Raw genomic sequence first — 56843 nt, 5'->3', positions numbered from 1 at the left:
GCTAGGCCTTCCCCATTTGGACTGGCTTTAGCCCGTTCCTGGAGCTCCGCATCGCCCCTGATCTGACACCAGCCAGCGCACGTTTTGTAGTACCGGCTTTAGCCGGAATCTGGGAGGCGCAGTTCGTGCAAACGGCTCCCCCTGTTACACTCCGCTCCACAATCTACCCGCCTTGAGTTCAGGTGCTTCGTAGCTTTAGCGAAGAAGGAAGCGCAGCTACCGCTTTCCGCAGGCCGTATCAGTTCACGCCCACCACCTATCCATTGAGCGCACCATCTGGCCAGTCGCGTCGCACACATCATCACCACTGCTCATCACGCAGTTGGATTCTGTTCTTGAAGGCCAAAGGCCTTCCGTATTTCAGCCCAGGGATGCCGAGCTTTAGCGAGTGCTTCCCTGGGTAAGCCCGCACCCACCGGAAAGCAAACCCAGCACTCCGCCACACCCCACGCTTACCAGCAGCGTCTACAAAGAGCCCCGCTGCACACATTCCTTCCTCCACGACCTCGCAAACCCAGCGCCCATCGTGCAGTCCCGCCGCCTATAGGCGGTTCCGGATAAACAGAATCCTTTTTTGCGCCTTTTTGCGGCCACCTCAGCCTCCGTCATTCGTCATTCTTCATTCGTCATTCCAACCCTACCCCGCCACCACCGCCGCACGCGCATTCTCCTCCGCGCCCGTCTTCTGCAGGTAATAATCATAGTCCCCCGCATACGCCGTCACCTTCCCATCCACGATGTGCAGCACCTTCGTCCCCAGCGACCGGATGAAATGCACGTCATGGCTGATGAAAACCAGCGTCCCCTCAAACTTCTGCAGCGCCAAAATCAGCCCCTCGATCGCCCAAATATCCAAGTGCGTCGTCGGCTCGTCCATCAGCAGCAGGTTCGGCGGATCCACCAAGAACTTCACCAAATTGACGCGGCTCTTCTCACCACCGCTCAGCACCCGGCACTTCTTGTGCACGTCCTCACGCTTGAACAGGAACGACCCCAGAATGCTCCGCGCCTCATCCTCACGCAGCTCCGGCGCCACACGCTTCAGCTCCTCCAGCACACTGCAGTCCGGGTCCAAAGTATCCGCCCGGTGCTGCGAGAAATACCCCAGCTTCACATTCGTCCCCAGCTTGCGCTCACCCTTCTGAAACGGCACCTCGCCCGCCAGAATCTTGATCAGCGTTGATTTCCCAGATCCGTTCGGCCCCACCAGCACCGTCCGCTCCCCACGCTCCACTTCCAGGTCCAGGCCCTTGTACACCTGCTTCGTCCCATACGCCTGATGAATGTCCGTCAGCGCGATCAGCCGCTGCCCGCTCCGCTGCGGCTGCGGGAAATTAAAGCGGAAGCCCTTCCGCAGCGGCCGCGGCTTGTCCAGCTTCTCCATCTTCGCCAGCTGCTTCTCACGGCTCTGCGCCTGGGACGCCTTCGACGCCACCGACCGGAACCGATCAATGAAATCCTGGATCTGCTCGATCTCCTTCTGCTGGTTCTTGTACGACTGCATCGCGCGCTCGTAGTTCTCCTCGCGCTGCTTCAGGTAGTCACTGTAGTTCCCCTGGTAGGACTGCAGCTTGCCCTCCTCGATCTCATACACCTGCTGCACCAGCTCATCCATGAAGTCACGGTCATGCGAGATGATCAGCAGCGCCCCCGGATAATTTTTGAGGTAATTCCGGAACCACATCAGCGACAGCAGGTCCAGATGGTTCGTCGGCTCATCCAGCAGCAGCAGATCCGGCTCCATCACCAGCAGCCGCGTCATATGCGCACGCATCACCCAGCCACCGCTGAACTCACGCGCCGGCCTCGAGAAATCCTCCTCCTTGTAGCCCAGTCCCTTCAGGATGCGCTTCGCCTTCGCCTCCGTCTGCGGGTCCTGCAGCGCATCATGCTTCGCATGCGCCTCAAAATACTCCGGGCTCGAAACATCACCCACAGCCTCAAAATCGCGCAAAATCTTCTCCAGCGCCTCAATCTCCCCCGCCTTCCCCGTCGCCACCTCCAGCACCGTCTCATTGCCAATCGGCTCACTCTCCTGCGGCAGAAATCCCACCGTCGTCCACTCATCCCGGATCACCTCACCCGCATCCGGCACATCAGTTTTGAGGATCAGCGAAAACAGCGTCGACTTGCCCGCCCCATTCGGCCCCACCAGCGCCACGCGCTCTCCATAGTTGATGGTCATGGATGCCGCGCTGAACAGCGTGCGGGCATTGAAAGTCTTGGTGACGTCGCGAATGGTAAGCATGGGGGCAGATCAGCTACCTCACCCCACGCCACTTGCAAGGCCAAGCATGCCCCCCGCTCACCTCGCTCCGCCGCACACCAGCCCCAAAGGGGCTGCGGATTTGAGCCTAGGGTCAGCCGAGCCTCAGCGAGGCGACCCTAGGTTCCGGCACAACCCGCTTGGAAGCAAACCCAGCGCTATTGACTCACGCAGCGCCCACCAGCAGCGTCTGCAACCCGTGCCGCCACGCGCCCCAGCTTCCTGTCTCATCCTTTCAGTTGTGATTCCCTTGCCATTCCTAGGACCTTCCGCTTTGATGAGCACATATCTTTAGGAAATGTCACGACATGGCAAGAAAAGCAACTAGCGATCCCACTGCAACCTCTTCCGCCGACCTCGGCTTAGACGCCAAACTGTGGCTCTTGGACAAACACTGCCGCGGGGTGGATCGGCTTCAGCCGGTTCGTGTATGTCGCCAGCAAATCTGATCCCTCTCTTTAATTTTCGCCTATTAACTATATGACAAGTATTACAAGGTTCGAAATCACCAAGCTCCATGGGTATAAAAATGTAGACTTACGTCTGGAAGATAACACGCTTATACTGGTTGGGGAGAATGGTGCAGGCAAAACCACTATTCTTCATCTCTTTTACTATTTACTATCCGGACAGTGGAGTTCTATCGCACGCTACCAGTTTGAAGAAGTTGCGATGACAATTGGCAACAAGAGGCACGTATTAAAATACGCGGATTTCGACAAGCCGTTGAAGAGGATTGACCACCAGCTTCTTCGCCGGTTACCGATAAATGTGAGAAGTCGCATCATGTCTCTCATGGAGCAAAAAGAAGGGCGTCTCTTCTCACCAGAGATTGAAAGGATTTGCGCAGAATACGGTGTTCCTCTTCATCATTTGATGAATGAAATGGAGCTTTTTGACCCAGAGACGGGCAAAGATGCAGAATCCCTACGAAAGGCGCTTGAAGGAATACGGCGTTCACTAAAATCGCAACTGCTTTATCTGCCTACCTATCGTCGTATCGAACAAGAGTTAAATTTGATCTTCAAGGGTATAGATGATCGAGATCTAAGGGGGCGTCGTGAATTGCTTAACACTCGGCGAGGAGATGACACCTTTGTGGAACTGATCGAGTTCGGCATGAAGGATGTGGCAACCGATATTGAGCGAACTCTAGAGCGCCTAACCTCATTCGCCCGCGAAAGCCTCAATAATCTCACGTTTGGCTACCTTGGTGACATTGTTGAGCGACAATACGCTAACATTGATATAAGCATCATTAAAGGAGTATCCGATCAAACTATAGACAGCATACTTAACCGAATTCAGGAGCATATTCTATCTTCTGACAACAAGCAGCACCTTCGAGAAATCATCACTCAAGTAAAAACCAAAGCAGTCGACAAGCAAGGCGAGCATACACAAGTTATATGCCACTACTTTTCTAAGTTGATGGCATTCCAGAAGGAAATGGAAAAGAAGGAGGCTCAAATAACAAAATTCTGTTTAGTCTGCAGTGAATATATGGTGGATAAAGAATTCAAATACGACACTACCAATTTCAAGTTTTCGATACTTCCGAAGGGATTTCATACAAAGGCTGGGGCCATTGAACTGCACCATCTTTCATCAGGCGAGAAGCAAATTGTTTCCCTTTTTAGTCACCTCTATCTTTCCGGAGGCACTAGTTACTTTGTTTTAATCGATGAGCCCGAACTTTCGCTCTCAGTTCCTTGGCAGCGAAGGTTTCTTATGGATATCCGAAACGGAGATTTTTGCAGCGGCCTTGTTGCTGTAACGCACTCTCCATTTATTTATGACAACGAGTTGAAACGTTACGCCCACGGACTTGGGGAGTTCATCGCTTAATAGTATCCGGCAATGACAATGCTTCACATCCATGCAGCAGCGCTTAGTGCGAAAATTGCAAGTTATCATGAGTTTCTATCACGATACTCAGCGACGGCGAAAGTAGTTTACGGTTTCGTTGAGGGGAAAGACGATCCCTGCTTTTACCGGGGTTTTATCGACCATTGTCTCCCCGAAGATTGGGAGGTCGAACTTTGGCCTGCTGGAAATCGAGATCAGGTTTACCGAGTTCACGCGGACATGGACTGGAAGCGCTTCCAGAAACAAAGAGTATGCTTCTTTGTAGATCGAGATCTTTCTAGCCTCATTCCTGAGTCATTGACAACAGGCGATAACATTTACGTTACTGACAATTATTCAATTGAAAACGATTTGGTTAAAAGAGGCGCGTGTCGACGAGTACTTACTGAGATATGCGGCCTGGGCACCCTTGATCACGGGGAGCTAGATACTGTCTGTGATCTTTTTGAATCGGAGTTTGAAAAATTTCTTACTTCGATGGTTCCTACAATGGCTTGGATATTACATTGGCGGAGGTGTGGTAAACAGGCAACATTAAACGACATTGCCATGAAGGACCTTTATTCCTTCTCGGAGGGGTATGTGTTATCAAAACCAAATCCGAAAGGCAAAGTGAATGCCGTAAGTTATATTCACGAGCAATGCAAAGTCGTGCACGATTCGTCAGTGGATGTTGCGCCACTGGAAGCCGAGTTCCGCAAGGGCGGCGCATATCGTAGCTTTACCCGAGGGAAATATGTTTTTTGGTTCCTTGTCGAATTCTGTTGTTCAGTTCGAGCAAGCGCCAAAAAACACTTCAAGAAGTCAAAGAAAATCCCCCCCATGAATGTGACGTTTTCTGCTGCAAATGGAATGACGATTATTGGCAACCGGGCTCGTATCCCGAATTCGCTCAAGGCCTTTCTAACCAAGAACTACTCTGAATATATTGCTTCTATTGCCGCTTAAAATCTAAAAAGATGCTTGGTAAAATGCAGAAAGCTGGAGTCAGGGTGCAAATACTTCACAAAATAACCGCTTCCCAAGCTCTAAACTCAGTCATTCCCTTGCCAAAACCAAGCTCAATGTGCCCTTCGTAGCTTGTGTCCTCCGTAGAGTAGCGAAGGGCGAAGAACGTCCCCATCCCGTTTCCCCCTTTAGACAAACCACTGTCAACGCGCCTTCGACATGCCCCGGAGACGTGGCCTTGCCTCCGCCTCTTTTTCTCTTATCTTGCATCCACGGCAGTGACTTGACGGTCATCACGGACACCTCCGCACTCCCCATGAACGCCGAAGACTTCCATTGCTTCCGCAGCGACCCGCTGGTGCGCTGGCGTGGCATTGCCGATGTGCTGGAAGCCCGCCCTGAAGCTTGGGAGTGGGCGCTGGCAAACATCGAGCGCTGGCTGCAGCAGGGCCGCCTACACCCGGCACCACTGCTGGAGTGGCGGCAGCGGCTGCTGGAAAGCCGGAACGAGCGCACCCGGCGGGAGGCACTGCTGGAAGCCCTGCGCATTCCACCCGTGGATGCGCACCAAGACCAGCTCCGCTCCTGCTCACCGTTTGTGGGCGGGCCGTTCCGCGAAGCCTCTGTGCCTGCGCTGCCCGCATGAATCTGGGCTCGCTTCAGCATCTGGTTCGCTCGAAATGAGGCGCGCCTCAAATGATCAGTAGCCACGATAGTAGCCCGGGCCCGGTCCATAATAAGGCCGATTGTAATAAGGACGGTTATAGTAAGGCCCATAGCCATAGCCCGTGTTGTAGTACCGCCGCTGGTCTTGCGAGTTGCCGATCGCGTTGCCTGCGAGAGCTCCCAGGCCGGCGCCAATCGCCGCGCCTTCCAGGCCGCGTCCGCTTTGATTGCCAATGATGCCGCCCACGGCCGCACCTCCCAGGCCGCCGATCACAGAGCCGGTTTGGGCGTTGGGCCCGGTGGCGCAGGAGGCCAGAGAAACCACGGCCATCGCGTTAAGAATGAACGTTTTCATAAATAAGGGTGTTGGGTTTTGATAAAGTGAACAACGCCACAGCGCTGCCCTGTAAAAAAATCGCACCTCGCTTCCACCGCGGTCGTACTCCACCGCAGAAGCCACACCGGAAGGCCGCTCAATGAAGCCCGTTTTCCACTCCTTCAAAAACCGGACAAGCGCAACACCCAGCCAACACAACCACCTCCCCTAGCTCTTGTCTCTGTCATTCCTTTGCCCACCATTCCTTTGCCAAAAACCAAAGCCCCATACCCACTGCCAGTGATCGAATGACCATCCAGAATCCAAATTTTCCGCTGCCTTGATGAGTGTCAGTCCGTGGTTCCAATCCCTCTCTGTCTCACCCCCAAGCACTCCTCTCAGTCATTCCCTTGCTCACCCATTCCTTTGCTAAAACCAACGGCTCCACACGCGCCACCCAGTCACCGAAATAACCATTCCAAGATTCAGGATTTTCTGGATGCCTTGATCAGCGTCTCATCAGCGTCAAATCAGCGGTTAAAAAACTCGGCTCATCATCCCACAACTCCCGCCTGAATTCAGCCCCATTCCATTGCTCTCCATTCCCTTGCTAAAACCAAAGCCCCACACACGCAATCCACGGTCTGAATAACCAACAGTGTGGTGTGCCGAAACTCCGGACAAACCACCGTCAACAACGGTCAACCATCGTCAACCACTGTAAACTTCCCCTCGGGTCACCGCGACGACGCCAAAACCGTCCGAGGCGTATGCTCCGTCAAAATCTTCGACAGCGGCACCTCCACCGCGTTCTCTCGTCCCAAAAACTCCAGCAGGATCCGCACACGCTCCACACCCGTCAGCATCGCATTCACAATCCCCTTCATCCCCCGCATCGGCCCTTCCGTCAGCTCCACGGTGTCACCCACCTTCACACCCACCTCCACCTCGCAAATCTCCCGGTCCTTCATCTCCTCCTTCAGCGCCGCGATGGCCGAGTCCGGCACCGACGTCAGGTTCCCCCCGAAATCCACCACCTTGATCACACTCTGCGAGTACTTCACCGCCCGCATTGAATCATTCGGAATGAACCGCGCAAAAAAGTAGCTCGGAAACAGCGCCTCCACGAACCACACCTTGCCCCGCCGCGTGTTCTTCTGAAACCGGATGCGCGGGCAGTACGTCTCCACGCCCTCCAGTCCGACCATCAGCGAAGCCGCGATATGCTCGCACTTCGGGCGCGTATGCACCACGTACCAGGCTGGGATGGTTTCTTTTTTTTCTTTCATGGGTGAACAATGATTCAAACTGCCCCTCCACAACGCCGAGGCAACCACAATCCAAGATATAGCAAGAACGGCAGCAAAACATCAGGCTGTCGCGAAATACGGCGTCCTTTCAGTCCCTTCCGTCCTTTGTGTCCTTCCGAACAGGAGTCACGCCCCCGCCTCCACCCGAACTCCACCACTTCTTCCGGCCTCCCCTCTTTTTTGCGCCTCTTTGCGGCCATCCAAATCCGTATTCCCCCGCATCCAACAACGGGTTTGCGCACCAGCAGGGTCTGCGCCACCTGTGCCACCCCTTTTTTCCCGCCTTCCGCGCATGTTCCGAGACCTCTACGACTACCTCTACCACCTGGCCCCCACCGGTGGCATCCCGCTGAAGGGCACCGGCATCGTCGTCGCGCTCGCCTTGATCCTCTCCCATGGCTGGGCCCTCAAAAACACCGCCAAGACCCAGGCCTTCCTCAAAGCCTTCCCCCGCACCTACTCCTGGGGCGTCATCCTCCTCACCATCGACTTCCTCTGGAGCGAGTTCGCCCTCGTCAACATGGACATGGGTGAATTCTTCAACATGCGCGACAAGTTCATGATGATCGTCGCCGGCGGTTACGTCGCCGTGCTCATCTACGTGAAGGAATTCCTCGCCGTGCGTGCCCTCGGCGCCCTCCTGCTCCTCGTCGCCGGCCCCGTCCTCACCGCCGCCTTTCTGCAGCCCCAGGTCAGCCGCCTCCTCATCCCCATCCTCGCCTACGTCTGGATCATCGTCGGCATGTTCTTCATCGGCATGCCCTTCCTCATGCGTGACTGGGTGAACACCCTCATCTCCAAACCGCAGCGCTGGAATCTCGCCGTCTACGGCGGCATCGCCTACGGCATCGTCCTTCTTGCCGCAGCGATCCTGTTCTACTGATGCACCCGCAGCCCCGTGTCCTCGTCATTCGTGGCGGCGCGATAGGCGACTTCATCCTCACGCTCCCGGCGCTCCGCCTCCTGCGCGAAACCATCGCTGGCTGCCATCTCGAAGTCATCGGCTATCCCGCCATCGCCGAACTCGCCCGCACCGCAGGCCTTGCCGACTCCATCCGCAGCCTCGAGCACCGCACCATGGCCCCGCTGTTTGCCAAAACAGCCCCCATCGACGAAGCCCTCGCCGAGCACCTCCGCAGCTTCAATCTCGTCGTCTCCTTCCTCTACGATCCCGACGGCCTCTTCCGCGCCAGCATGGAACGCGTCGGCGTCAAAACCCTCATCGAGTGCTCCCCCCTCGTTAACCCCGACGGCCCCCACGCCTCTAGGCAGCTCGCCAAAGGCTTGGAAAAGCTCGCCATGTATCTGGAAGACGACCACCTCCATCGCGCCCATTTTCAGCGCCAACCCCACAACCAACATCGCATCGCCATCCACGTTGGCAGCGGCTCCGAAAAGAAAAACTGGCCCCTCGACCGCTGGCTCCAGGTCGCCAACGAATTTCCCAACAACGAAGTCATCTTCATCACCGGCGAAGCCGAACAAGAGCGCGGCATCCAGCCCACCGGTCGTCCCATCTGGCACTCCCTCCCCCTGACCGAGCTCGCCACCCGCCTCAGCACCTGCACCACCTTCCTCGGCCATGACAGCGGCATCTCCCACCTCGCCGCCGCCTGCGGGGTCCCATCCCTCCTCCTGTTCGGTCCCACCGATCCCGCCATTTGGTCACCACCCCAGCCCTGGGTCCAGTTTTTGCGGAATCCGACACACCAGTTGTCCGATTTGTCCGTCCACGAAGTGAAATTGGCCGCCGCGCAAGTTGTTGCAAAATAGTAACGTGTTAACTTCATCAAAAATCATGTCTGACGAACCTCACACCGCCCGAATCAAAGCCTTCCTCATCCTCGGCGCACCCGGAAGTGGCAAGGGGACGCAAGGCAAGGTATTGGGCAGCATCCCCCGCTTCCACCACCTCGCCTGCGGTGATGTCTTTCGCTCCCTCGACACCCGCACATCCATCGGCCAGAAATTCGTCGAATACTCCAGCCGCGGTGAACTCGTCCCGGACGATGTGACTGTCGAACTCTGGCACGCCAACCTCAAGCAACGCATTGATTCTCATCAGTTTAAACCCGAGATCGACTTCCTCGTCCTCGACGGCATCCCCCGCAATGTCGAGCAGGCCCGCTTCATGGAACCCCACATCGAAGTCCTCAAAGTCTTCCATCTCTCCTGCCCCGACCGCACCGAACTCGCCCGCCGCCTGCGCAAACGCGCCCTCAAGGACAACCGCTTCGACGACGCCAACGAAACCGTCATCCAGCAGCGCTTCGCCACCTACGAGGCCGAAACCAAGCCCATTCTCGACTACTATGCCGGTGATCGCATCCTCGACATCGATGCCAGCCAGGCACCCGCCAAGGTGCTCTACGACATCATCGGCGGCGTCATGCAGCTCGAAGCGTGGAAAGAATTGGAAAAGATGAAGGTCTAGCCGCAAATCGATGCGAGTTCTTTTCATTGGCACCGGCGACATCGGCCTCCCCTCGCTGGACTGGCTGCTCAGCACACCCAAGCACACCGTCGTCGGAGTCATCACCCAGCCCGACAAACCCGTGGGCCGCAAGCAGGTGCTCACCCCGCCACAGATCAAGGTGCGCGCCCTTGCAGCAGGACTCACCGTCCTGCAGCCCCTGAAAATCCGCCACGCCGTGGAGGAACTGAAAGCCTTCAATGCCGACGTGGCTGTCGTCATCGCCTACGGTCAGATTTTATCGCGCGCCGTGCTGGAGGTGCCGCCTCTCGGCTGCCTGAACGTCCACACCTCACTGCTGCCCCGCCATCGTGGCGCAGCGCCAATTCAGGCCGCTATCCGCGACGGGGACACTGAAACCGGTGTCACCATCATGTTCATGGATGAAGGTCTCGACACCGGCGACATCCTCCTGATGCACCGTGTTGCCATCGCTTGCGATGAAACGGGAGGAAGTCTGCATGACAAGCTCGCGCAGCGGGCACCCGCCGCGCTCGAAGAAGCCCTCGATCTTCTGGCCACTGGGAATCCTCCGCGTGAAAAGCAGGACGAATCCAAGGTCACCCACGTCCGCAAACTGACTCGTCAGGACGGCCGTCTCGACTGGACCCGTCCCGCCATTGAACTCGATCGCCTCGTTCGCGCCTTCACACCCTGGCCTGGAACTTCCTGCCTGTTCAAGGACACGCAGATGAAAATTCACCGCGCGCAGGTCATCGCCAATGCAGATGCTTGTCCTGCACCGGGCACGATTGTGAGCGCAAATGCCGACGGCATTTTAGTAAGTTGTGGCAACGGCCTGCTCAATTTGAGCGAGGTCCAAATAGAAGGCGGCAGACGCTTGTCTGCCGCCGACTTCCTGCGCGGACACCCGCTGCACGCGGGCGATGTGCTGCACTGAGCTGCTTATTCCTGCAGGAAGACGAAGACGCCTTTCTTGTTGCCGATGACGACGTCCATTTTGCCGTCCTTGTTGACGTCTCCGGGAGTGACCTGGGTGCCGACGCCGCTGTTGTCGTCGATTTGATGCGGGATGAATTTGGCTTCTTTACCTTCGCGTTTGATCTCGAACCAGTAGAGCACTGGGGCGGCATTTGGCTCATCGTCCTTAAGGGGGCCGTGGGCCCAGCGGCGCTTGCCGGTGACGACGTCCATGATGCCGTCGCCGTTCATGTCGGCGAGCTGCATGGCGTGGAGCTGGCTGAATTTCACGCCCACCGGGCTTTCTTCGACGGTTGCTCCCATGAGCTTGTGCTCGGCGAATGTGCCGTCGGCTTTTTGCTCGAACCAGCCGAAGCCGTAACCGTGCGCGTCGTAGCTGCTGATCACATCGTTGCGACCGTCGCCGTTCACATCGTAAACGAGGATGAAGGAACCGCCGCGGCCACCTGCCGTGGTAAAGAGCTGAGGATGAAAGACCCAGTCGCTGTCGGCCTTGGTATCTGCGGGTTGTTCGCGCCAGCCTTCCTTGTCGAGGATGTCAGGGCGGCCGTCGCCATTCACGTCGCCGACGCCATAGCCGTGGGTGTAGCGGAAGTACTTCTTGTCGTTCTCCGGTGATTTTGGGGTGATGGGGCGGAAGCGGGCTTTGCCGAAGGGATTGGACCAGTCGATCTCGGCATAACCAAGCTGGCCGCCGGTGTGGCAGATGAGTTCGGGTTTGCCGTCGCCATTCACGTCTTTGAAATCGGGGGATTCGTTGTCAGTGACGTCGAAGATGGTGTGGCGCGTCCATTCACCGCCTTTGTTCTGCGGATTTTCGAAAACCCATGTCTCCTTGCCCGGCCAGGAATAGGCCATGATGTCGCTCCAGCCGTCACCGTTGAAGTCATAGCTGTAGGTCAGGAAGAAATCGCTGTAGCCCTTGGCCGGATCGTAGGGCTCTTTTTCGAACTTGGGTGCAAACTCAACCCGTTCTTTGAATTCGGGGCCCTTCCAGATGAAGCGGCCTGAGCAGACGTCGTTCTGACCGTCATGATCGAAATCCGCAAAGTGCGCGCCTTCGGCTACAAATTCCTCGGTCAGGGTGAACTTTTTGAACTTCAAATCAGCCGCGCACAAGGGCAGCGCGAGCAACAGGGTCGGGATGAGCAGTTTGGTCATGGTGAGTGGAATGGAACAGAGTTGGAGGGAGCGATCTTGCAGGCCTGCGGCATCAGCCGAGAAACTTCCCGGGGTTCAATATGCCGTTGGGATCAAGAGCCGCTTTCAAACGCAGGTGGGTTTCGTGCGCCGCAGGAGACACTGCCTCACGCCACCAGCGCTTTTTAGCGATGCCGATGCCATGTTCGCCGGTGATGGCGCCGTTCCAAGCGATGACCTGATGGAAGAGTTTGTCGAGAGCGACTTCGGCGCGTTCGCGAATCGCGGGATCTTCCATGGTCGGCACCATGATGTTGACGTGGATGTTGCCATCTCCGGCGTGGCCGAAGCAGGCGACGGGGAAGCCGGTTTCGCTTTGGAGGGTCTCGGCGAAATCGACCAGATCCACGAGGCGACCGCGTGGCACGACGATGTCCTCGTTCAGTTTGATCAGGCCGGTGTTGCGCAGGCTGTAGCTGAATTCTCGGCGCAGTTTCCAGAAGGCTTCGCAGGCTTCATCGCCCATGGCTTTGTTCAGGCAGATGCAGCCGAGGCTTTCCACGAGTTTCGCTAGTTGGTCGATCTCGCCTTTGACCGAATCAGGTTGGCCATCAATTTCCACAAGCAAGTGGGCATCTCCTTCCGGGGTGACGGAGGCGCCGAGATACTCTCGGGCGGCACGCAGGGTGAACTTGTCGGCGATTTCGAGCGCGCTCGGGAGGAACCCGCTGCCGAGGATGCGCTGCACGGCATTGGCTGCTTCGGCGAAGGAGTTGAAGCCTGCGGAAAGCATCGCACGCATTGGGGGATGAGGGATCAGGCGCAGGGTGGCTTCGGTGACGACACCGAGCATGCCTTCGCTGCCGACCATGAGGCCGACGAGGTCGAAGCCTGTTTTGTTTTTGTGGCAGCGTCCGCCCGCCTTCACGATGGAGCCATCTGCCAGAACCGCTTCAAGGCCGAGCACGTAGTGACGAGTGACGCCGTATTTCAGGCAGCGCGGACCGCCCGCGTTGGTGGCGATGTTGCCGCCGAGGGAGCATTCTTTGAGAGAGGCGGGGTCCGGTGGATAAAACCAGCCGAGCTTGCGCACTTCATTTTGCAGATGGCCGGTGATGACACCGGGCTCGATCACCGCCACGCCGTCTGCGAGGGTGATCTCTTTGATCTTGTTCATCCGGGCGACCGACAGCGCGATGCCGCCCTGCAAAGGCACGCAACCGCCTACATAACCCACGCGTGAGCCCTGCGGTGTGACGGGAATCTTATTTGCGTTGGCAAAGCGCAGCACCTCGGAGACTTCGGCGGTGGATTCAGCATGAACGACGACGTCAGGCGGGTTCGAGGCGAACCATTTGTCCGTGCTGTGAGTGGCGATGTCGGTTTGCGTGATGGAAACGCGGTCAGGACCGAGAAGAGAGGTGAGTTGATCGGCGAGGGAGGCCATTCTCCATCATTGCTGCGAACTGAGGAAACAGCAAGATGCGGCCAAGATCAGGCGGATGTTTGGCAGCGGGTGACGTATGATCGAGGTCATGTCCCCGCTCATCGAAGTCACGCATCCACGCGGCATTTATCTGCCGGAGGCGGATTTGTGGCTGGATCCGCATTTTGGGAAGGAGAGGGCGTTTGTTTCGCATGCGCACAGCGATCATGTGGCGCGGCATGGGCTGACGATTTGTTCGGAGATCACGCATCAGCTCATGGTGGTGCGGAAATCGGTGAAAAAAGCAGGGAAGGTGGTGTCACCACAGATGCGGGAGGTGTTTAAATGGGAAGGCTGGGAGATGAGGCTGCTGCCTGCGGGGCACATCACGGGTTCGGCGATGCTGCATCTGACACGCAAGGCGGACGGAGCGACCTTGCTTTACACGGGTGACTACAAGCTGCGGCAGGGGCTGAGTGCGGAGCGCTGCGAGCTGATGCAGGCGGACACGCTGATCATGGAGACGACGTTTGGACTGCCGAAGTATCGCTTTCCATCAGCTGAAGATGTGATCGCGCAGATGCTGGTATTTGTGCGTGATACGCTGCGTGATGGCGGCATTCCGGTGCTGCAGGGGTACTCGCTGGGAAAGGCGCAGGAAATTCTTTGTGCGCTGGGAGATGAGGGGCTGCCGGTGATGGTGCACCCGAGTGTGGCGCAGATCACGGAGGTGCTGGCACCGCATCTGGGGAAGCTGCCGCCGTGGCGGCTGTTCAAGGCCGACGAGGCCGCAGGGCATGTGCTGGTGTTTCCACCGGGATCCAAACTGGATCTGCCGAAGATGCGGACGGCGATGCTTTCAGGCTGGGCGATTCAGCCGAGCGCCAAGTATCGGTATGGTGTCGATCTGGCGCTGCCGCTGAGTGATCATGCGGACCATCCTGAACTGCATGAAACGATTGAGCAGGTGAAACCAAGGCGCATTTACCTGGTGCATGGTTCGACGCGTGAGTTTGCCGCAGAGCTTCGTCTGCGCGGGCATGATGCGCGGGCGCTGGGGGCGGAGGATCAACTGGAGCTAAACCTGTCAGGTCACTGACTCAATTTTTTGCCTGCGGGCAAAGAAGACGCGCGCGCTTTCCATGACACCGTAGGCGGTTTCCTGGGGCGTGAGTTCGGCGGTCTTGATGCGCAGGTCGGCGAGGCTTTTGTAGAGCGGTTTGCGCTCGTTTAGCAGGCGTTCGAGTTTGGCCTTGGGATTTTCCTCGCCGTTGAGCAGCGGGCGGTTGGTGTTCATCGCTGTGCGGCGGGCGAGGCGCTCCGGATCGGCGTCCAGCCAGACGATGTAGCCGAGATGACGGAGGATGGCCAGATTGCGTGGCTGGGTGACGATGCCGCCGCCGGTGGCGATGACGCAGCCGCGTTTGCCCAGCAGCGAACGCAGGGCGGCGGATTCATGCAGGCGGAATGCGGCCTCGCCTTCGGTGGCGAAAATCTCAGGGATGCTTTTTCCGACGGTATCGGCAATGAGGTGATCGGTGTCGACGATCTGGAAGCCGATCATCTGCGCGACGATGCGGCCGACGGTGGTCTTGCCCGAACCCATGAGGCCGATCAGCACAATATTGGGCTGGCGGGACGGGGGCGTCTCGCCGGAGGTTTGAACGAGATCGAGGATGGAGGAGGCGAGGTCGGGATCGTCACGCAGGGCATCGAAATAGCTGGCGTACCGTGGCGCCCAGCCGGTGGCATGCAGCTTGGTGTTGGAGACGCGCTTGTGGCTCCAGCCGCGTTTGCGATTGGGGTCAGGCTCGCGTGTTCCGGGAATTTTGACACCAAAGATGGAGCACAAACGCTCCACACACTGGCGCTGCGTCATCTGGGCATCGTCGACGATGTTGTAGATGCCGCTCAGGCGTTGCGTGACGAGATGCACGAGCGCGCTGGCCGCATCATCGGCGTGGATTTGATTGAGGATGCGGCCCTGGCCGTGATTGCCTTCGATGGCGGCCTTTCCTTCGAGTAGGTTCTTCAAAACAAAGGAGCGCCCCGGACCGTAGATGCCGGCGAGCCGGGCGACAGCGCCCTTAGAATAGAGAGCGATGTTCTCGGCCTCGCGCAGCAGGCGGCCGGTTTCGCGATCAGGATCGGCAAAACTGGTTTCGTCGACGATTTCACCGTCCACCTGAGGGTAAACGCTGGTGCTGCTGGTGTAGAGCGGAAAAGCCGAGGGGAAGGCCTGGGTGAGATGGCGCATGCCATCGACATACACGGACTGGTACATCTCCGCCCCACCACGGCTGGAACTGGCGCAGTGGATGAGGGTGTCGATGCTGCCGGCGCTGAGTCTGGCAGCGAGTGCGAGGACATCGGCACTGTTTGAAATATCGCAGGACTCCGTGCGCCAGGGTTTGACCGTGGCGAGGCGTGCGGCGGATTCTGGCGAGTGCGTCAGGCCGATGACCTCATGCCCGGCGGCATGAAGGAGATCGGCGACGCGCTCGCCCACGAATCCACATCCTGCGATGAGCACTTTCATGGCTGGCGGTGTTTCTGGTAGTAGGCGACGATGCCTTTGACGACGCCCTGCACGTAGTCCTCGATGGCGCTGGTTTGCAGCCGCCCGGCGATGAGGGTGCGACCGAGGAAATGACCACGCAGCAGGCGGTGGTAGGTCTCCTCGTTGTTCATGACGTAGGGTTCGAGGTAGACGACGGGGCAGTCATAGAGCCGATTGGCCAGCAGGTTCCGTGCATAAACATAGGAGTTTGTGCCGATGCGCCGGGCATTGGGGGTGGTGTAAACGTAGGCTGGCAGGCCGGTGGCCAGACGCATGCCATTGGCGACGGCTTCGGCAAGCGGGAGCTCTTCCTGATGAACGCGGGAGAAGAGGCGTCGGAACATTTCGAAGCGCACGTCCTGCTGCTCGAGTTCGAGAGGGGAGTAGCAGCCGTTCACGAGCACATGCATGTGATTCATGGGCGAGAACTGCGGCGCGGTGGCATCGCCCCAGGCTTCGGCATTGAAGTGCAGGCAGAGCACCACGTCAGGCTTGATGGTGGCGTTGACCTTCTCGCCGCGCGCGTGGATCTCGCTCACGCGGTAAAAGAGCTTTTCGCTCTGCCACTGCACGGTGAGGATTTTCGCATCTCCGGTGACCCCGGTGTAATTTTCCTGGGGCAGAGGAAAACCGGCATCGACGAGGAGCTGACGCGCCTGGATGACGAAATCAGAGGGGCGCTGCTGGGTGACGGGTTCGGCACGATCACGCACGAGGGAGACATTGGCACCGAGAGCCTTGAGGCGTTCGGCGAGGACTTGCGCGGTGGTGAGGGTGAGATCGCCCTCCTGAATGGATTCGCCCGGGGCAAAGCTGAGCATGCGCTCCTCCATCTGGGCGTAAGCGCCGCCGATGTGTCCGGGGTCGATGGCGATGTGAATGTCGCTGAGCAGAGGGCGGCCTTTGAGAGGGGACATTTCAGCCGCAGCTCTCCAGGTGCGCGTGCCTGGCAGCGGGGCTTCGGAGCGGGTGGCAAAGGCGATGCGGGCTTCCGGTTTGAGAGGGTCACCTGTCTTGATGACCGCGCCGTCGGGCTCCAGCTTCCACGGTGGAGGGAAGGGGGAGCCGTCGGAATAGACATCCCGCATGGCGGCCTCGAATTCGCTGCGGGTGAGGGTTTGATGAAAGGACTGCAGCTTGAGCCAGTCGGGCTTGGTGCCGAGGGGGCTGAGGCGGTCCAGACGTGCCGGGGGTGGGGGAGGCGCGGGCTGTGCTGGTGCGATCGTCGGGACCGGAACGGGGGTGGGTGCCGCCTGTGGGGGGGTGGCAGGGGCAGCGGGTGCGGGCGGCGCGGGTGGATTAGCGGGGGCTGGAGGAGGCGCTGCCGGCGCGGGGCCCGGTGTCACCTGGGCGGGCGTCAAAAGAGGCGCCGGGGTGGGTGCGGGCACAATCGTCTGCGCCCTGCCCGGCGTCACCATTACGGACGCGAGCATGACCGGCAGCGCGCAGCCACACAGCATTCGTTTCATCATCATAAAGTGCATCCTAGACTTGATCCCCGGCTTCATCATCTACTAAGTAGCGCCACGATGAATGACAACACGGTTGACGGTGCGGATGGACTCTTTCGCCTTCTCTTTTTGGGCGATGTGGTGGGTGAACCGGGGCGCAAGGCGGTCGGGCTGCTGCTGCCCGTGCTGAAGGAGGAGCTGAAGCTCGACTTCATCGTGGTCAATGGTGAAAACTCAGCGGGGGGGCGGGGCATCACGCCGAAGATCGCCATCAGCCTCATGCGTGCCGGAGCCGCCGTGGTGACGAGCGGAGATCACATCTGGGACCAGCGGGAGATCGTGCCGTATCTGGCCGATGAGCCGCGCATGCTGCGGCCGATCAACTACCCTGAGGGGACACCGGGCAACGGCTATGTGGTGCTAGAATCGAAGAAGTGCAAAGTGGCGGTGGTGAACCTGCAGGGGCGGACCTTCATGAACCAGCAGCTCGACAATCCTTTCCCGGCCATCGCCGCTCTTGTGGAAAAGCTGCGCGAGGAAACGCCGGTGATCTTCGTGGACTTCCATGCCGAGGCCACGAGCGAGAAAGTGGCGATGGGCTGGCATTTGGATGGCAAAGTTTCAGCCGTTGTCGGCACGCACACCCATGTGCCGACGGCTGACGAGCGTGTGCTGCCGAAGGGCACCGCCTTTCAAAGCGATGCCGGCATGTGCGGCCCGATGGACAGCGTGATAGGCAGCCAGATCGAGCCGGTGCTGGAGCGCTTTCACACCATGATGCCCACGCGCTTTGGCGTGGGGAGCGGTGCGGTGCGGGTGAATGGGGCGCTGATCACGATTGATCCTGCCACGGGCAAGGCGCTGAGCATTGAGCGGGTGGCGCGGACGTGGCATGAGTGATGAGATGTCTCATGCGATGCCTTCGCGCTGCCGTTGCTGGAGGATGAAATCCAGGCCGCAGGCGAGCTTTTTGGCCATGGGGGATTTCACATCGACTGCGCGCCAGAAGGGGGTGATTTCAGCTAGCGGTTTGCCGTTTTGATGCTGCTCCCAAGCGAGTTCGGAGGCGATGCGCAGGAAGATGCCGGCGGTGAGAGGGCAGGTGAAATCTGCGTGATGAGCGGCGGCGAGATCTTCCCGCAACTGCGGCATGGTGCGTGATTCACCCGGGGGAATCTGGGCCACATAGGCGGCCACCACGGCGGGGGTGGGGATCAGCATCTTTTCGCCTTCAGTATGTCCGGCATAGGGCTTTCCCAGCCGGGAGACGGAAGGCTTAGGCGGATGGGCAAACTTTTCGCTCCAGGATTTCGCCATGGTGAAATTATTTGAGTTTTGCGAGGGCTTCCTCCGCCAGTTTGCGGGCTTTGAGCTGATGGTATTTGGTGCTGGCGGCTTCGGTGAAATCAGACTTGGCGGCATCTGTGCTGCCGAGGGCGAGGTGGGCGCGGCCGCGATTGTAGAGGATGTAGGAATCGTCGGGGGTGAGCGGGAGGGCGGCGTTGTAGGCTTCGAGGGCTTCGTCGGCACGACCGAGGAGGAGGAGGGTATCGCCACGACGGTTCAGCGCCTTGGCGGTGAAGGGGATCTTTTTCTCATGGTCCGGCGGCAGGCAGTCGCGCAGGGCTTGGAGGATGAGCTCGCAGGTGATGGCGGCGGTTTCGACGGTGGGAGAGGTGGTGGTGGCATCTTTGAGGTCTTCCTTCACGTGATCCAGCAGTGCCTCGATGGGTTGAGAGGCATAATCACCGGGGCCTTTGGTCTTTGCATATTGCTGCAAGGCTTCAACGCATTCTGTGGCCTTGCCTGAGGAGGCCAGCTTTGAGATCTCCTTCAAGGTCGGAAGTGGTGGTGCAGGCGGTGAATCAGGAGCGCGTGGTGAAGCAGGGGCGGGTGGAGATTTCACAACGGCTACTGCTGCCATCGGCGGCGGCGGTGAGGGAGCCTGACCGGCGAGGAAGATGTCATCGCCAACGAGGCGTGAGTATTCTGCGGGAATCTGCCCGCCATTGGAGCGTTCGAGCACGCCGGCGCGGGTGCGTTTGAAGACCTGCTCGACTGTCAAACCGGGGGTGCGCAGGTTTTTGAGGAGTTCTTCGGTGTAGAGGCCGTTGGTGCCATCGCCATCGAGGGCGGTTTGTCCGGCATCGGTGGCAAAGGCGATGAGTGATCCGGCGGGCGGCTTCATCTCGCTGAGGCCGCCGGGGTTGGTGGCGTCGCGGGTGCGTCCGGTGCGTGCAACGGCCGTGGTGCGGCAGGCATCGAGGATGACGAGATTGCAGAGCGCTCCGGCGGATTTCATGTCGGCCACGGCCTGCTCGACGTTGAAGAGTTTGGTTTCTGCGAGCAGGCGCAGGGTGACATCGTCGGCTCCTTCAGATAAATAGCCGGATTTGATGGGGAGCAGGTAGTTTGAGCCCGCCACGGAGATGCCATGGCCCGCGTAATAAAAGAGGCCGACTTCGGCACCAGTCAGAGTGGCGCGGAACTCCACCACGGCGCGCAGCAGTTGATCGCGCGTGACGTCATGTTTTTCGATCACTGCGAAGCCGAGATCACGCAGGGTTTTGGCCACGGCTTTGGCGTCGTTGCCGGTGTTGCGCAGCGGACCCACGGCGGCTTCGTACTTTGCATTGCCAATGACGAGGGCAGTGCGTGCAAAGGGCTTGGCGGGTGCGGCATGCGTTCGCAGGGCGAAGGCGGCCAGCAGCAGGAAGCCAGCGAGGCGGAGGCAGGAGGGCATGGACGCATTCTGCAATCGAGAACGAACTGGTCAACTTCATGGAAGGGAGCAATTGGTTGACCTGGCGTGCAGTTCCCGCATCATCCGCCCGATGAAGTCTGCCCTGCCCGCCCTGATGCTTGTCCTCGTGAGTTGCAACGCCACGTTGAAGCCTGACGCAGCTTCTGCGCCGCTCATTCCCGGAGATCCGTCCGCGCCTTCGCAGGTGACGCCGGATGAGGCGATGGCGATTGCGCAGCGGTTTGCGAATCACACGTGGCGGCCGTTTGCGAGGAACATTCTGCACGGGAAGGACAAGGCGGGCGTGCTCGTCAACACACCGGATGTGACGCACGAACCGCAGCAGAAGCGCAAGGGCTGGTGGGTGCCGGGGGAGATGAACAGCGGGGTGCCGTACAAGTGGGGCGGGTTTGATGATCCGGCTTCGTTTGATCAAGCCATTGCGAATGGCAGCGCGGGCGGTGATGTGTCGTCGCCGGAGAAACGGCGTGCTGACAATGCGGCTGTGAGCGCGCAGGCTGCGGGGGTGGATTGTTCGGGATTTGTGTCGCGCTGTCTGAAACTGCCGAGCGTGCATGACACCAGCCGGCTGCCGGCGGTTTGCACGGAACTCGGAAGCGCGCAGGAGTTGCAGCCGGGGGATGTGCTGAACATTCCGCACCGGCATGTGATTCTTTGTGCCGGATGGTATGATCCGCAGCACACCTGGATCTACTACTATGAGACGGGCGGTGCGCCGGACTACTGGAAGCCTGGACTGAAGCAGGCACCGCTGGATGCGCTGCTGGCGCTCGGCTACAAGCCGCTGCGTTACAAGGGCATGGCGCATGAGCTGGTGCCCAGCGGCAAGCAGCCGAAGGAAGTGCTGACGCGGGCGGTGAAGGCGAGCGCGATTGTGGTGGAGAATCCTACGGTGGGAGAGCCGTGATGGATTGTTTGTGGAGTTGACGTTGAGTCAGGCCGCGTGGCAGCATGCGCGCTTTACCAACCCGTCCATGGAATCCACCCTTCGTCCCACCCGCACGCGCTATGGCGTGATCGTTTTTGCCGTGATGCTTGGCATCATTCATTACATCGACCGGGTGTGCATTTCGAAGGCGCGGCCGTTCATCCAGCAGGATCTGGGGTTTGATGACACGCAGATGGGCTATGTGTTCTCGGCATTCACGCTGGCGTATGCGCTATTTGAGATTCCGGGTGGATGGCTGGGGGACAAATGGGGGCCGCGGCGGGTGCTGCTGCGTGTGGTGATGTTTTGGAGCGTGTTCACGGCGGCGACGGGTTATGCGTGGAATCTGGCGTCGATGACGGTGTGCCGGTTTTTGTTTGGTGCTGGTGAGGCGGGCGGGTTTCCGAACATTGCGAAGATGTTCAGCGTGTGGCTGCCGGAGCGTGAGCATGGAGTGGCGCAGGGCATCACGTGGATGGCGGCGCGCTGGGGCGGTGCCTTCACGCCGCTGCTGGTGGTGTGGGTGCTGGGCTATATCAGCTGGCGGAACACCTTCGTGCTGTTTGCCGGACTGGGCGTGGTCTGGGCGATCTGTTTTTACGTGTGGTTCCGGGACAATCCGAAGGACCACAAGGGGGTGAATGCAGCGGAGTGTGAACTGCTGGAGGAGGCGCAAAAAAATCTGAGCGGCGGGCACGCATCGATCCCGTGGAAGCGGCTTTTCACGACGAAGTCGGTGCTGCTGCTATGGGTGTATTACTTCTGCATCAGCTACGTGTGGTACTTTTACATCACCTGGATGCCGAAGTACATGGAGCTGGAGCTGAAGATGGACATGAAGGACACATGGACTTCGATCTTGAACGGTCTGCCGCTGTTCCTTGGAGGGATCGGTTGCTTCATTGGCGGAATCGTGGCGCGGCGTATGTCAGCCAAGTCAGACAGTTTGAGCCGGGCGCGGCGCACGATCGGCGTGCTGGGCATGCTGGCGGCGGGCGGGATGATCATCCTGGCCACGACACTGAACAATCCCACGTATGCGATGCTGGCGCTGGGCTTCTCGGGTTTCTTCAATGATCTGTCCATGCCGGGTGCCTGGGGCGCGTGCATGGAGGTGGGTGGCAAGCTTGCGGGATCGGTTTCAGGAAGCATGAACATGATCGGCAATCTTGGCGGTGCGCTCGGTGGCGTGGCGGTGCCGTGGCTGATGAACCTGACGAACCAAAGCTGGGACAAGGTGATGTATGTCGCCGCAGCCACCTACCTGCTTGCGGCACTTTGCTGGATGTTCATCGACAGCGATGAACGGCTGGAGGAGAACTGAGGGCACTTAAGCCCACGGAGAGGACAGCTTTGCAGGCAAGAGTGCTCGCATCACTTACTTCTTCTCGGTGTCCGATTTGCCGCCTTTGATTTTCTGCAGCTCATTTTCGATGCGTTTGCGGGCTTTTAAATCGGGGGTCTTGAGGGACTCGGCGCGTTCGAGGTAGTTGAGGGCCGTGGCTTTGTCACCGAGGGCCTGGTGGGTGAGGCCGATGTGTTCGAGGATCTCGGCATCTTCCGGAGTGATGGGCTGCATGAGGGCTTCGGCGCGCTGAAATTCCTTGAGGGCGCCGGGGAAGTTGCCCTTTTTGTAGTGGAACCAGCCGAGGCTGTCGATGTAGGCGGGCTGGTCGGGCATCAGTTCGTTGGCCTTGGTGATGAGTTCGCCCGCTTTGTCGAGGTGCGTGCCGACATCCAGCCACATATAACCGAGGAAGTTCATGGTGTTGGCGGCGGCCTTGGCTTCTTCGCGCGGAGTCAGTGTGATGGATTTTTCCAGCATGCGTGAGGCGTCTTCGTAGCGCTCGAGGCGTTCGAGCGTGATGCCGTACTGATAATAGAAGAGGTGGTCCAGCAGCTCGTTCTGAGTGGAACTGGCGAACTGCTCGGCTTCGGCGAAGTGCTGCACAGACGGGCCCCATTCTTCACGGGCGCGATGGGCGATCGCGAGCTGGTAGTGGACGAGGGGATGATCGGGAAACAGGCGCACGCTGCGCTGGCCGACACGCACCATGTCATCGAACTTCTGTGTCTGGAAGAGCTCCCAGCCGAGTTTGACGTAGTCGCCGATCTCGCCGCCGCCGTTTTGAATGGCGGCCTGGAGGTGGGCGATGGCTTTTTCGGGCTGCTTGAGTTTGTCGTACTCACTGGCCAGGAGGCGCTGCATCTCGGCGTCGTCTGGTGCTTGTTTGACGATTTGCTCCAGGGTGGTGAGCGCCTTTTCTTTTTGCTCGGAGGCCACGTAGAGGCGGTAGAGCAGTTTGCGGGCGTCGAGGTTGTTGTATTCGGCCGCCAGTTTTTCACAGAGCTGCCGGGCACGGTCGGGATCGTTGGTCAGGAGATACTGACGGGCGACTTCGAGGGTGACTTGCTCGGCTTCGGCTTTGCTGGCCGTTTTGAGGGCATTTTCAAAAAACGGGGCCACGCGCTGGCGGTACTCCGTGGCGAACTCGGCCTGGCCGAGCGGCCAGACGCGTTCGGCGGTGTGTCCCGTGGCCAGCCAGTACTGCGGATCGCGGCTGTTCTGATTGGCGGCCTGCGTCATGACGGCGATGGCCTTGTCACGCTCGTTGTGGGTGAGGTGCAGCATGACGGCGGTCTCATAGACTTCGGCATGCGTGGGAAATTTGGCCAGGGCTTCGGCCACGGCCTTGGCGGGAACGTCGTCTTTGACGAACAGGTCCTCCGGGGGGTAGGTGCTGGCGAAGCGCGCGAGATTGAGCAGCGGCGCGGGAGTGCGGGGGCTGGCACGCACGGCATCCTCGAGGATTTTGACGGCAGCTTCTCGCCCTTGGAACTGCATGGCAATCCCGGCGGTATGTGCCGCCAGATCGGAATTGCCCGGGTCAGCTTTGAAAACGGCCAGATAATGATCCAGCGCCTGCCTCAGTTTCCCGGAGGCTTCGAACTGGAGCGCGGCAGTGTAATGCGCCAAAACATCCGCCCTGGAGGCAGATGCTGGAGATAGTTGCAGGTCTGATGTGTCTGCCGCTCTGGCTCCCAAGGACAGGTCCGCTGGTGTTGCAGCATAACCTGAGAGGAGGGAGCCAAAGAAGGCGGCAAGACCCATCGTGAGACAGGGCCGCAGAGCCCTGCCAACCGAGCCGTACCCGGGCATGACAAAGCTTCCTGCGTCTCGATACCATCGAATCGCACTGCGGAGAGGAGCCATGCCGGGAAGGCTAGCGGTTACGACTTGTAGCGCAAACGCTTCTTGTGACGGTTCGCGCGCATGCGCTTCTTGCGCTTGTGCTTGTTGATCTTCGTTTTTCTCCGCTTTTTGAGCGATCCCATGTTCGTGTTCTCCTGTTGTGTTGGCGTTGATCTAGTGGACGACTTTATTTAGAGGGTATTCCACAATACCCTCGGCCCCCAGCGACTTCAGCCGTGGGATGATGACCCGCACGGTGGCTTCGTCGATGACCGTTTCCACGGCCACCCAATCCTGGCTGGCGAGAGTAGAAACGGTGGGCGAGCGCTGGGACGGCAGGCATGCGACCACCTCCTGCAGCTGTTTCGCGGGTACGTTCATTTTGAGACCGACCTTGTGGCGGGCCTCGAGCGCACCTTTGAGCAGCAGCACGAGTGTCTCCATTTTCTGCCGTTTCCATTCATCACGGGCGGCAGGTTTGCTGGAGACAAATTGGGGGTAGCTTTCCATCAGCGTGTCCACGATGCGCAGCTTGTTCGCGCGCAGGGACGAGCCGGTTTCGGTGATGTCCACGATGGCATCCACCATTTCGGGCACCTTCACTTCGGTGGCACCCCAGCTAAATTCGACCTCGGCTTCGACACCGTGTTTGGCGAGGTATTTCTTGGTCATCTCGACCGCTTCGGTAGCGATGCGCTTGCCCTGCAGGTCCTTGACGGACTGAACGGGGGAATCATCCGGCACGACGAGCACCCAGCGGGTGGGCCAGGAAGTTGCCTTGCTGTAGCGCAGGTCGGTGATGACTTCGACATCCGCGTTGTTTTCCACGATCCAGTCGCGGCCGGTGATGCCGCAGTCGAGGAAGCCGTGATCGACATAGCGTCCGATCTCCTGTGCGCGCAGCAGGCGGAGCTCCAGCTCGGAGTCATCCACTGAGGGACGGTAGGAGCGGGAGGAGACGACAATGTTGAACCCCGCACGCTTGAATAATTCAAGCGTCGGCTCCTGCAGGCTGCCTTTGGGCAGTCCCAGGCGGAGGATATTCTTGGGTTCGGACATGGTTGGGGGAAGGGGGCGCGCATCCTAGTGGCATTTTTTCGGCTGGCGAGGGGAAATTTCACGGCAAAGCCTTCCGCCAGTCCAAAGCGGCCTTTTTCAGGCGTTCAGCGGTGTCTTTTTCGGTCTTTGCGAGGTTGGTGGTTTCGTTGGGATCTTTGCCGAGGTGGTAGAGTTCGGTTTGGGTGCCGTCTGCGTTGACGAGGAGCTTCCATTCTCCGTCGCGGATGGCGACGTTGGGAGATTTGGAATCTGGCTCTTTGGGGTAGGGGAAGCCTGTTTTGACTTTGCCTGCCTCGCCGGGTTTGCGGCCGTATTCCCAGAGGAGAGGCTTGTGGCGCACGATTATTTCCCCGCGCAGGGCGGCGCTCATGTCTTCACCATCTTGATCGGCTGCGGGAGCTTTGATCTGAGCCAAGGCGCAGAGGGTGGGCATGAAATCGACGCTGCTTAAGACGGTGGTGTCATTCACTGCGCCTGCCGGCACCGTGCCGGGCCAGCGGACGATGAGCGGGGTGCGGATGCCGCCTTCGTAGAGGCTCCATTTCATGCCGCGCAGGCCCTTGGTGCGGGTGTGTTCCAGCGTGGGCTCGGGGCCGTTGTCACCGCAGAGGAGGATGAGGGTGTTCGGGGGAAGTGAGTCAATGAGACGGCCGATCTGGCGATCTGTTTCAACGAGCACATCGCGGTATTTCGCCGGGAGAGCGCGGTCATCCTTTCCCTCGCTGGGGCGATAGGGGGTATGAACGTCATCGAGCCATAAATTGACGAAGCGGGGCTGGGTTGAGTGCTGCTGCATGAACTTCAGCGTTTCGTCCACCATCCAGCGTGTGCGTTCGTGCCGCGGCACCTGCTGGGGTTCGCGCTTGGTTTCCCAAGGAGTTGTTTTCAAGCCGAGTGCTGCGGCGGGCTCCGGGCTTTCGTAGGTGCCGAGGCCGACGTCGTAGCCATAGGCGGTGAATTTGGGGGCGTCCGTCACATCGCGGCCGCCGCCGAGGTGCCATTTGCCTATGTGGGCGGTGGCGTAGCCTGCTTCATGGAAGGCACGCGGCAGGGAGGGCGCGTGCGGATCGAGAAAATCTGCCTGCTCGCATTCATGATTGCCCGCCTTGGTTTGCAGGTAGCTCGTGATCCGCCAGCGTGCCGGGAACTGGCCGGTGATCATGGCACAACGTGACGCAGAGCAGATGGGGGAGGCCACGTAGAACTGCCGGAACTGCATCCCTTCTTTGGCCAGCTGGTCCATGTGAGGTGTCGGCACCTGCCCGCCAAAGCAGGAGACATCGCCCCAGCCCATGTCATCAACAACGATGCAGAGGACGTTGGGTCTTTCTGCGGCGGCAGAGCTGAGGAAAGCAGTGACGAGCACTGAAAAAAGGAAACAACGCATGATGGGGGATATAAACGGGGGCCTTGCAGCGCCTTATCCTGCACAATCCACCAGCACCTATCCTGCCCGCACTGGCAAGCCGGAGGCTTGCTCTACGATGAAATCCACATTGACGCCCCCGGTTTGGGGAATACTCTCCCCGCTCCACAAGACGCATCATCAAATCATGATTCGTCCATATAACCCATACGACCACCATCATGTCCCGTAGCTACATCTTCTCGTCCGAGTCCGTCGGCGAAGGCCATCCTGACAAAGTTTGCGACACCATTTCTGACGCCATCCTCGACGCATGCCTTGCGATCGACCCGAAGAGCCGCGTCGCCTGCGAGACCTTTGCGAAGAGCAACGTGGTCGTCGTCGGTGGTGAGATCACCATCCCGAAGCTGCAGAACAAGAAGAACGGCACCACCAAGCCGATCGACGAAGTCATCAACGTCGGCAAAGTCATCCGTGACGCTGTGCGCGGCATTGGTTACACCAATGACGACGACGTGTTCCACGCCGACAAGCTTTTCATCAACAACTACCTGACCATCCAGAGCCCGGACATCGCCCAGGGCGTGGACGCTGCTGAAGCCGATGGCAAGAAGACTGCCGAGCAGGGCGCTGGTGACCAGGGCATCATGTTTGGCTTTGCCTGTGACGACACGCCGGAGCTCATGCCTGCGCCGATCATGTATGCTCACCGCCTTGGCCGTGAGCTGACACGCATCCGCAAGGCTGGCAAGCTGGCCAAGTGGCTGCGCCCTGACGCAAAGAGCCAGGTCTCCGTCGAATACATTGATGGCAAGCCCACGCGCATCGTGAACGTCGTCATCTCCACGCAGCACGCTGCGGATGTGAGCCACGCCGAGATCGAGAAGTTCTGCATCGAGCAGGTCATCAAGAAGGTGCTGCCGAAGGAGATGCTCACGAAGGAGACTGAGTATCTCATCAATCCGACCGGCAAGTTCGTCGTCGGTGGCCCCCAGGGCGACAGCGGCCTGACCGGACGCAAGATCATTGTGGACAGCTACGGCGGCATGGGCCGTCACGGCGGTGGTGCCTTCTCCGGCAAAGACCCGTCCAAAGTGGACCGCAGCGCCGCCTACATGGGCCGCTGGGTTGCCAAGAACGTGGTGGCCTCGGGCCTCGCCTCCAAGTGCGAAGTCCAGTTTGCCTACGCCATCGGCCATCCGGAGCCTGTGAGCGTGCACGTCGACACCTTCGGCACCGGCACCATCGGTGACGAGAAGATCCTTGCTGCAGTGCTGAAGGTCTTCTCCTTCAAGCCGGCCGACATCGTGAAGCAGCTCAACCTGCTGCGTCCGATCTACTCGAAGACCACCAACTACGGTCACTTCGGCAAGATCGACGACAAGGACCTTACCTGGGAACTGACCAACAAGGCAGACGCCCTCAAGAAGGCAGCGAAGTAAGCTGACATTAGGCCTTTGCCCAAGCATCAATAAAGACAAAGCCGCGCAGGGAAACTTGCGCGGCTTTTTTCTGCCAGCTAAGTGGAGTCTGCTCGTTAGATAGATCCAACCTCGCCCTTGCCCATGTCTGAAATGCGTTTCAATCCCATCACGCTTGACTGGGTTGTCATGGCTCCGGAGCGGGCGCTGAGGCCGGATGATTTTCATCCGCAGGCGGCGTCGCATCTCACGCGGCCGCCGCACCGTGATGACTGCCCTTTCTGCACCGGCAATGAAGCGATGACTCCTGCGGAAATCGCCCGCGTGGCAGCTCCGGATGGTTCCTGGCTGGTGCGTGTGGTGCCCAACAAGTTTTCCGTTTTCGATGCCACGCTGGATGTGCAACGGAAGAAGCATGGGACGTTTCGCTCCATGTCCGCCTCCGGGGTGCATGAGGTGGTGGTGGAGCATCCACGGCACGATCTTGACCTCGGAGAGATGGATGCGGCGCATTTGGTGATGGTGCTGCGAATGTACCGGGAACGCTATCAGGTGCTGCGCGGCCATCCGATGGTGGAGAGCGTCGTTATATTCAAAAACCAAGGGCAGCGCGCGGGCAGCTCCCTGGAGCACTCACATTCTCAGATCACGGCAGCGCCGGTGCTGTCTTCGCAGGTGATCATGCGTTTGCAGGAGGCGCGGCGTTTTCACGAACTGGAGGGCGGGTGCTTGTACTGCGCGGTGCTGCACGAAGAGCTGCTGGCGGAAGAGCGCATTCTCGAAACCGGAGAGGCGTTTGTGGCCTTCATGCCCTATGCGGCACTGTCGCCCTATCACACCTGGGTTTTTCCGCGCAAACATCAGGTGGCATTCGATGAGATCAGCGATGCGGACATCGAGGAACTGGCGGGTGTGCTGAGCCGCCTGCTGCGCCGACTCAAGGCAGCTGCAGGTGCGCCGGACTATAACTTCACGATTCGTTCCGCGCCCGTGGGAGAAGTTTCCGGGTGCTTCCACTGGTACATTTCCATCGTTGCACGCATCTCGCAGCTTGCGGGCTTTGAACTCGGCAGCGGCACCTACATCAACAGCATGAGGCCCGAGCGCTGCGCCGAACGTGTGCGCGGCATCGTGCTCTAGCGGGGCACCAGCCAGGTGTGTGCCAGACGGTCATGCAAACCGCGGCCACGTGTGGCGATGGCGGCGAGGACGAGAGCCAGGGACAGAACGGTCATGCCGATCAAACCGATGACTCGGATCACGTCTTGATCACCGGCCATCTGCATCAGTGGAGCGTCGAACATGATCACCAAGGGCAGCAGCAGGATGGGTGACCAGGCGATGAGGCTGCGCCACAGCATGCGCAGGCGGGTGGCATCAGTGCCGTCATCTTTGACCACTGCGATGCTGAGGATGCGCATTATCAGGCCGCCGCGAAAAGCGACGGCGCAGAACAGGCTCAAAATGGCGGTGACAAGAAGATACACACCGAGCACGGAAGCGGTGACGAAGTCCATCGTTTGGTGTTTGCCAGCAAAGCCCAGTTCCTTTGTTCGCTCTGCGACACGGGTGTCCAGCAAAGGTTGCAGCAGGGCTTTGGCCTTTTGAAAATCCTCTGGTGTGGGTGGTGGGTGGCCATGAACGATTTTTTCCACACTGGCTCGCACAGGAGGAGGCAGGATGCTGCGCCCGATGGGGGAATCCCACTGCTGCGGATCTCGCACGATGGGGCAGTAAGTGCCGGCGATGTAGGTTTCCATGGCGGCTCTGGCCACGGGTGCCGGAATGTTTTCCAGTCCTGGCTGCTGCTTGTCTTTGAGCATGTCCTCATAGGACATCATGCAGCCACGTATCGCGGAGAAGGCTGGATTTTTGGCGGCCCATCCTTTGTAGAATGACATGCCGAGCGCCATGAAGGCGGTCAGGAACAACGATGGCGCGACCGTGCCAATGAGAAGTGCGAAACGCCGCCAGCGCGAAACTTCCGCAGGCAGCTGCGTCAATGCGCGAAGCTGCACCACGCTGCCATGGAGATCCGTGGCGCTCTTCAGGCTGAGCAGCGTCTGACGGGCCTGGATGGGCAGTGGCACCGGCATGTTGAGTGCCGTGGCTTCCTGCAATGTCACCATGCGCCCTTGAAGAGCGGCGATGGCAACCTGGTTCAGAAAGGCTTGCGGGGTCACTGTACCTTCGCTTGCAACGCTGACGCTATCCGGGGCGGGAAAGTCGAGCAGCTTTGCCCGGCCCTCCGAGGTGATCCAGACACGATCCAGCGTGAGCGTGTCCGGCAGTGAGCCCGTTTGCGTGGCGGCGTAAAGTTCAGCCGCGAGATCGTGGAGCCAGTGGCGAACGACACGCCAGGACTGTGGTTTGGCGACAAGGCTCGTCAAAGGGGTGCCGCTTGCGGCTTCGTAGGCGTCCCAGGATTCGCTTTCGCCGCGCTCGCCTTGAAGCCAGCGAAGGCGGCCCGGGCGGGCGATGTTGCGCTGCACCTGTGACACTGGTGGTGAGCCGGAAGGCGTCTGGCGAATCCAGACCTTGCGCAGCAAACGGGTGTCATAGCCGAGCAGCATCGTTTGAGCATCAGTGTGTGAAAGCGTGGCGATGACATGAAACGGGCCGATCTTGCGCATGCCGTCCGTTGCTGGGACGGTGCTCTCAGTTTGCGCCATGGCGACACGCGGCTGATATGCCGACTTCTGAATCACCCGTGTGCCGGTCCATAGATCGTGGAGTCCAGCGAAGCCGTTTTGACGACGAGCCGTCACGAAGAACAGCAGGAAAAACAGGATCTGAATGACGATCCACGCATAACTCCAAGCTGTGATCTGAGTGACATCCATCGTGCTGTAGCGGAAGATTTCCACAATGACGAGGGCCTGCAACAACACCGAGCGCATGAGCGCGCGCGGAATGCCGGGTGCGCTGCGGTTCAGCCTGGCCACGCGCAGGCCCACGAGCGCCTTGCCGATGGAGGCACCCCAGACGCCTTCGCTGATGCCGAAATACAAATGCCGCGCCACGAACATGCCCAGAGTGAGCCAGAAGAAACTCCAGGTGTGAATGAACTTGGGGTTGAACATATCCATCGGTGAATCCACAAAGAACAGCGGGACGACAAAACTTGCCGCGCTCAGGATGAAATGATCGATCACCGCAGCGGCAAAGCGCAGACCCAGAGTTGCAGGTGTGGGGGCGATGGAGGCATAGGGCAGCAGTGCCTGCTGCAATTCGTGGTAGCTGCTGAAGCGCTCGGTGGCCTGCTTGTGCAAGCAGCGCAGCACGATGCGAGCGAGCCCCTGGGGCATGTCCGGCCGGTATTGCAGCGGGGACGGCGCGGCTTTTTCCAGTGAGTTTGCCAATTGCTGCACCATGTTTTTGCCTTCGAATGGTGTGCGTCCGGTGAGGAGGTAGAACAATGTCACGCCGACGGAATACATGTCTGAGCGCACGTTCAGCTCCTCGCCGCGCAGTTGCTCCGGCGAGCAAAACGCCGGGGTGCCGAGAAAGGTGCCATCCATCGTCTGCATGGAATCGCCCCGGCCTGCGGTGGAGATCGAGAGGCCGAAGTCGCCGATCTTCACGGTGCCGTCCATGTCCTCGAAGCAGTTCGCTGGTTTGATGTCGCGGTGCAGGATGCCGACGGAATGCGCGGCCTCCAGACCTGCGATGATCTGCAGCACGGCGTCCACGGCGGCACCGACGGCCAATGGACCATAGCGCTGAATGCGATCCTGCAAGGTGCCACCCGCGATGAGCTCCATGGCAATGACCGGCGTGTCATCGATTTCCTCCGTGCCGAAGACATAGACGCTGTTGGGGTGATTGATCGAAGCGGCGAGGCGTCCTTCGCGCAGGAAGCGCGCACGTGCGTCTGGTGAATCGAGCTGATGGCTCAGCACTTTCAAGGCCACGCGGCGTCCGCTGGACAGCTGCTCTGCGGCATAGACCGCGCCCATGCCACCGCGACCAAGCTCACGCTCGATGCGGTAGCCACCAAAGACTTCGCCAATCTGAGGCAGGGCATGAGGTTTCGGCTGAGCGATGAGCATGGTCGCTCCTGGATCTGTGGGCAGCGCGCTGCTGAGCAGGCACGCAGGGCAGAGGGATGCGGGTGCATCGGCAGGCAAGGTGGCGCCGCATTGAGGGCAGGTTTGGGCAGGAGTCATGGTGTGGGAATGGTGGGTTCACTGACTTCCTGAAAGCTTGGGGCCGGCGAGTTACAAAAAACTTCAACTCCGCAGCACCGCCACCAGATGCCGCATCTCGGCATCGACCTCCTCCGGCGAATCCACTGTCTCTGCAATCTCGGCACGCAGTACCTCGCGATAACTTTGCCGCAGGCGATGAATGGCGACTTTCAGCGCGCCTTCGCTCATGCCGAGCTGCTGCGCGATCTGCCCGCGATCCGGGCCTGCGCCGCTGAGCGTGCCTTTGAGCACCTCAAAAGTTTCGGCTTCACCCTTGGCTGCAAATTCGGCGCGAAGTTTTTCCACCGCACGAGCCAGCAGCTCCATGGCCCAGCGGCGGTCGTAGAGCGTCTCGGCATCGGACTGCTCCGCGGGCTCCAGGGCGTAGCGGGCCTCGGCATCCAGAGCGTCCCATTCCACCAGCCTCTGCCCGCCGCCACGCTTCTGCGTCTGCGCGCGATGCCAGTCATTGGCGAGGAAGTTTTTCAAGGCGCCGAGGAGGTAGGAGCGAAATTTTCCGCGTGCCGGATCGGCGGCGGCATGTGTTTCCAGGAGCGAAAGGAAAAAGGCCTGGGTCAGGTCCTGCGCATCATGCGGTGCATGGCCGCGCCTGCGTACAAAGGCATACAGCGGGTACCAGTAGTCCTGGCAGAGCGCGGACATAGCCCGGTGCATCCGTGTGTCATCCCCACCCTGCTGGGCGGCGAGTACGAGGCTCCAGCGGGTGGTGTGAAACTCACGTGCGCCGGGAGCGATGGAGTCGTTCATGCTGATTCATACCACGCCGGATACGCTCAGCACAAGACGATCACCGATATTTGCCATTTTTTTGAATCCAGAAGAAAGGGGCAGACGCATAAGGAGGCGTGAAAAGTGAAGTCCCTGCGAATAAACCCCAAAAACGAAACCTCCTCTGGCAGGCTGCCGTGATGATGAGGCAGTGGTTTGACTCCGACTACCGCCCGCCTGACTGGGAGGGGGACGACAAGCTGACGGACGGGATCGACTGGCGGCGCTGCCTGCCGTTCATCGTGCTGCATCTGGGGTGTCTGAGCGTGCTGTGGGTGGGATTCAGCTGGGCGGCGCTGGTGGCGGCGCTGCTGCTCTATGCGCTGCGCATGTTTGCCATCACGGCTTTTTACCACCGCTATTTTTCGCACCGGAGCTACCGCACCTCACGCGGGATGCAGTTCTTGTTTGCGGTGCTGGGCAACACCTCCTGCCAGCGCGGGGCTTTGTGGTGGGCCTCGGTGCACCGCCATCATCATCAGCATTCGGATGAGGTGCCGGACGCGCATTCGCCACGGGTGCGTGGCTTCATCTGGTCTCACATCGGCTGGCTGACCAGTCCCAAAAATTTTCCCACGGACTACAGCCGCATTCGAGATTTGGAGCAGTTTCCTGAGCTGGTGTTTCTCAACCGGCATGATCAGATCGTGCCGGTGCTTTATGGGGCGTTCCTCTGGTTCACGGGATGGCTGATGGAACGCTATGCGCCCGGACTGGGGACCAACGGTGCGCAGATGTTTGTGTGGGGATTTTTCATCAGCACGGTGATCCTGCTGCATGCGACGTTTTTCATCAATTCGCTGGCCCATGTCTTTGGCTCCAAGAGGTTCAAGACGGATGATGACAGCCGCAACAGCCTGCTGCTGGCGCTGCTGACTCTGGGAGAAGGCTGGCACAACAACCACCACCGCTATGCGGGTTCTGCGCGGCAGGGTTTCTTCTGGTGGGAGATCGATGTGTCCTACTACCTACTCAAGATGCTTTCCTGGATGGGATTGATCTGGGACCTCAAGGGTGTGCCGCCCAGCGTGTATCGTGAGGCGGCGCAGCTCAAACAATCAGCCCAAACTCCCGGCGCATGAAACCTCGACTGGCCATCATTGGGACGGGTGTCGCAGGTCTGGGCTGTGCACACTTTCTGCATCCGCATTTTGATCTGACGATCTTTGAGCAGAACGATTACGCGGGCGGGCATACCAATACTGTGACGGTGAACGAAGCGGGGCGCGAGCTGCCGGTGGACACGGGCTTCATGGTGTTCAATTACGTGACGTATCCGCTGCTGAGCCGCTTGTTTAAAGAGTTGGATGTGGCGACGAAACCGACCTCGATGTCCTTCAGCGTGGCGCATTTGCAAAGCGGCATCGAATACAATGGCACCTCGCTAAATCATCTTTTTGGACAGCGCCGCAATCTGATCAGTCCGCGGTTTTGGAAATTCATTCTTCAGATCAATCGATTCAATGCTGAGGCCGTGGCGGCGCTGAATGAGGCGCGCTTTGCCCGCATGACGCTGCGAGAATACGTGGAGGTGAGGGGTTATGGCAGTGATTTCCTCAATCTCTACATCATCCCGATGGGGTCCGCAGTGTGGTCCACGCCGCCGGAGCTGATGCTGGAGTTTCCTGCGCTCACGCTGATCCACTTCTGGCACAATCATGGATTCCTTGGACTGAACACGCAGCATCCGTGGCGTACGGTTACGGATGGGGCGCGTTCGTATGTGAAGAAACTGACCGCGCCATTCAAGGATCGTATCCGGCTGGGTGCGCCTGTCGTGAAGGTGGAGCGGGATGAGAATGGCGTGAAGGTGTTTCCTCGTGATGGCGAGGCCGAGGTTTTCGACAAGGTCATCTTCGCGAGTCATGCGGATCAATCGCTGCGCATGCTGGCGAAGCCGACGGATCTCGAAAGAGAGCTGCTGGGTTGTTTCAAATATCAGCCCAACATTGCCACGCTGCACACGGATGAAAGCTTCATGCCCAAGTCGAAAAAGTGCTGGGCGTCGTGGAACTACCGCATCAAGCCGACGGCGGGCGGCGGCATCGATCCGAGCACTCATTACTGGATGAACAGCCTGCAGGGTGTGTCTGACAAGACGAACTATTTTGTTGCGATCAACGCTGCGGATGAGATCGCCCCGGACAAGGTGCTGAAGCGGATCAATTACGAGCATCCGCTCTTCGATCTGGCCGCCATTGATGCGCAGAAGAGGCTGCCCGACCTGAACAGGCTTTCACCAGAACAGAGCACGTATTTCTGCGGCAGTTACTTTCGTCATGGGTTCCATGAGGATGCCTTTGGCTCGGCGGTGGCATTGTGCCGTGACCTTCTCGGAAAGGAGCCATGGTGATGCAAACCGAATCCGCCATCTATGAATGTGCGGTGATGCACTACCGGCTGCAGCCGAAGGTGCATCGATTCAATTACAACGTCTTTTACCTGTGGCTGGATCTTGATGCCATCGACGATCTCTCTTCGAAGCTGCGCTGGTTTAGCCGCAACCGCTTCAACCTGTTTTCCTTTTATGACCGTGATCATCTTGATCTCGGTGCGGGGGATGTGAAGGCGAACATCCTGAAGTATCTGGCGGACAACGAGGTGGATACTTCGCGCATCGCCAGCATTCGTCTGCTCACTTTTCCGCGGGTGCTGGGGTATATCTTTAATCCTGTCTGCTTTTATTATGCCTTTGATGCCGCCGGAGAACCGGTGTGCGCGGTGGCGGAGGTGACGAACACTTTTCATGAGCAGAAGCCTTACCTTTTGAAGGAGTGTGATCGTGCGCAGCGCTTCCGCCTCATCACGCCCAAGCATTTCTATGTGTCGCCGTTTTTCGCACTGGATCTGAGCTTTGACTTCAAGTTGCAGGTGCCGGGGGAAAGGCTGGAGATTCACATCGACGACCGGAAGGAAGATGATCGCATGCTGCTCACTTCACTTACTGGCAAGCAACGACCGCTGACGGATGCCGCGCTGCTGCTCTGCGCGGTGAAGTATCCGCTGCTCACGCTGCGCGTCATTTTTCTCATCCACTGGCATGCGCTGCGGCTGTGGCTGAAGCGCATTCCCTGGCACCGCAAATCAGCCGATGCCGGGTTGCAACTCGGAGTCCTGCGTCCCCACGAATCCATCGCCCCCTACAAACCATGAACGACACCATCACCTGCGACACCGACATCTCCGTCTCCACACCTGAGGCGGCGAAGCCTGGATTTTATGAGCGGCTTTTCATGCTGTCGCTCAAACCCTTCGTTTACGGGGGGCTTCGAATGGTGCACCCCGATGGTCGTGCGCATGTGCTGGGGGAGCATGGCGCCCCGGTCACGGCCGAGATGCGCATCCGCAGCCGCGATTTTTTCAAGCGCTGCGCCTTGTTCGGCAATGTGGGTTTTGGCGAGGCCTATGTCGATGGTGACTGGGAGACTGACGACATCGCGGCGGTGATCGAGTGGTTCATTTTGAATCTCTCCAAGACCCAGGGATCGCGCAGTTCCTCCGGTAAGGTGGCGTTTGTGAACCTGCTGAACTTTGTCAATCGCGTGCAACATCTGCTGCGGCCCAACAGTGTGAGCACCAGCCGGCGCAACATTGCCGAGCACTATGATCTGGGGAATGAGTTCTACTCGCTCTGGCTTGACGAGACGATGACGTATTCGGCGGCGCGTTTTGAGCATCCGGGGCAGCCGCTGGCGGATGCGCAGTATTCAAAATATGAGGCGCTGTGCCAGAAACTGCAGCTCAAGCCGGGAGACCATGTGCTGGAAATCGGCTGCGGCTGGGGAGGATTCTCATGCCATGCGGCAAAGCATCATGGGTGCCGCGTGACAGCTGTCACGATCTCGCAGGAGCAGCTCAAGTATGCCACCGAGCGTGTGGCGCGTGAGGGGCTGGCCGATCAGGTGGAAATTCGCCTGCAGGACTACCGCCATATCACAGGCCAGTTCGACAAGATCGCCTCCATCGAAATGCTGGAGGCGGTGGGCGACAAGTATCTGGAAACCTACTTTGCGAAGTGCGCTGAAGTTTTGAAGCCTGAGGGGCTGCTGGCCTTCCAGATGATCACCGTGGCGGACTGCCAGCACAAAGATCTGCGCAAAGGCGTGGACTGGATTCAGAAGCACATTTTCCCGGGATCGCTGCTGCTCAGCGTGGGGCGCGTCAACGAAGCCATCAACCGCACCAGCGAGCTTTTCATGCACGGTTTGGAAGATCTCGGCACATCGTATGCCAAGACACTGCGGGTGTGGTTTGAGCGCTTCAACGCCCGGATCGCCGAGGTGAAGGCGCTCGGCTTTGACGACCGCTTTGTCCGCAAATGGAACTTCTACCTGCAATACTGCGAGGCCGCTTTTGCCTCGCGGAACATCAGTGTCGTGCAGGCCGTGTACACCCGCCCGAACAACGCGGCGCTCCATCGCACTTTTTGAACATCATGATCTGGCTTCTTCGAATCTTCTTTGTCGTAGTGCTGGTGTCCATGCTTGGTGTTACGAGCTGGGCTTCGCAGCAGTGTGCGCTGTGGGCCATCCCGGGTTCGGTGGGCGGTCATCCGTGGTTCATCGCCACGCTGTTTGACACCTACTGGGCATTTCTGACCTTCTACTGCTGGGTCGCTTACAAGGAGCGCTCGTGGATCGGCCGCATCGGCTGGCTGCTGGGCATTCTGCTGCTCGGCAACATCGCGATGGCGGTGTACATGCTCATCCTGCTTTTCCGTGTGCCATCGAATGCGCGCATGGAAGACATCCTGCTTCGAAAAGCATGACTGAACCCATCCAGCGAGAATCATTGTGGCGACGCTGGGTGGTGAAGCCGGTCGTTGCGCAGCTGGCGCAGGGGACGACGCCTGCCAAGATCGCGCAGGCCATCGCCTTTGGTGTCACGACGGGCGTCTTTCCGCTGCTTGGCACCACGACTGTGCTGGCACTGGGTGTGGGCGTTGTTTTGAAGCTGAACCAGCCGGTGCTGCAGGTGTTTCGTGAGCTGACGTATCCGCTGCATCTGGCAAGCATCCTCCTTTTCATGCGTGCCGGTGAGTCGCTCTTCGGTGCTGAACATGTGCCGCTTTCGATTCCCATGATGATGGAGCGCTTCTTTGCCAGTCCAGGTCAGTTCATGGCTGAATTCGGCATGATCGGACTCTACGGTGTGGTCGTCTGGCTGCTGCTCGCACCGCTGCTCATTGGCGTGGTCTTTTTTGTCAGCAAACCCCTCGTCGAGAAACTCGCCAAACACCTCAACTTCTCCAAACATGATGCATGATTTCTGGTTCCTGATGGGCATAGGCACGGTGGTGGCATTCCTGCTGTTTGCGCTAACCTGGCTGCTGAGCTTGAAGCTGAACAACTTCAGCTTTGTCGATGTGACGTGGTCTTATGCGCTCGCTGTGATGGCACCGCTTTACGCATGGCTGGGCGGAGGATTCACGGAGCGTAAAATCATTGCTGTGACAATGGGAGTCTTGTGGAGTGTGCGGCTTGGGACGTATCTTTTAATCCGAGTCAAAGGCCACCATCCTCACGAGGACGTGCGCTACGCCGTGTTGCGTGAAAAATGGAAGGACGGACTGGCGAAGAACTTCTTCTTTTTCTTTCAGGCGCAGGCTTTGCTGATCGTGCTGCTGGCGGTGCCCGTGCTGCTGGCGTGTTTGAATCCAGCTCCGCAGTTGAACCTCATTGAAATGGCCGGAGCCATTGTGTGGCTGATCGGTCTGACTGGCGAGGCCTTGAGTGATGCGCAGATGAAGAGGTTCAAGGCTGATCCTGCGAGCAAAGGCAAGGTGTGTCAGGTTGGGCTCTGGCGCTACTCGCGGCATCCGAACTACTTCTTTGAGTCCGTCGTGTGGTGGGGGTTCTGGCTGTTTGCCTGCGGTTCACCGTGGGGCTGGGCCACGGTGTATGCCCCGGCGCTGATCCTGTATTTTCTGCTGCGTGTCACCGGCATCCCACTCACGGAGGAATGCGCCGTGAAGAGCAAGGGCGACGCCTACCGAGAGTATCAGCGCACCACGAGCGCCTTTGTGCCATGGCCGCCGAAAAGTTGAATCCAGTCTGTTTCCAAGGTCGCACAACTCCCCAAACCGCATGAGCACCATCAACGCCATTCTCGCCAAGAACATTCTCCCGGACAGCATGATCCGGATCGGCATCCGCCAGCGGCTGGCCGAGACGCTGAAGGAGAACAAGCAGCCCACCGCCGAAGCCCAGCGCGCCGCCCTGATGCGCTATGTGCAGGATCTCAAGCAGATGCCCGTGGCCATCGCGACGGATGAGGCCAACGAGCAGCACTATGAGGTGCCCACGCGGTTCTATCAGCTCGTGCTTGGCAAACACTTGAAGTACAGCTCGGGTTACTGGCCGGATGAGAAAATCACCTTTGATGAATCCGAAGCAGCGATGCTGCAGCTGACCTGCGAGCGTGCAGAGCTGCAGGATGGGCAGCGCATTCTCGAACTGGGCTGCGGCTGGGGTTCGCTGTCACTGTGGATGGCGGAGCATTATCCGAATGCGCAGATCACCAGCGTTTCCAACTCTCGCACGCAGAAGCTGTTCATCGATGCCGAGGCGGCAAAGCGTGGCTTGAAAAACCTGACCATCATCACGGCGAACATGATTCACTTTGAAGGTCTTGGTGAAGGCATCTTCGACCGCTGTGTCTCGGTGGAGATGTTTGAGCACATGAAAAACTACCAGGAGCTGCTGCGCCGTGTTTCCACCTGGCTGAAGCCGCGCGGCAAGCTCTTCGTGCACATCTTCACCCATCGCGAATACGCCTACCACTACGAGGTGCGCAGCGATGACGACTGGATGGCGAAATACTTCTTCACCGGCGGGCAGATGCCCAGCGATGACCTGCTGCTCTATTTTCAGGACGACTTGAAGATTGAAGACCACTGGTGCGTGAGTGGTGAGCATTATTCCAAGACGAGCGAGGCCTGGCTGGCGAACATGGATGAGCACAAGGCGGAGATCCTGCCGCTGTTTGCCGAAACGTACGGCAAAGAGCAGGTGACCAAGTGGTGGGTCTGGTGGCGCTTGTTCTTCCTCGCCTGCGCCGAGCTGTGGGGATACCGCGGCGGTGAGGAATGGATCGTTTCACATTATCGCTTCATCAAACCATGAAAACGACACTGACACTCGCGGCTGCCATGCTGATGGCGGGGCATGCATTCGGAGACTTCACGGAACTCGTGAAACAGGGCGATGGGTATGATGCCCAGTTCAAAGCGGAGGCGGCGCTGCAGTACTACCTGCCTGCTGAAAAGCTGAATGCCAACGACGCATCGCTGCTGGTGAAAATCGCGCGGCAGTATGTTTACCGAATGGCAGATCTCTCGGGCAAAGCAGATCAACTGAAGTCGGGGCGCACCGCGCTTGCCTATGCCGAACGTGCGGTGAAGCTGGCCCCCAAGGAGTCTGATCCGCATCTCGCAGTGGCCATCTGTCTTGGCAAACTCTCACCGCTGCTGGGCAACAAGGAAAGCATCGAGGCGTCATACAAGATCAAGGCGGAGGCGGAGACTGCGGCGAAGCTCAATCCCAAAGACGACTTTGCCTGGCATCTGCTTGGGCGCTGGAATCAGGAACTGGCGCAGATCGGCGGCATGACGCGAGCCGTGGCCATGATTGTTTACGGGGCGCTGCCCAGTGCGTCTTATGACGAGGCGGTGAAGTGTTTTCAAAAGGCCATCGCTCTCAATCCGAACCGCCTTATCCACTACGTCGAACTTGGGCGCACCTACGCGCTCATGGGACGTAATACGGAGGCGAAGCAGTTCATCGAAAAAGGGCTCGCGATGACGAACCGTGATCAGGATGATCCGGGGACGAAGGAGCGTGGGCGCAAGACACTGCAAAGCCTCTGATAGCGCTTTCCGTCACTTGCCCGCTTTCGCTTTCATGGGTGCCGCCTGGCCATCTCCTTCCACGTCAGGAAGGAACATGGTCAGCAGGCCCAGCAGGGGCAGGAAGGCACAGAAGTGGAAGACGAAGTTGATGCCCTGATGGTCCGCCAGTTTTCCCAGTACGGCGGCGCCGATGCCGGCGATGCCAAAGGCCAGGCCAAAGAACAGGCCCGCGATCATGCCGACTTTTCCGGGCATGAGTTCCTGAGCATACACCAGGATGGCTGAGAAGGCCGAGGCGAGGATCAAGCCAATGATGACGGTCAGCACCGCCGTGAGGGCCAGCCCTGCATGCGGCAGCCAAAGGGAGAAGGGGGCGGCACCCAGAATGGAAAACCAGATGACGCGCTTGCGGCCAATGCGATCTCCCACGGGGCCACCCACGATGGTGCCGACGGCCACGGCAAAGAGGAACAAGAACAGGTAGTACTGCGAGGTCTGCACCGAGACATGGAAGCGCTCCATGAGGTAGAAGGTGTAGTAGTTGCTCAGGCTGACGAGGTACACGTACTTGGAGAAGATCAGCATGACGAGGATGGCCATGGCAAAGGCAATCTTGCCGGATGTCGGGCGGGCTTGAGCGGTGGCTGAGCGTGCTGATTTGCGCTGAATGCGGTGCAGGTTCCGCGCCTGCCAAAGGCCGATCTGCCACAGCACGAAGACGCCCAGCATCGCGATGATGGAGAACCACGACAGGGCTGCCTGACCATGGGGAACGATGAACCAGGCTGCCAGCAAGGGGCCGATGGAGGAGCCCGCATTTCCGCCCACCTGAAACAGGGACTGCGCCAGGCCGCGCCGCCTGCCCGCTGCCATGTGGGCGATGCGCGATGCCTCGGGATGGAAGATGGCGGAGCCGGAACCCACCAGCCCGGAGGCGATGAGGATGGCCGGGTAACTGTGCGCTCTGGAGAGAGCCAGCAGGCCGATCAAAGTCAGACCCATGCCGACCGGCAGCGAGTAGGGCAGCGGCCGCTTGTCCGTGATGTAACCCACCAGAGGCTGCAGCAGGGAGGCAGTGACCTGAAACGTCAGCGTGATGTATCCGAGCTGCGCAAAGCTCAGTCCGTACGTTTCCTTGAGCACCGGATAGATCGCGGGCAGCAGGGCCTGGATGGTGTCATTCAGCATGTGGGAAAAGCTGATGGCGAAGAGCAGCGCGAAGACGGTCTCTTTTGCGTCCGGCGCTGCGGTGGGAGTGATCGCGTGAGGTGGTTGGTCCTCGATCATCGTGTCATTCATAAGGACCGCGACCTTTCGCCTGAAGGCTGGCGGGCACAATCTGGCAGGCTGGTGCTAGGAGGCCTCTGGCTGGTATTTTTCTCGGATTGCGTCGCGGAACTCGCCGGGTGTCTGTCCGGCATGACGGCGGAAAAAACGGGTGAAATAGGAGGGGTCCTGGAAGCCCGTCTGGTAGCCGATTTCGGAGACACTGAGATCCGAGTGGAGCAGCAGGCGCTTGGCATCCAGCAGGCGGCGCTGGCGGATGAGCTCCCCGGCGGCATGGCCGGTCTCCTGATGGATGACGTCGTTCAGATGATTGACGGTGATGCCCAGTTCTTTGGCATACGGTGCCAGAGTCTGCCATTCCCGGAAGTGGTGCTCCAGAGACAGATGAAACTGGCGGGCCAGCAGCGCGGCACGCGTAGTCTCCTTGACCGAATGCTTCTGCGCATAGAGACGACCGGCCTGGATGAAGAGGATGCGCAGCGTGGCGCGTAGCACCTCCTGCACGCCGGATTGAGCGGAGTCGTATTCCTGCTGCAGTTCGGCAAACAGCGCGGTGATGCGTGCGGCTTCCTTCGCGCTCACTGTCAGCCATGGCGTGACGCCCGAGCTGAAGAAGAAGGGCAGGTCAAAGAGCATGCTGGGCGGTGGCGCGTGATGATCAAAGAACTCCTGCGTGAAGGAGGCCACCGTGCCCTGCGTCTGCGCTGCGGGGCGGATGGTGTGCACCTGGCCGGGGCTGAGGAAAAACAGCGTCACGCCGGCGACGTCGTGATCTCGGAAATCGTGCATGAGCCTGCCTGCGCCGGTGATCAGGAAGATCTGGAAGAAATCATGGAAATGCGGGATCAGACGCTGGGGCTCTTGCCTCATGGAGAATTCCAGCGGCATGACCACAAAGCCCTCTGAGCGCAGCCGGTCCTGGCCGTACACGCTCATTTGCAGAGAGGGGATGGTGCGGCGGTTCATGGGGGTGGAGGAGGCGCTGGGGGAGCGAACATGGATGTTCGTTCTACGCTTGAGACGATGGCTGGAGGATGCGGAAACTACTGACAAAAAGAGAGGCTGTCGCCCGAGCCGGACAACACGGAAAAGCCTCGATCGATTTCGGTCAATTCGTTCGCGCCAGGCAGCTTTATGGTTTCGCGGCCTTCAGGGCCATGGTGGCGGCCTCATCCCAGTCATGTCCGCTGGAAAGGATCTTCCCGTCCTTGCCGATCACCACATAGGTAGGTACGCCGCGCACCTGGTAGGCATTGGCATCCCGTGCGCCTTTGGCCTGAATGGCCATGGGGAAGGTGAGGTCTGGATGCTTTAGCAAGTACTCCTGCACCTCCTCCTTCGGGTAATGAGGCGAGCCAAGAGCGATGATCTCAATGCCATCCGCACCATGCTTTTCCCAAAACTTCTGCACTTTGGGAAAGCCTGCCAGGCAAGGTCCGCACTCCATGCCCCAGAAGTCCAGGATGCGCACCTTGCCGCCGGCCTGCGCCGCCAGCGGCTCACTGTGAATCCACGTCCCCACATGGATCTCCGGTGCGGTCTTGCCGGTCAGATCGAGCGGCGGTGCCGAGCTGAATTCCGGGGATGCTTCCGCCGGCAGGTCCAGCCGCACATTCTGCATGCCGGCCTTCAGGCGGAACTCCTCCTCCTCGCTTCTGTCCTTTCCGACGGTCTTGACCCGCAGAGTCAGCCAGCCCTGCTCCAGGCCGACGAGTGCAAACCGCCCTTCCTTGTCCGTCATCGTCTTTCGATCATACCTGTACGAATTCACCTCGGCGCCCATGACCGGATTGCCGCGATGATCGTGCACGATGCCGGAAACCTTTGCCACGGCATCTGGCAGCACCAGGCGCAGATCGCTAGCCGGCGCCTTCGCAGAAAGGGTGACGCTGCGTGAGACCACATCCGTCCTTTGCTGCGCCACCACGCGCAGTGGTGCCGCGGCCAGGTTCTCCACGCGGAAGCGTCCCTGAGCATCCGTCACCACGGATTTGTTTACCGTAGGCTGAGCATCGCCATAAATTCGAATCTGCACACCGGCCACGGGGCTGCCTGCCTTGTCCACCACGGTGCCCGCGATTGACTCACGCACCGCAGTGAGCACCGGGTTCCACTCCAGCGCCTCGCCAGGTTTGAGATTGTGATCGCGCAAGGTGGCCTTGCCATAGCCCTCGGCATACGCAAACAGGGTCACCTCCTTCACCGCCTTTGGCACCCGGGGAATGTGAAAGGCTCCATCCGGGCCCACCCGGATGTGATGTGGCACCGGGCCGCCGATCAAATCGAAGAGCACGTCATATGCCACCTGCAAGCTGGCTCCGGCCACAGGCTTTCCCTGCTCGTCACGGATGACGCCGCTAATGCTCGCGAAGCCGTCAGTTTGCAGTCTTACCTTCGCGCTGCCGCCGGCCTTCACCGAGGTGGGTTCGGAGAGGCCTGTGTCCGTCCAGGCCAGCACTGCCAGGGTGTTTTTTGGGTCGTTGACGGTGAAGCTGAAGGTCCCTTTTTCGTCCGTGGACTGGGGCATGACAAAGCCGCCGCTGCGGTCGCCCATCAGTGCCACTCCGGCCCCTGGCGCAGGTCTGCCGTTCTCATCGATCACTACCCCCGTCACCGTGTTACCAGCTTTCTTCGGCCGCAGGCGGAAGGTGATCTCCTTGCGCTCTCCTGCTCCGATCTGCACTGGCACTGCGTCATTGGGGCCGGGAGGCAGATGCGTGGGCGGCCCCATGCGCTGTGAGCGGTAGCGCAACTGATGCGTGCCCGCCTTCAAGAAGAAGGTGATGGGGCTTTCAATCTCCTTTTCCGTTTCCGCATCCAGCACTTTAGCCGTGACAATCCCTGGGCGCGTCAGCACGAGATCTGGTGCGGTGGTGGCTGGGCCGGCACCCACCTGGAGTCTTTCCAGCGTGTCTCCAATCCATTTTTCCTCTTCTGAGCCCGGAGCTCGGTAGATAATTTTGTAAACCGATGGCGGCACCTGCTTGAATTCAAAACGGCCCTCCGCATCCGCCACGCTCCGCTCCCCGTAGGCGGTAGTATAAGGGCGCAGATCTTCCAGTAAAAACAGGTCGCAGCCCGCCATTGCGGTGCCGTCTGATGTGACGATTTTGCCGCGCACGGTTCCGCCCTGCACCAGATGGCGCTCGTGCTCCACACCGGTGGCACGGAGGGACTTGGCAGAGTATGGATCGTGCCTTTCCGGGAGCTGTGCCAGCCCCTCCGCGTTGTGTTGGAGGTAGACACTGGCCCCTTGCGGCAGGCCGGAAACGACGCAACGGCCCTTGGCGTCGGTTCGCGCCTCCCACCCTACTTCGGGAAGATGGGGTACGCTATACATGGGTGTGAACATGAACCCGCGCGTGTCCTGCGGCATGGCGATATCCGACGCCCACACCTTCACTCCTGCGGCAGGGGAGCCATCCGGTTTCAGCAAGCGCAGACGACACTCCGCCAGAGGAAAAAGCCGCAGAGACACTTTGCGGGTCGCCTCGGCTTCCGGCCCGGCAGCCGTGAAAAGCACCGCCGCCGTGCCAGTAACCCCGACGTCTTTTTTGCGGGCCAGGACTGTGCCGTAACGCTGTCCGCTGCCCGGGCGGTGGGGCACGGTCACTTTGAGCCGGCCGTCCGCAGCCGTTTTTCCAGTGGCCAAGATCTCATTTTGAAGGGCCTCCAAGTTGTAGTTCGACTGCAGTATGACCAATACCTCCGCCCCCTCCACTGGCTTCCCGTCCGGTGAGTTCACCTCGCAAACAAGTTCCATGGGTGAGGCTGCGGGCTCAGCCCGTCCCACCACGGCACCCAGACCAGCGACCAGAGTCGCCACAAGAAAAAGGCTTAAACGCAACATGCCCTGGAGTTTAGGGTCTCCAGGGCATGCAAGTCACGCTCTAAATAATAAACTTACACCAACGCCTTGGCCACAGCTTCGGCGGTGATGCCGAGCTGCTTGAAGACGGTGTTACCGGGGGCGCTGAGGCCGAAGCGATCGATGCCGATGATCTGGCCCTGAGTGCCGACGTATTTCCACCAGAGGCCGGAGACGCCGGCTTCGATGGCGATGCGCTTGGTGCAAGCGGCCGGAAGGACGGACTCGCGGTAGGCGGCGTCCTGACGGTCAAAGCGCTCAAAGCATGGCAGGCTGACGACGCGGACGCCGGGCTTGCCCTTGGCGCCTTCGACGGCCCACTGGACTTCAGAGCCGGTGGCGATGACGATGGCTTCGAGGGGGGCGGTTTCCTTCACCAGGATATAACCACCTTTGAGGGTGCCTTCACGGCGGGTGGCTGCGCTGGCGATGCCCTGATGGGGCAGATCTTGACGGCTGAGGGCGAGGAGCGTGGGGCCATCGGCGCGGCTGAAGGCTGCGGCGAAGGCACCGGCGGTTTCTTCGGCATCGCCGGGGCGGATGACGTCGAGATTTGGGATCACGCGCAGGCCGCTGACGGTTTCCACGGGCTGATGGGTCGGGCCGTCTTCACCGACACCGACGGAGTCGTGGGTGAAGATGTAGGTGACGGGCAGGCGGGAAAGCGCGGCGAGGCGGATGCTCGGGCGGCAGTAGTCGGCGAAGACGAGGAAGGTCGCGCCGCTGGGGAGGAACAGACCGTCGTAGGCGATGCCGTTGCAGATGGCGCCCATGGCGTGCTCGCGGATGCCGAACCAAATGTTGCGACCGGTTGGGTTGGTTGGACCGAAGTCGCCCATGCCGGTGAGGTAGTTCTTGGTGGAGCCGAAGAGGTCGGCGCTGCCGGTGATGATGTGAGGCACCGCCTTGGCGATGTGATTGAAGATCTCGCCGCCGCTGTTGCGGGTGGCGGCCTTGCCTTCTGCCGGATACTCGGGGACGAGCTTGAGCAGGTCCCCGGCCTTCAGCGAGCCATGACGTGCGGCGTCGAGTTCTTTGGCCAGCTCAGGGTTGGCAGCGCCCCAGGCGAGGAAGACTTTGTTCCATTCGCCATGGATGGCGGCGCGCTTGTTTTTCAGGTCGGCGAAGTAGGCCTTCACCTCGTCGCTGACGTAGAAATGGGTGCCCTCAGGCAGGCCGAGGCCTTTCTTGGCGGCATCGACGAACTTGGCGCCGCCTTCGCCGTGGGCCTTGGCGGTGCCGGCGACTTCGGGGATGCCTTTGCCGATGAGCGTGCGGGCGATGATGATCTTGGGCTTGCCATTGTCGCCCTTCTTGGCGTTTTCGATGGCGGTGGAAATGGCGTCGAGGTCGTTGCCTTCAATGACCACTGCGTCCCAGCCGAGGGCGGAGTAAATTGCCAGGGTGTCCTCGTCCTGCGTGACCTTGGCCATCGCATCGAGAGTCACATCGTTAGAATCATAGATGAGGATGAGGTTGTCGAGGCGGTTGTGACCGGCGAAGGCCACGGCTTCACGGGCCACGCCTTCCTGAAGGCAGCCGTCGCCTGCGAGGACGATGATGTGGTTGTCGATGATCTTGTGGTCGGCGGTGTTGTACTTCGCCGCCGCCATTTTGCCGCTGAGGGCAAACCCGACCGCATTGCCAATGCCCTGGCCGAGCGGGCCGGTGGTGCACTCGACACCCACGGTCTCAAAGGACTCCGGATGGCCGGGGGTGTGGCTGCCGAGCACTCGGAACTTGGAGACTTCATCGATGGAAAGGTCATAGCCGCTCAGGTGCAGCCAGGAGTAAATGAACATGGAGCCGTGGCCGGCGCTGAGGATGAAGCGGTCGCGGTTGAGCCACTTGGGATCGGCAGGATCGCACTGGAGGGTTTCGCCGAAGAGGACGGCACCGATTTCGGCGCAGCCGAGGGGCAGGCCGAGGTGGCCGGAGGAGCACTTGTGCACGGCGTCCATGGCGAGACCACGGGCTTCGTTGGCGGCTTGAGCGAGGAGGGTTTTATTCATGTAGAGAGGTTCAGGGTCAATGAGGGTCAGAAACAGCGCCAGATGCGGCCAAGCGCGGGACGCCTTCCTTACTGGCGCAGGGGTCGGTTTCAAGGTCGAAAACTGGGGGGAATCGGTCATCATCACCCCTTGCCAGAATGAAATTTGCCCCGGATGGTACTGCGTGAACAAAGGCAACCTCCCTTTCTGGCTCGCCGGAGCCGTCCTGCTGTACATCGGCTGGATCGCGTTCGACATGCTGCGTCCGGTCTCGGGCGGGGGGACGGGGCACACCACTTCCATCAGCGCTGTGCGCCTGTCGAAGCTGCCTGTCCTGGTGGAATTTTACGCCGACTGGTGCGGCCCCTGCAAAGTCGTGGGTCCGATGGTGGAGGAACTGGCGCAGGAACTGAAGGGCAAGGCGGTGGTGATTCGCATCAATGTCGACGAAGATCCTACACTGGCGCGTGATCATGGAGTGGGGCCCATCCCCACCTTTATCGCATTCAAATCAGGGCGGGAAATTGGGCGGGAAATCGGGGGCATCCCGAAGGAGCGCATGCGGCAGCTGCTGGGGCTGTGAGCTCCCTTTGAGGAGGGACTACTTCTTTTTGTTCTTCTTCGCCTTCTTGGCCGGAGGCTCACCCGCATTATCGACGGCAGGCTGGCTGCCGGTCAGATCAGCGAGCAGACGTGCGACGTAGCCATTGAAGCGGGGATCGGGGGATTCGCCTTTGGCGGGGAGTTCTTTGAGCTGGGCGGCGATGGGCTGGGCCTTGTCGCCGAGATCGCTGATGGCATTGAGGGCACTCAGGGAGGTGAAGACATCGTGCTGGCTCCAGTTGGCGAGGCTCACGAGGGCAGGCAGGGCGGCGGCGCGCTCGGCATCGCTGCCGTATTTGGCGAGGGCCCAGTTGGCGACGACTTGGACGTAGGTGGAGGTGTCGCGGGCGGCTGCGGTCAATTCCTGTCGCGCTGCCTCGACTCCATCCTTGCCGCGCATGAGGATGCCCATGGCGGACCAGTAGCGGATGGCGCTGTCTTTGTCGGCAAATCCGGCTTTGAGATCTGCCATGGCGTCAGGCTTCATGGAGGAGGCTGAGCCTGCGGCTTTCAGGATGCGGGCGAGGGGATACATGGAGTCATCGTGAGCCATGTCGTAGGGCGTGGTGCCTTCGGCGCGGTGGTGCATCTCGCCTTCTGCCACCATGCCGGCATCGCGGATTTTCAGCGCGAGGTTTTCCTGTGCGGTGCGCATCTTGGCGAGTGTCGCTGCGTGCTCGGGCTGAGCGGCGAGGTTGTGGACTTCATCGGGGTCGCTTTGCAGGTCGTAGAGTTCTTCGGGGTCCTTGGGTGTCTTCCAGAAGATGGACTGCTCAGGGGTGAGCTTGCCGGCATCGTAGAGCTGCCGCCACACGCGGGTGCTGGGTGTTTCAAACTGGTAGTTCACATGCTGGCCCTGGGAGAGGTGGGGCATGTAGTTGCGGAGATAAACGAAGCGGCCATCCGTGACGCTGCGGACGCAGTCGTAGCGCTCGTCCATGCGGCCACGGAAGCCGTAGACGAAGGGCTGCGGCTCGGTCTGGAACTTGCCCGCAAAAGCGTGGCCCTGCATCCATTCCGGAGGCTGCACGCCGATGAGGCTGAGCAGTGTGGGTGCGAGATCGACAAAGCTGACGAGGCGGTCTGACTTCACTCCGGCGCCGTATTCTTTGGGCGCGAGGTGTTTCCAGTTGGGCGGGAAATAGACGACCATTGGCACCTGCAGGCCGGAGTTGCAGGGCCAGCGCTTGTTGCGGGGCATGCCGCTGCCGTGATCGGCGTAGTAGAAGACGATCGTGTCCGCCGCGAGGCCTGCGGCTTCGAGTTCTTTTAAACGCCTGCCTGCGGAGGCGTCGGCGAGCGTGACTTGATCATAATACTGCGCCCAGTCTTGGCGCACTTCGGGGATGTCGGGATGGTAGGCGGGGACGCGGACTTTGGCGGGATCATGAATGGCGACGTGAGGGCGTTTGCGGAGCTGGCTTTCGTGGCTGCACTGCTCGTTGAAAATGGCGAAGAAGGGCTGGCCGTCCTTGCGGTTGGTCCAGTGCGCCTTGCCGTTGGACTCATCCCACACGCCTTCGGGCTTTTGCAGGTTGTAGTCCTCTTTGTTGTTGTTGGTGCAGTAGTAGCCTGCTTCGCGGAGGAACTGCGGATACATCTTTGTGCCTTTGGGCATGGCCACCATGCTGCGCATGTGCTCGCCGCCGGTGGATGGGGAGTACATGCCCGCGATGATGGTGGTGCGTGCTGCAGCACAGACTGGAGCGCAGGACCACGCGTGCTTGAAGAGCATGCCCTTCGCGGCCAGCGCATCCACATTTGGGGTGTCCGCATACGTGTCGCCATAGCAACCCATGTGCGGGCCGTGGTCCTCACTGGTGAGCCAGAGTATGTTGGGGCGGTCGGCGGCAAATGACGAGACCGCGAAGATGAATGATGAAAGGATGATGCGCAGCTGCTTCATGGGGCGGGTGGAACGATGGCGGGTGCGGCGATCCTTCACGTCAATGTGCGTGCATGGAGAAAGCCGCCGCCGGGATTGTGCTGCGCAACCCGTGCGGATAGACATGATCGCCAGCGGGCGATTTCTATGCGTCAATCCCTGCCATGACTCTCCGCCACGAACTTCAGGCCGAATACGCCCGCTACCGCACCCGCCGCTGGTTTTTCAAAGACTGCGGCGTGGGTCTGGCGAGCATTGCGGCGATGGATCTGATGTCGCGCACGGCCAGTGCGGCTGCGCCGGTGAGTCCGCTGGCGCAGAAAAAGCCGCATTATCCTGCGAAGGCGAAGCGGGTGATCTATCTTTTCATGGGTGGTGCGCCGAGCCATCTGGAGCTGTTCGACAACAAGCCGGAGCTCTCGAAGTGGGATGGCAAGCTGCCGCCGCCGGATCTGCTCAAAGGCTACCGCGCCGCGTTCATCAATCCCAACAGCAAGCTGCTGGGGCCGAAGTTTAAGTTTGCGCGTCATGGGCAGAGCGGTGCGGAACTGAGCGAACTGCTGCCTCACACGGCGAAGATGGCCGATGATCTCACGATTGTGCGGTCGATGAAAACGGACGCTTTCAATCACGCGCCGGGGCAGATTTTGATGAGCACGGGCTCGCAGATTTTCGGACGGCCGAGCTTTGGGGCGTGGACGCTGTATGGTCTCGGTACGGAGAATCAGGATCTGCCGGGCTATGTGGTGATGCAGAGCGGGCAGAAAGGCCCCAGCGGCGGCATGAGCAACTTCGGCTGCGGCTTCCTTCCCACGGTCTATCAAGGCGTGCCGTTTCGCAGCAGCGGAGAGCCGGTGTTGTTTTTGAGCAATCCGGAGGGCGTCAATGACGCGACACAACGGGACACGCTGGATGTCCTGAAGCAGCTCAATGAAGAGCGGCTCAACGTGGTGGGTGATCCTGAGATCGCGAGCCGCATCAACAGCTTCGAGCTGGCCTATCGCATGCAGCAGACGGCGCCGGAGCTGATGGACATCAGCAAGGAACCCAAGCACATCCTCGACATGTATGGTGCGAAGCCGGGTGAGGCGTCCTTTGCCAACAACTGCCTGCTGGCGCGGCGGCTGGTGGAAAGCGGCGTTCGTTTTGTGCAGCTCTTCCATGAGGCGTGGGATCACCATGGTGGCTTGGTGAATGGTTTGAAGACGCAGTGTGGTCTCACGGATCAGCCTTGCGCCGCTTTGCTGCGGGATCTGAAGCAGCGTGGTCTGCTGGATGACACGCTTGTGATCTGGGGCGGCGAATTTGGTCGCACGCCGATGGTGCAGGGGGGCAATGACGGGCGCGACCATCATCCGAACTGCTTCAGCATGTGGTTTGCCGGCGGTGGCATGAAGCCCGGGCTCACGCTCGGTCAGAGCGATGAGTTTGGGTTCAATGTCACCGAAGATCCAGTGCATGTGCACGACCTGCACGCTACGCTGCTGCATGTGCTGGGCTTTGATCACACGAAGCTCAATCAGCGCTTCCAGGGCCTTGATATGAGGCTCACGGGGGTGGCTGGGGAACTGGTGACGAAGATGCTGGCGTGAATGGAGGTCGGCCTTCCAGGCTGACTATGGATCGAGGCGTTTGGCCTTTGATCCTCCAGACGAAGGCGAGACGCCTCGATCCGCTGACAGCCGGGACGGCTATCCTCCGATCAGATGCCATACCCCGCTCGATAGGCCTTGTGGATGATGGCGTCGGCTTCGGGGGTGTTGGGGGATTTCATCGCCTTGGTGTCCCATTCAACGCGTTTGCCGAAGCGAACGGCGAGGAGGCCGACGAGGAGGGATTCGGTGAAGGGGGCGGAATACCAGAAGCCGGACTTGGCATCCAGCGGGTTGCCGGTTTTGCAGGCTTCGAGGAATTCTTTGCGGTGACCGCTTAGGCAGCGGGGGATCGTTTTCGCGGGGATGACGAACTGCTGCATCTTGGTCTCGGGCACGATGCGCGGAGTGCCGGACCAGCCGCCAGCGAGGATGCAGCCTTTGTCGCCGACGAAGTAGATGCCGTTGTCGCCGAGGTTGCGCGTTTCTTCGAGACCTTCCGGGCGGGGAGGCAGTTTGCCGCCGTCATACCAGACCATTTTCACGGCGGGGCGGTCGCCTTTGGCGGGGAAGTGGTAGGTGATGATGCTCCAGATCGGGTAGGACTGGTTGTTGTTCGGGCCGTTCTCGGCTTCGACCCAGTCGGGGGCGTCGAGATCCAGCGCGTAGAAGGCGGGGTCGGCGTTGTGCACGGCCATATCGCCCAGCGCACCGCAGCCAAAGTCCCACCAGCCGCGCCATTTGCGCGGGCAGAAGTCTGGATGGTAGGCGCGTGCTTTGGCCGGGCCGAGCCAGAGGTCCCAGTCGAGATTTTTGGGCACAGGCGGTGTGTCGGTGGGGTAGGCCTTGCCTTGGGAATCCCAGAATTTGCCGGGGCGGTCGGACCACACATGCACCTCGGAGACTTTGCCGATGGCACCCGCTTGGATCCACTCACGCGTGAGGCGGATGCCTTCGCTGGCGTGGCCCTGGTTGCCCATTTGAGTGACGCGTTTGGTCTCTGCTGCCACATCGCGCATGGCACGTGCTTCGGCGATGGTGTGGGCGAGAGGCTTCTCCACATAGACGTGGCGCCCGGCGCGCATGGCCATGATGCTCGCGGGTGCGTGCACATGGTCGGGCGTGGCCACGAGGACGGCGTCGATGTCCTTCTGTTTGTCGATCAGTTCGCGGTAGTCGCGGTAGAGCTTGGCATTCGGGTATTTTTTGATCGTGCCGGCGGAGTGGTCGAGATCCACGTCACAGAGTGCCACGATGTTGGCGAGGCCTGAATCATCCAGATCCCTGATGTCGCCACCGCCCTGCCCCCCGATGCCGATGCAGCCGAGATTAATTTTTTCACTCGGTGGAGTAAAACCGGTACCACCAATGACGTGCCGAGGCACGATTTGAAAGCCGAAGACTGCGACTGCGGTGGATTTAATGAACTGACGACGAGGAAGCTGGGACATTTTTAGAAAACGCAAAATAAAAACAAGGTCTTGCGTAGAGTCTGCTCGCAGGCTCGTATTAGTCCTTATGAAACGACCTTGGAAAGACATCTCCGTACCCCTCCGCGACGGGATGATTCATTGGCCCGGAGACCCCGAGTGCCACATCAAACGTGTGGTCAGCATGGACGACGGTGCAGTGTGCAATCTGACGCACCTGAGCATGAGCGCCCACACGGGAACGCACATGGATGCACCGCGACATTTCATCGCCGATGGATTGACGATGGAGCAGATGCCACTGGAGCCCGTGATTGGCCGCTGCCGCGTTTTTGAGCTGCTGGACTGTGAGGATCAAATCACGGTGGATGACCTGAAGAAGCTCAAAATAGCCCCGCGCCAACGCGTGCTGTTCAAGACGCGCAACTCGACGCGAAGCTGGGCGATGAACGAGTTCGACAAGGACTTCGTCTCCATCCGTGCGGACGCCGCGCAGTACCTCGTCGATCAAGGCGTGGTGACCGTGGGCGTCGACTACCTCAGCATCGGCGGCTTCAACAAGGACGGTGTGGAAACCCATCAGATCATGCTCGGTGCTGGTATCTGGGTGATCGAAGGCCTCAATCTGGCCGAGATCAAATCCGGCTACTACGAGCTGATCTGCCTGCCGCTGAAACTGGAAGGTGCCGACGGTGCTCCGTGCCGTGTGGTGCTGCGCTAACCCGCGCGCCGCTTCATCTGATCGCTCGCCTGGTCGAGGATGCGGCGCTCCTCGGCGGTGAGGCTTTGCATGCCTTGATGGCTGATCTTGTCGAGGATGTCATCGACGGTGGGAGTGCTGCTTTTTTTCGCGGGCTTCCGGGTCTGCGGCGGTGACCGTTTGGGCAGGGAGGGGAGCTTCAGCGCGCCTGTTTCGTAGCGGATGAAAGCGTAGGCGGTGCCGACGTTGGCGGCGAGGAGGAGGAGTGAGGACCAGTCGCGGCCGCCAATACAAACGAGAGCATTGATGCCCACAAAAACGGCGGCGAGCACCCAGGCCTCGACGGCGAGAATGAAGACGTTGAGCTTCGCATTCGGATACAGCGTGGCGAAGGCGATGAAGACGCCGAACTCAAGCTGCGTGATGCCCATGCAGGCGAATCCACGACCACCGGCGAGGGAGATTAAAGTGACGAGCAGCGGTGACACCAGCAGCAGCAGGAGCAGCAGCCGGACAAAGGCGCGGCGGCCCAGGTGGCGCTCCACAGCTTCGCCAAAATTCCAGAGCAGGAGGCAGCCGACGAGTGTCCAGAGACTGGGAGGATTGACGAAGATGTAGGTCAGAGGCGTCCAGAGATGGAGATGACGAAAGGCGCTGTCGTAAGTGAAGACAAAATGCCCCATCAAGTCGTAACCGAGCACCGCGGTGATGACCATGCTCGCAGCTCCGGCGAGTGCGATGATGGCGGCGAGATAGACAGGGTGCGTTTTCCACCAAGTCAGCGGGAGTCGATCTTGAGATTCGGGGAGCCAGGAGTTGAACATGAGTTTTGATTTCTACTTACGCACACGATCGACGAGAACGGCGCAGAGGATGACGAGGCCGAGGACGATTTTCTGGGTGTTGCTTTCGACGTTGGTGAGGTTCATGCCGTTTTGGATGACGGCGATGATGAAGGCGCCGATGAGGGTGCCGGGCATGGTGCCGCGGCCTCCGCTGAGGCTGGTGCCGCCCACCACGACGGCGGCGATGACGTAGAGCTCATACATCTGACCGTAGGTGGGGGAGCCACTTTTGAGCAAGGAGGCGGTGACAACACCGCCGAGTCCGGCAAGCAGTCCGCACAGGACGTAGGCGATGAGGATGACACGCTGCACCGGCACGCCGGAAAGATGCGCGGCTTCCACATTGCCGCCGACGGCGTAGAGGTTTCTGCCGAGGCGGGTCTGCGTCATCACGATATGAGCGGCGGCGTAGAGCAGCAGCATGAGGACTACGGCGTTGGGCAGGCCCAGAAGATCGGAGCCGCGTCCCAGCCGGGCGAAGGAATCCGGCACCTGATAGACGGATTGATTTTCGGCGAGCCGATAGGCAAGGCCGCTGCCCACGAGCATCATCGCCAGCGTGACGATGAAAGGCGGCATGCGCAGGCGGGTGATGAAGGCACCGGAGAGCAGGCCGCACACACCGCACAAAGCGATGCCACCGAGTCCGGCGGCGAACATGCCAGCGGCTCCGGCATGCACACCGCCGCAGAAATCACGGACGATGATCGTGGTGATGACTGCGGAAAGGGCGATCAGGCTGCCCACGCTTAGATCAATGCCGGCGGTGATGATGACGAGCGTCATGCCGATGGCGAGGATGGCGATGACAGCGATCTGATTGGCGATGTTGAGCAGGTTGTCCGTCTTGAGGAAGACGGGCCAGGCATGGGGCCGTGGGCGCACCACGCGGGCGTTTTTGAGCGCGGGGAAGTCGGCAGGAAGATCGCTGAACACGAGCCAAGATGCGGTGGCCTGATTGCAGGCGATCACATCGATGCCGCCCGATGCGGCGGCACGCAGCAGCGCGGCGCGTGCGTCCTTGGGTTCGCCCTGGATGATTTCAGCGCGGGAGCCGAGTTCTGCCTGGAGAGCTTTGGCGAAGGCGGTGTCTGCGGTGGTCGGGCGCACGACGATAAGGACTTTCGCGTTCGGGTTGATCTGGGAGACGACGTCTTTGGCTGCGGCAGCATTCTGCGGGTATTGCCGGGTCCAGGTGGCGATGCTGAAGAAGACGCACAGCAGCAGCAGTGCGATGAGCATGCCGGAGCCGGCGAGGTGGTGGCGGATGAAGGCAGGGAGTCGGCTCATGCGGAAAGAACGATCATGAGGGGCGGAAGAATGCAGTTCAAGGCCAGAGACGTTCATGATTGACCCCCGGCTGCGTTTCAGGGTAACCTGCGGCACTTATGAAAACGCGCTTTTTTTCTTTGATTGTCCTGCTGCTGGCCGCCACCCATGCCCGCGCCGACTGGGTGCTGGTGCAGAAGACTGACGCGGACGGCAAGGAGACCGTGGTCACCACGAAGATCAAGGGAGAGCAGGCCCGAGTGGACATGGGAGACAAGATGTCCGCCATCCTGGGGGCTGAGGGCATGGTCATGATGATGCATGCGCAGAAAATGATGATGAAGATGGATCTGGCGACGCTGAAGGCCTCTTTGGAAAAGACGGGAAAGGCCCCGGGGGGCCAGACGGCAGCCAAGCCCGTGGCGACGGGGCAGAAGGAGAAAGTCG

Annotated in this window: 48 protein-coding genes (1 of these 48 cut by a window edge); 26 read left to right on the top strand and 22 right to left on the bottom strand. The window is 59.8% G+C overall.

Annotated features, from left to right (window positions below; genetic code table 11):
* Positions 1-637: 637 nt before the first annotated feature.
* A complete protein-coding gene (locus tag AC3RLQ_RS19105) occupies positions 638-2248 on the bottom strand; it encodes an ABC-F family ATP-binding cassette domain-containing protein (RefSeq protein WP_493030241.1) in 1611 nt (536 codons plus the stop codon).
* A 498-nt stretch (positions 2249-2746) separates the two neighbouring features.
* Between AC3RLQ_RS19105 and AC3RLQ_RS19100 the strand changes: the two genes are divergently transcribed.
* From AC3RLQ_RS19100 to AC3RLQ_RS19090, 3 genes are all read left to right on the top strand, one after another.
* A complete protein-coding gene (locus AC3RLQ_RS19100) occupies positions 2747-4114 on the top strand; it encodes an AAA family ATPase (protein WP_493030240.1) in 1368 nt (455 codons plus the stop codon).
* Positions 4115-4132: 18 nt separating this feature from the next.
* Entirely contained in the window at positions 4133-5083 is a 951-nt protein-coding gene (locus AC3RLQ_RS19095) for a DUF4435 domain-containing protein (RefSeq protein WP_493030239.1), read from the top strand.
* Between the two features lie 283 nt (positions 5084-5366).
* Positions 5367-5729, top strand: a complete 363-nt coding sequence (locus AC3RLQ_RS19090; RefSeq protein WP_493030238.1) for a hypothetical protein — start codon at positions 5367-5369, stop codon at positions 5727-5729.
* Positions 5730-5783: 54 nt separating this feature from the next.
* On the opposite strand, the gene AC3RLQ_RS19085 is transcribed toward AC3RLQ_RS19090, so the two are convergent.
* Both AC3RLQ_RS19085 and nusG read right to left on the bottom strand, forming a co-directional pair.
* Positions 5784-6104 carry a YMGG-like glycine zipper-containing protein gene (locus AC3RLQ_RS19085; RefSeq protein ID WP_487689277.1) on the bottom strand — a complete coding sequence of 107 codons (321 nt, stop codon included), beginning with the start codon at positions 6102-6104 and terminating at the stop codon, positions 5784-5786.
* Positions 6105-6802: 698 nt separating this feature from the next.
* On the bottom strand, positions 6803-7354 hold the full coding sequence (gene nusG, locus AC3RLQ_RS19080) for a transcription termination/antitermination protein NusG (RefSeq protein WP_493030237.1): 552 nt from the start codon (positions 7352-7354) through the stop codon (positions 6803-6805).
* A 313-nt stretch (positions 7355-7667) separates the two neighbouring features.
* On the opposite strand from nusG, the gene AC3RLQ_RS19075 reads away from it, so the two are divergent.
* Genes AC3RLQ_RS19075 through fmt form a run of 4 tightly spaced genes read left to right on the top strand, consistent with a single transcriptional unit; the run spans position 7668 to position 10749 of the window.
* Positions 7668-8258: a hypothetical protein gene (locus AC3RLQ_RS19075; RefSeq protein ID WP_493030236.1), complete on the top strand. Its 591-nt coding sequence runs from the start codon at positions 7668-7670 to the stop codon at positions 8256-8258.
* Positions 8258-9148, top strand: coding sequence for a glycosyltransferase family 9 protein (locus tag AC3RLQ_RS19070; RefSeq protein WP_493030235.1), 891 nt, complete (start codon positions 8258-8260; stop codon positions 9146-9148). The genes AC3RLQ_RS19075 and AC3RLQ_RS19070 overlap by 1 nt, the downstream gene beginning before the upstream one ends.
* 25 nt (positions 9149-9173) lie before the next feature.
* Entirely contained in the window at positions 9174-9809 is a 636-nt protein-coding gene (locus AC3RLQ_RS19065) for an adenylate kinase family protein (protein WP_493030234.1), read from the top strand.
* 10 nt (positions 9810-9819) lie between these two features.
* A complete protein-coding gene (gene fmt, locus AC3RLQ_RS19060) occupies positions 9820-10749 on the top strand; it encodes a methionyl-tRNA formyltransferase (RefSeq protein WP_493030233.1) in 930 nt (309 codons plus the stop codon).
* A gap of 5 nt (positions 10750-10754) precedes the next feature.
* Here the strand turns inward: fmt and AC3RLQ_RS19055 are convergent, their stop codons facing one another.
* Both AC3RLQ_RS19055 and AC3RLQ_RS19050 read right to left on the bottom strand, forming a co-directional pair.
* Complete coding sequence (locus tag AC3RLQ_RS19055) at positions 10755-11951, bottom strand: FG-GAP repeat domain-containing protein (RefSeq protein WP_493030232.1); 1197 nt, start codon at positions 11949-11951, stop codon at positions 10755-10757.
* A gap of 52 nt (positions 11952-12003) precedes the next feature.
* Complete coding sequence (locus AC3RLQ_RS19050) at positions 12004-13377, bottom strand: FAD-binding oxidoreductase (RefSeq protein ID WP_493030231.1); 1374 nt, start codon at positions 13375-13377, stop codon at positions 12004-12006.
* 88 nt (positions 13378-13465) lie between these two features.
* Here AC3RLQ_RS19050 and AC3RLQ_RS19045 point away from each other — a divergent pair, with 88 nt between their 5' ends.
* Entirely contained in the window at positions 13466-14455 is a 990-nt protein-coding gene (locus AC3RLQ_RS19045) for an MBL fold metallo-hydrolase RNA specificity domain-containing protein (protein ID WP_493030230.1), read from the top strand.
* On the opposite strand, the gene AC3RLQ_RS19040 is transcribed toward AC3RLQ_RS19045, so the two are convergent.
* Positions 14444-16078, bottom strand: a complete 1635-nt coding sequence (locus AC3RLQ_RS19040; RefSeq protein ID WP_493038747.1) for a shikimate kinase — start codon at positions 16076-16078, stop codon at positions 14444-14446. The genes AC3RLQ_RS19045 and AC3RLQ_RS19040 overlap by 12 nt on opposite strands.
* A 1367-nt stretch (positions 16079-17445) precedes the next feature.
* On the opposite strand from AC3RLQ_RS19040, the gene AC3RLQ_RS19035 reads away from it, so the two are divergent.
* Positions 17446-18267, top strand: coding sequence for a TIGR00282 family metallophosphoesterase (locus AC3RLQ_RS19035; protein ID WP_493030229.1), 822 nt, complete (start codon positions 17446-17448; stop codon positions 18265-18267).
* A 9-nt stretch (positions 18268-18276) separates the two neighbouring features.
* Here AC3RLQ_RS19035 and AC3RLQ_RS19030 read toward each other — a convergent pair whose 3' ends face one another.
* Together AC3RLQ_RS19030 and AC3RLQ_RS19025 are read right to left on the bottom strand one after the other, a co-directional pair.
* Positions 18277-18684, bottom strand: a complete 408-nt coding sequence (locus AC3RLQ_RS19030) for a hypothetical protein (RefSeq protein ID WP_493030228.1) — start codon at positions 18682-18684, stop codon at positions 18277-18279.
* Between the two features lie 7 nt (positions 18685-18691).
* The gene (locus AC3RLQ_RS19025; protein WP_493030227.1) at positions 18692-20110 is read right to left on the bottom strand and encodes a caspase family protein; all 1419 of its coding nucleotides are present in this window, start codon (positions 20108-20110) and stop codon (positions 18692-18694) included.
* A gap of 91 nt (positions 20111-20201) precedes the next feature.
* Between AC3RLQ_RS19025 and AC3RLQ_RS19020 the strand changes: the two genes are divergently transcribed.
* Both AC3RLQ_RS19020 and AC3RLQ_RS19015 read left to right on the top strand, forming a co-directional pair.
* Entirely contained in the window at positions 20202-21038 is an 837-nt protein-coding gene (locus AC3RLQ_RS19020) for a hypothetical protein (protein WP_493030226.1), read from the top strand.
* Positions 21039-21105: 67 nt separating this feature from the next.
* Entirely contained in the window at positions 21106-22383 is a 1278-nt protein-coding gene (locus AC3RLQ_RS19015; RefSeq protein WP_493030225.1) for an MFS transporter, read from the top strand.
* A 54-nt stretch (positions 22384-22437) separates the two neighbouring features.
* On the opposite strand, the gene AC3RLQ_RS19010 is transcribed toward AC3RLQ_RS19015, so the two are convergent.
* Genes AC3RLQ_RS19010 through AC3RLQ_RS18995 form a run of 4 tightly spaced genes read right to left on the bottom strand, consistent with a single transcriptional unit; the run spans position 22438 to position 26698 of the window.
* The gene (locus tag AC3RLQ_RS19010; protein ID WP_493030224.1) at positions 22438-24273 is read right to left on the bottom strand and encodes a tetratricopeptide repeat protein; all 1836 of its coding nucleotides are present in this window, start codon (positions 24271-24273) and stop codon (positions 22438-22440) included.
* A gap of 17 nt (positions 24274-24290) precedes the next feature.
* A complete protein-coding gene (locus tag AC3RLQ_RS19005) occupies positions 24291-24395 on the bottom strand; it encodes an AURKAIP1/COX24 domain-containing protein (RefSeq protein WP_133796641.1) in 105 nt (34 codons plus the stop codon).
* Between the two features lie 31 nt (positions 24396-24426).
* Positions 24427-25311 carry an ATP phosphoribosyltransferase gene (hisG, locus tag AC3RLQ_RS19000; protein ID WP_397380217.1) on the bottom strand — a complete coding sequence of 295 codons (885 nt, stop codon included), beginning with the start codon at positions 25309-25311 and terminating at the stop codon, positions 24427-24429.
* 58 nt (positions 25312-25369) lie between these two features.
* Positions 25370-26698 carry a sulfatase-like hydrolase/transferase gene (locus AC3RLQ_RS18995; protein WP_493030223.1) on the bottom strand — a complete coding sequence of 443 codons (1329 nt, stop codon included), beginning with the start codon at positions 26696-26698 and terminating at the stop codon, positions 25370-25372.
* A gap of 200 nt (positions 26699-26898) precedes the next feature.
* On the opposite strand from AC3RLQ_RS18995, the gene metK reads away from it, so the two are divergent.
* Together metK and galT are read left to right on the top strand one after the other, a co-directional pair.
* Complete coding sequence (gene metK, locus AC3RLQ_RS18990) at positions 26899-28119, top strand: methionine adenosyltransferase (RefSeq protein WP_493030222.1); 1221 nt, start codon at positions 26899-26901, stop codon at positions 28117-28119.
* Positions 28120-28242: 123 nt separating this feature from the next.
* Complete coding sequence (gene galT, locus AC3RLQ_RS18985; protein ID WP_493030221.1) at positions 28243-29238, top strand: galactose-1-phosphate uridylyltransferase; 996 nt, start codon at positions 28243-28245, stop codon at positions 29236-29238.
* On the opposite strand, the gene AC3RLQ_RS18980 is transcribed toward galT, so the two are convergent.
* On the bottom strand, positions 29235-32267 hold the full coding sequence (locus AC3RLQ_RS18980; protein ID WP_493030220.1) for a protein kinase domain-containing protein: 3033 nt from the start codon (positions 32265-32267) through the stop codon (positions 29235-29237). The genes galT and AC3RLQ_RS18980 overlap by 4 nt on opposite strands.
* 63 nt (positions 32268-32330) lie before the next feature.
* Positions 32331-33056: an RNA polymerase sigma factor gene (locus tag AC3RLQ_RS18975; RefSeq protein ID WP_493030219.1), complete on the bottom strand. Its 726-nt coding sequence runs from the start codon at positions 33054-33056 to the stop codon at positions 32331-32333.
* A gap of 164 nt (positions 33057-33220) precedes the next feature.
* Between AC3RLQ_RS18975 and AC3RLQ_RS18970 the strand changes: the two genes are divergently transcribed.
* The 9 genes from AC3RLQ_RS18970 to AC3RLQ_RS18930 are packed head-to-tail and all read left to right on the top strand — an operon-like array spanning position 33221 to position 40944.
* Positions 33221-34159 carry an acyl-CoA desaturase gene (locus tag AC3RLQ_RS18970; protein WP_493038745.1) on the top strand — a complete coding sequence of 313 codons (939 nt, stop codon included), beginning with the start codon at positions 33221-33223 and terminating at the stop codon, positions 34157-34159.
* Positions 34156-35430, top strand: coding sequence for an NAD(P)/FAD-dependent oxidoreductase (locus tag AC3RLQ_RS18965; RefSeq protein WP_493030218.1), 1275 nt, complete (start codon positions 34156-34158; stop codon positions 35428-35430). Before AC3RLQ_RS18970 ends, AC3RLQ_RS18965 begins: the two co-directional genes overlap by 4 nt.
* Positions 35430-36230, top strand: coding sequence for a DUF1365 domain-containing protein (locus tag AC3RLQ_RS18960; RefSeq protein WP_493030217.1), 801 nt, complete (start codon positions 35430-35432; stop codon positions 36228-36230). The genes AC3RLQ_RS18965 and AC3RLQ_RS18960 overlap by 1 nt, the downstream gene beginning before the upstream one ends.
* The gene (locus AC3RLQ_RS18955) at positions 36227-37507 is read left to right on the top strand and encodes a class I SAM-dependent methyltransferase (RefSeq protein WP_493030216.1); all 1281 of its coding nucleotides are present in this window, start codon (positions 36227-36229) and stop codon (positions 37505-37507) included. Before AC3RLQ_RS18960 ends, AC3RLQ_RS18955 begins: the two co-directional genes overlap by 4 nt.
* A 5-nt stretch (positions 37508-37512) precedes the next feature.
* A complete protein-coding gene (locus AC3RLQ_RS18950; RefSeq protein WP_493030215.1) occupies positions 37513-37845 on the top strand; it encodes a DUF1475 family protein in 333 nt (110 codons plus the stop codon).
* Complete coding sequence (locus tag AC3RLQ_RS18945) at positions 37842-38342, top strand: DUF2062 domain-containing protein (protein WP_493030214.1); 501 nt, start codon at positions 37842-37844, stop codon at positions 38340-38342. Before AC3RLQ_RS18950 ends, AC3RLQ_RS18945 begins: the two co-directional genes overlap by 4 nt.
* Positions 38332-39123 (top strand): DUF1295 domain-containing protein, encoded by a 792-nt coding sequence (locus AC3RLQ_RS18940; RefSeq protein ID WP_493030213.1) that lies wholly within the window; start codon positions 38332-38334, stop codon positions 39121-39123. The genes AC3RLQ_RS18945 and AC3RLQ_RS18940 overlap by 11 nt, the downstream gene beginning before the upstream one ends.
* Positions 39124-39163: 40 nt before the next feature.
* On the top strand, positions 39164-40201 hold the full coding sequence (locus AC3RLQ_RS18935; RefSeq protein ID WP_493030212.1) for an SAM-dependent methyltransferase: 1038 nt from the start codon (positions 39164-39166) through the stop codon (positions 40199-40201).
* A complete protein-coding gene (locus tag AC3RLQ_RS18930; RefSeq protein WP_493030211.1) occupies positions 40198-40944 on the top strand; it encodes a tetratricopeptide repeat protein in 747 nt (248 codons plus the stop codon). Before AC3RLQ_RS18935 ends, AC3RLQ_RS18930 begins: the two co-directional genes overlap by 4 nt.
* 12 nt (positions 40945-40956) lie before the next feature.
* On the opposite strand, the gene AC3RLQ_RS18925 is transcribed toward AC3RLQ_RS18930, so the two are convergent.
* The 4 genes from AC3RLQ_RS18925 to tkt all read right to left on the bottom strand — a co-directional run bounded on the left by AC3RLQ_RS18925 (position 40957) and on the right by tkt (position 48093).
* The gene (locus tag AC3RLQ_RS18925; RefSeq protein WP_493030210.1) at positions 40957-42213 is read right to left on the bottom strand and encodes an MFS transporter; all 1257 of its coding nucleotides are present in this window, start codon (positions 42211-42213) and stop codon (positions 40957-40959) included.
* A 66-nt stretch (positions 42214-42279) separates the two neighbouring features.
* A complete protein-coding gene (locus tag AC3RLQ_RS18920) occupies positions 42280-43179 on the bottom strand; it encodes a helix-turn-helix transcriptional regulator (RefSeq protein ID WP_493030209.1) in 900 nt (299 codons plus the stop codon).
* A 166-nt stretch (positions 43180-43345) separates the two neighbouring features.
* A complete protein-coding gene (locus AC3RLQ_RS18915; protein ID WP_493030208.1) occupies positions 43346-45976 on the bottom strand; it encodes a carboxypeptidase regulatory-like domain-containing protein in 2631 nt (876 codons plus the stop codon).
* A gap of 140 nt (positions 45977-46116) precedes the next feature.
* Positions 46117-48093, bottom strand: coding sequence for a transketolase (tkt, locus tag AC3RLQ_RS18910; protein ID WP_493030207.1), 1977 nt, complete (start codon positions 48091-48093; stop codon positions 46117-46119).
* A gap of 163 nt (positions 48094-48256) precedes the next feature.
* On the opposite strand from tkt, the gene AC3RLQ_RS18905 reads away from it, so the two are divergent.
* Positions 48257-48655 (top strand): thioredoxin family protein, encoded by a 399-nt coding sequence (locus AC3RLQ_RS18905; protein WP_493030206.1) that lies wholly within the window; start codon positions 48257-48259, stop codon positions 48653-48655.
* Between the two features lie 18 nt (positions 48656-48673).
* On the opposite strand, the gene AC3RLQ_RS18900 is transcribed toward AC3RLQ_RS18905, so the two are convergent.
* Positions 48674-50581, bottom strand: a complete 1908-nt coding sequence (locus AC3RLQ_RS18900; RefSeq protein ID WP_493030205.1) for a sulfatase-like hydrolase/transferase — start codon at positions 50579-50581, stop codon at positions 48674-48676.
* Positions 50582-50724: 143 nt separating this feature from the next.
* Between AC3RLQ_RS18900 and AC3RLQ_RS18895 the strand changes: the two genes are divergently transcribed.
* Positions 50725-52152: a DUF1501 domain-containing protein gene (locus AC3RLQ_RS18895; RefSeq protein ID WP_493030204.1), complete on the top strand. Its 1428-nt coding sequence runs from the start codon at positions 50725-50727 to the stop codon at positions 52150-52152.
* Between the two features lie 110 nt (positions 52153-52262).
* Here AC3RLQ_RS18895 and AC3RLQ_RS18890 read toward each other — a convergent pair whose 3' ends face one another.
* Positions 52263-53603, bottom strand: coding sequence for a Gfo/Idh/MocA family protein (locus tag AC3RLQ_RS18890; protein WP_493030203.1), 1341 nt, complete (start codon positions 53601-53603; stop codon positions 52263-52265).
* A 67-nt stretch (positions 53604-53670) separates the two neighbouring features.
* Between AC3RLQ_RS18890 and AC3RLQ_RS18885 the strand changes: the two genes are divergently transcribed.
* Positions 53671-54303, top strand: coding sequence for a cyclase family protein (locus AC3RLQ_RS18885; protein WP_422321056.1), 633 nt, complete (start codon positions 53671-53673; stop codon positions 54301-54303).
* On the opposite strand, the gene AC3RLQ_RS18880 is transcribed toward AC3RLQ_RS18885, so the two are convergent.
* Positions 54300-55106 (bottom strand): rhomboid family intramembrane serine protease, encoded by an 807-nt coding sequence (locus tag AC3RLQ_RS18880; RefSeq protein ID WP_493030202.1) that lies wholly within the window; start codon positions 55104-55106, stop codon positions 54300-54302. The two genes, AC3RLQ_RS18885 and AC3RLQ_RS18880, sit on opposite strands and share 4 nt — an antisense overlap.
* Before the next feature lie 12 nt (positions 55107-55118).
* Positions 55119-56417 (bottom strand): ABC transporter permease, encoded by a 1299-nt coding sequence (locus AC3RLQ_RS18875; RefSeq protein WP_493030201.1) that lies wholly within the window; start codon positions 56415-56417, stop codon positions 55119-55121.
* A gap of 98 nt (positions 56418-56515) precedes the next feature.
* Here AC3RLQ_RS18875 and AC3RLQ_RS18870 point away from each other — a divergent pair, with 98 nt between their 5' ends.
* Positions 56516-56843, top strand: the 5' portion of a protein-coding gene (locus tag AC3RLQ_RS18870; RefSeq protein WP_493030200.1) for a DUF4412 domain-containing protein. The gene runs 317 nt beyond the window's last position; the window shows 328 of its 645 coding nt (coding positions 1-328); the start codon lies at positions 56516-56518; its stop codon lies beyond the right edge, outside the window.

Source organism: Prosthecobacter sp. GW821-HT29F12, from assembly GCF_058803405.1.
This window is presented reverse-complemented; position numbering and strand designations above follow the sequence as displayed.

Excerpts from the sequence above, each read along its gene's own strand:
- AC3RLQ_RS19020 (WP_493030226.1), top strand. The coding sequence starts at position 20,202 with ATGAAGTCTGCCCTGCCCGCCCTGATGCTTGTCCTCGTGAGTTGCAAC.
- AC3RLQ_RS18970 (WP_493038745.1), top strand. The coding sequence starts at position 33,221 with ATGAGGCAGTGGTTTGACTCCGACTACCGCCCGCCTGACTGGGAGGGG.
- nusG (WP_493030237.1), bottom strand. The coding sequence starts at position 7,354 with ATGAAAGAAAAAAAAGAAACCATCCCAGCCTGGTACGTGGTGCATACG.
- AC3RLQ_RS19045 (WP_493030230.1), top strand. The coding sequence starts at position 13,466 with ATGTCCCCGCTCATCGAAGTCACGCATCCACGCGGCATTTATCTGCCG.
- galT (WP_493030221.1), top strand. The coding sequence starts at position 28,243 with ATGTCTGAAATGCGTTTCAATCCCATCACGCTTGACTGGGTTGTCATG.
- AC3RLQ_RS18895 (WP_493030204.1), top strand. The coding sequence starts at position 50,725 with ATGACTCTCCGCCACGAACTTCAGGCCGAATACGCCCGCTACCGCACC.
- AC3RLQ_RS19075 (WP_493030236.1), top strand. The coding sequence starts at position 7,668 with ATGTTCCGAGACCTCTACGACTACCTCTACCACCTGGCCCCCACCGGT.
- AC3RLQ_RS18950 (WP_493030215.1), top strand. The coding sequence starts at position 37,513 with ATGATCTGGCTTCTTCGAATCTTCTTTGTCGTAGTGCTGGTGTCCATG.
- tkt (WP_493030207.1), bottom strand. The coding sequence starts at position 48,093 with ATGAATAAAACCCTCCTCGCTCAAGCCGCCAACGAAGCCCGTGGTCTC.
- metK (WP_493030222.1), top strand. The coding sequence starts at position 26,899 with ATGTCCCGTAGCTACATCTTCTCGTCCGAGTCCGTCGGCGAAGGCCAT.
- AC3RLQ_RS18930 (WP_493030211.1), top strand. The coding sequence starts at position 40,198 with ATGAAAACGACACTGACACTCGCGGCTGCCATGCTGATGGCGGGGCAT.
- fmt (WP_493030233.1), top strand. The coding sequence starts at position 9,820 with ATGCGAGTTCTTTTCATTGGCACCGGCGACATCGGCCTCCCCTCGCTG.
- AC3RLQ_RS19105 (WP_493030241.1), bottom strand. The coding sequence starts at position 2,248 with ATGCTTACCATTCGCGACGTCACCAAGACTTTCAATGCCCGCACGCTG.
- AC3RLQ_RS18875 (WP_493030201.1), bottom strand. The coding sequence starts at position 56,417 with ATGAGCCGACTCCCTGCCTTCATCCGCCACCACCTCGCCGGCTCCGGC.
- AC3RLQ_RS19035 (WP_493030229.1), top strand. The coding sequence starts at position 17,446 with ATGAATGACAACACGGTTGACGGTGCGGATGGACTCTTTCGCCTTCTC.
- AC3RLQ_RS19070 (WP_493030235.1), top strand. The coding sequence starts at position 8,258 with ATGCACCCGCAGCCCCGTGTCCTCGTCATTCGTGGCGGCGCGATAGGC.
- AC3RLQ_RS19065 (WP_493030234.1), top strand. The coding sequence starts at position 9,174 with ATGTCTGACGAACCTCACACCGCCCGAATCAAAGCCTTCCTCATCCTC.
- AC3RLQ_RS18995 (WP_493030223.1), bottom strand. The coding sequence starts at position 26,698 with ATGCGTTGTTTCCTTTTTTCAGTGCTCGTCACTGCTTTCCTCAGCTCT.
- AC3RLQ_RS19055 (WP_493030232.1), bottom strand. The coding sequence starts at position 11,951 with ATGACCAAACTGCTCATCCCGACCCTGTTGCTCGCGCTGCCCTTGTGC.
- AC3RLQ_RS18975 (WP_493030219.1), bottom strand. The coding sequence starts at position 33,056 with ATGAACGACTCCATCGCTCCCGGCGCACGTGAGTTTCACACCACCCGC.
- AC3RLQ_RS18960 (WP_493030217.1), top strand. The coding sequence starts at position 35,430 with ATGCAAACCGAATCCGCCATCTATGAATGTGCGGTGATGCACTACCGG.
- AC3RLQ_RS18955 (WP_493030216.1), top strand. The coding sequence starts at position 36,227 with ATGAACGACACCATCACCTGCGACACCGACATCTCCGTCTCCACACCT.
- hisG (WP_397380217.1), bottom strand. The coding sequence starts at position 25,311 with ATGTCCGAACCCAAGAATATCCTCCGCCTGGGACTGCCCAAAGGCAGC.
- AC3RLQ_RS18965 (WP_493030218.1), top strand. The coding sequence starts at position 34,156 with ATGAAACCTCGACTGGCCATCATTGGGACGGGTGTCGCAGGTCTGGGC.
- AC3RLQ_RS18880 (WP_493030202.1), bottom strand. The coding sequence starts at position 55,106 with ATGTTCAACTCCTGGCTCCCCGAATCTCAAGATCGACTCCCGCTGACT.
- AC3RLQ_RS18900 (WP_493030205.1), bottom strand. The coding sequence starts at position 50,581 with ATGAAGCAGCTGCGCATCATCCTTTCATCATTCATCTTCGCGGTCTCG.
- AC3RLQ_RS19015 (WP_493030225.1), top strand. The coding sequence starts at position 21,106 with ATGGAATCCACCCTTCGTCCCACCCGCACGCGCTATGGCGTGATCGTT.
- AC3RLQ_RS18925 (WP_493030210.1), bottom strand. The coding sequence starts at position 42,213 with ATGATCGAGGACCAACCACCTCACGCGATCACTCCCACCGCAGCGCCG.
- AC3RLQ_RS18920 (WP_493030209.1), bottom strand. The coding sequence starts at position 43,179 with ATGAACCGCCGCACCATCCCCTCTCTGCAAATGAGCGTGTACGGCCAG.
- AC3RLQ_RS19030 (WP_493030228.1), bottom strand. The coding sequence starts at position 18,684 with ATGGCGAAATCCTGGAGCGAAAAGTTTGCCCATCCGCCTAAGCCTTCC.
- AC3RLQ_RS19100 (WP_493030240.1), top strand. The coding sequence starts at position 2,747 with ATGACAAGTATTACAAGGTTCGAAATCACCAAGCTCCATGGGTATAAA.
- AC3RLQ_RS18890 (WP_493030203.1), bottom strand. The coding sequence starts at position 53,603 with ATGTCCCAGCTTCCTCGTCGTCAGTTCATTAAATCCACCGCAGTCGCA.
- AC3RLQ_RS19050 (WP_493030231.1), bottom strand. The coding sequence starts at position 13,377 with ATGGCCTCCCTCGCCGATCAACTCACCTCTCTTCTCGGTCCTGACCGC.
- AC3RLQ_RS19010 (WP_493030224.1), bottom strand. The coding sequence starts at position 24,273 with ATGGCTCCTCTCCGCAGTGCGATTCGATGGTATCGAGACGCAGGAAGC.
- AC3RLQ_RS18980 (WP_493030220.1), bottom strand. The coding sequence starts at position 32,267 with ATGACTCCTGCCCAAACCTGCCCTCAATGCGGCGCCACCTTGCCTGCC.
- AC3RLQ_RS18940 (WP_493030213.1), top strand. The coding sequence starts at position 38,332 with ATGATGCATGATTTCTGGTTCCTGATGGGCATAGGCACGGTGGTGGCA.
- AC3RLQ_RS19025 (WP_493030227.1), bottom strand. The coding sequence starts at position 20,110 with ATGCCCTCCTGCCTCCGCCTCGCTGGCTTCCTGCTGCTGGCCGCCTTC.
- AC3RLQ_RS18885 (WP_422321056.1), top strand. The coding sequence starts at position 53,671 with ATGAAACGACCTTGGAAAGACATCTCCGTACCCCTCCGCGACGGGATG.
- AC3RLQ_RS19005 (WP_133796641.1), bottom strand. The coding sequence starts at position 24,395 with ATGGGATCGCTCAAAAAGCGGAGAAAAACGAAGATCAACAAGCACAAG.
- AC3RLQ_RS18915 (WP_493030208.1), bottom strand. The coding sequence starts at position 45,976 with ATGGAACTTGTTTGCGAGGTGAACTCACCGGACGGGAAGCCAGTGGAG.
- AC3RLQ_RS19085 (WP_487689277.1), bottom strand. The coding sequence starts at position 6,104 with ATGAAAACGTTCATTCTTAACGCGATGGCCGTGGTTTCTCTGGCCTCC.
- AC3RLQ_RS19095 (WP_493030239.1), top strand. The coding sequence starts at position 4,133 with ATGCTTCACATCCATGCAGCAGCGCTTAGTGCGAAAATTGCAAGTTAT.
- AC3RLQ_RS18935 (WP_493030212.1), top strand. The coding sequence starts at position 39,164 with ATGAGCACCATCAACGCCATTCTCGCCAAGAACATTCTCCCGGACAGC.
- AC3RLQ_RS18945 (WP_493030214.1), top strand. The coding sequence starts at position 37,842 with ATGACTGAACCCATCCAGCGAGAATCATTGTGGCGACGCTGGGTGGTG.